We start from the raw sequence: 57,493 nt of genomic DNA, 5'->3' as shown, positions 1-57,493 counted from the left end.
GTATTGATGATTTGCAATACACTGATAACGCGGCCTATCTACTTGGTTCTCTGCCCGCTATGGTGACCCCACTAGGAGGGGAGCAGGAACTCAGTGAGTTTATTAACTAGGAATACAGTGAATAAAAAACCCTTTGTCATGATCGGTGCGATCCTGGGTACGACGATTGGCGGCGCCATTCCCGGACTTTGGGGAGTAAGTTGGCTTTCGTTTACCGCGACTGTGTTTAGTGGGATAGGTGGTATACTCGGTATTTGGGCTGGCTACAAAATCGCCAGTCGTTATTTTTAGGTTGAATATTCATGGCTGAAAGAAAAACCACAAAAGCACAAGAGTATATAGAAGTACCTTATCGAAATCGTGTAAAGGGCGCTTTAGCATTTTTTATTCCACAACTTTTAGTAGCTGTTTTAATTTTTATTTGGAGCGTAACAGTGTACCTCTTACAAGACAGAGAGGATATACTTGTGCCAATTCAATTGACACTTAGCGTGCTTATACTTTTAATGGTGCCTGCCACCATAGTTGGTGTCATAGTTTGTGTTGTATATTTTCGTCGGAAAGAGAAAGTGGTTTTGTCGGGGTATGACGCTCGTTCAGGGGATGAGTTAGCTCAAGTGCCAGAAGAAGTAAAAGGATGGAATTGGGCAGCCGCATTTCTTACTCCGGCATGGAGCATCGCATATCGAGTTTGGTTTGGTTTTTTTGCATACATCCCATTGATTAATTATGTATGGTGGATAGTTATGGGTATCAAAGGAAATGAAATGGCATGGAAGGCAAATCGATGGGCAAGTGTGGAAGATTTTAAAAAGTCCCAGCAGAAGTGGGCTAAGTGGGGCCTCATTACCTTTTTAGCTAATATCGCATCACTACTCACTTATCTCACTCTCATTGGACTACAAGGGAGAGCCTAGGCCGGGACTGAATGCAGCTTTTGAGTGACGGGCTCTGCTTCTTCGATCAGTGGTGCCACGAACTGACTGTTGTAGAGAGAGGCGTAGAAGCCTTGCTGCTTGAGCAGTTCCTCGTGCTTGCCTTGCTCAACAATATTACCATCACGCATGACTAAGATGAGGTCAGCATTCTTAATAGTGGACAGACGATGGGCGATAATGAAGCTTGTCTTTGCATGCATCAGTCGATCCATAGCCTTTTGAATAAGGATCTCGGTGCGAGTATCAACCGAGCTGGTCGCCTCATCTAATATCAACATTGGTGATTTAATGAGCATTGCTCGTGCAATGGTGAGTAATTGTTTTTCACCTTGCGAGATATTATTCGCCTCTTCATCAAGTACCATGTCATAGCCATGGGGGAGTGAGTGGATGAAGTGATCAACATGCGCGGCCTTCGCAGCTTCGATGAGCTCTTCTTCACTTGCCTGTGGCTTGCCGTAGAGGAGGTTTTCTCTAATCGTGCCATGGAAGAGCCAAGTGTCTTGTAATACCATACCAAAGAGCTCTCGGACTTCAGCGCGCGACATTGTGCGTGTGTCGATTCCATCAATTTTAATAGTCCCACTGTCTACATTATAGAAGCGCATAAGCAAGTTCACGATGGTGGTTTTACCTGCACCGGTCGGACCTACGATGGCTACCCGTTGACCAGCTTTGATATGCGCAGTGAAATTCTTAATAATCGTTTGCCCTGGAGTGTAGCCAAAAACTACATCTTCAAACTCGACCGATCCGGTGACCTGCGATACTTTTTTCTCCAGATGAGCTTCAGGGCTCTGCTCTTCTTCAGCCAGGAATTCAAATACCCGCTCAGCTGAAGCAGCTGTGGACTGCAGCACATTTGCCGCATTTGCGGTTTGGATAATTGGTTGATTGAATTGGTTGACGTATTGGATAAAGGCCTGGATATCGCCAATGTTCACCCGACCATGCAGAGCTAAATAGCCGCCAACGACGGTCACGCCAACATAGCCCAAGTTGCCGACAAAGTTGGTAAGCGGGAAGAGGAGCCCAGAAAGGAATTGCGACTTCCAGGCACTCCCATAGAGCTCGTCATTATTTTTAGTGAATTTGGCCACCGAACGCTTCTGACCATTAAACACTTTCATAACGGTGTGGCCGCTAAACATTTCCTCGATATGTCCATTCAAATGTCCAAGCGTATCTTGCTGCTGCTTAAAGAAACGCTGCGAGCGCACAACAATGACGCGAAGCAATCCAAAACTCATTGGCAGGGTGACTAAAGACACGAGAGTCATTTCCCAACTGATCGAGAACATCATGATAAGTATGCCAATCAGCGCTGTGACGGCGGTAATAATTTGCGCTAATGATTGATTGAGAGTTTGACTCACGGTATCGACATCATTCGTTACTCGACTAAGTACTTCACCATGAGTTGTTTTATCAAAATAGCGTAAAGGCATCCGGCCAATCTTTGTGGAAATATCGCGACGAAACTGATAAGTAACTTTCTGCGATACGTCGGTAATAATCCATCCTTGTATGTAGCTAAAAAGCGCGCTTAAGAGGTAGAGGATCATGAGTTCAAGCGCAATGTTGCGCAGTATGTCATAGTGAAAACTTGGGGCCTGTGATAAGTCCAGTTTTTCTAATGCGCTTTTCGCAAAATCAGGCATGCTTTCAATAGTTTCGGGAGGGAGTTGGGCGAGCACATCAGCCCCGGTAGTACCTTCTGGGAAAGTAGTACCGGCCGGGAGTTTTGCCACCAGCTGCTTATATACAGTGACATCTACAAAATCATCCACTACTTGATTGGTCATACGCCCGAGTATTTTTGGGCTAGCGATTAAGAAAACCGTGCTCGCCATGGCCAAGACTAGTACCAGAATAATCTTTTTCCAATACGGCTTAAGATAGGTGGCGAGTTGACGCATAGTCCGCTTGAAGTTTTTTGGCTTCGCTGCGGCCTGCATCATTGCCATAGGGTTGCCACCACCCATTGGTCGCATCATAGGACGACCAGATTGGGTGCTAGCTCCGCTGTTTTGGGTTTTACGTTCTTGGTCGCTCATGCGTTTGCTGCACTTAGTGTCTTTATTCCTGAGCCCTGTAGTTCTTCCTCTGAGAGTTGAGATAGTGCGATCTCACGATAGACTTGGCAAGTTTCCATGAGCTCAGCGTGCTTGCCTTGTCCAACAATCCGACCTTCGTTTAACACGACAATCTTGTCAGCATTCATAATAGTGCTAATGCGTTGGGCAACAATCAAGACCGTTTTGTTTCTTGTCTCATTGCGTAGCGCATTTCGTAATTTTGCGTCTGTGGCGAAATCAAGTGCTGAAAAACTATCATCGAAGATATAGATGAGTGGCTTATGCAGAATTGCTCGGGCGATGGAGAGGCGTTGTTTTTGTCCACCGGAAACATTTGTACCGCCCTGAGAAATAGGCGCGCCATAAGCACCTTCAAGTTTCTCAATGAATTCATCAGCTTGGGCAATGTGGGCAACTCGGCGAATTTCCTCTTCACTGGCATCTGGAGCCCCATAGGTGAGATTACTACGCACCGTGCCGGAGAATAAGACGCCCTTCTGTGGAACAAAACCGATCCGACTGTAGAGATCCTCTTGGCGTAGTTGTCGAATATCTAGACCATCGATACGAATAGCCCCGGAGCTCACATCATAAAAGCGGGGGATAAGGTTGATCAAAGTAGACTTGCCGCTCCCAGTACTTCCGATAAAGGCCGTGGTTTGATTTGATTCAGCGGTGAAGGAAATATCGTGCAGCACAGGAGTGTCAGCTTGGCCGTAGGAAAAGGTAACGTGGTCAAATTCCACTTTTCCGTTTTGCAGTTTTTCAACTTGCTCAGGTTTTTCCGGGTCAAGAATAGTGGCCTTGGTTCGTAATACTTCGCCAATGCGCTTAGCCGAGACAGAAGCCCGAGGGACCATAATAAAGACCATAGTGATCAACAGGAAAGCAAAGACGGCCTGCATGGCATACTGCATAAAGGCAATCATTTGACCGATTTGGAGGTCTCCTGCATCAACTAACTTTGCGCCATACCAAACAATTGCCAATGTAGTAACATTCATGATGAATATCATAATTGGCTGCAGGAGGATCATGAGTCGATTCACAAAGAGGTTAAGCTGCGTAAGCTCAACATTCGCTTTATCAAATTTTGTTTCCTCAGCTTCTTCGCGGTGAAAGGCCCGGATAACCCGAAGTCCAGTGAGTAACTCGCGAGTAACAAGGTTTAACTTATCAACTAACTTTTGCAGGGCAGTAAACTTCGGAATCGCAATAGCCAGAATAACTGAAATAATCACTAATAATACACCGACTGCTAGACCCATGAGCCAGGTCATTGACGGAGCGTTTGTGTAGGCTTTAATAATCGCCCAGATACCCATAATTGGCGCCATTAGGGCCATACGTAGGAGGATGACTAGCACCGTTTGCAACTGTTGGACATCGTTTGTTGAGCGGGTAATGAGTGAAGCGGTTGAGAAGGTATTAAATTCGCTTAAAGAAAAGCTTTCGATCTTACTAAAAAGCGCTTCTCGCACGTCACGGGAAAACCCACTGGCAATACGAGAGGCGAGTAGGGTAACAAAGAAGCTGGCCGCTGCTCCACCAAGTGATATTGCGAGCATCTCCAACCCTGTTCGCCAGACCAGGCCAATATCCTTACCCACAATGCCATTATTAATAATATTGGCCATATAATCGGGCAAAGCCAGGTTGGCAGCCACGCTGGCATACACAAAGCCAACCAATAAAACTATGGTCCATGTATAAGGACGGACGAAGCGGAGGAGTGTGCGCATATTAAGCGTCTCGGAGGATTTTACGCAGGCCGTCGAGTCGCTTGCTCATAATATTGGTAAATTTCTCGAGCTGTTCAAACTTTGTCAGCGTGATCATATTTTTACCCATGCCAAAGACTAGCAGTTTGTCGCCTGGCTTTAAATTCAGCGCCTTTCTCGTCTCGGCCGGTATTACCACCTGACCTTTTTCACCTAGCGTGGTCGTTCCAAAGAAGTGGTGAGCATCATGATGTGTATTTTTCATGGTCTTCATATTATGTCATACATGTAGGAAATGTAAGTCATTAGGAGCTTATGTTATCCTTATGAAAAAGTCAATTTTGCTTTTTTTATTAGCAAAAGCTACAATTCATCTATGCAAACAAAAATTCATACAAAAAAGCTTTCAGTGCTCGTGCTTTTTTATAGTTTTACCGGTAAGACAGCAGAGTTGGCTAAAATTATTGCGCAGGGAGCACGAGAGATAGGTGATGTTGAAGTGAAGGTAATGAGAGTTCCCGAGCTTTTGCCCGCTTCTTTTTTTCGAAAAAACCCAAAGTTAAAAAAAGTGCATAATAGCTTGACTAAAGAGTTCCCTGAAGCAAGTTTAGACGATTTTATTAACGCTGATGGAGTCGCGCTGGGAACCCCGGTGCATTTTGGTTCTTTTGCTTCTCAGTTGAAGCAATTCCTTGATGGTTTATCACCTATATGGTTAGAGGGGAAGTTGGTGAATAAGCCAGCTGCAGTATTCTGTTCAGGTGGTAGTATTCACTCTGGTGAAGAAGCAACATTACTTTCATTGATTATTCCTTTATTAAATCTAGGCATGATTCCAGTAGGTATCCCTTATCCAGTACAAGGGGAGGGTGTTGATTTTGATGCCGGCAGTCCATATGGGGGTATTTTTGTAAGTGGGCATCGAGGAGAGAAGAAGTTGAGTCAGGGCGATAAGAAGGTAGCCCGGCTCCTTGGTCGACGTTTAGCCAGTATGACAAATTTTCTTAATTGCAGCTGCGAGGGCTGCTTGCGTTACGATTTCCGTAAAAAGGAGCGATAATTAGCTCATAAGAGGGGTTTTATGGGTATACGAATACGACTTGCGCTCATATTTCTAGTACTCGCTGCTATTCCTATGCTTGTGCTGGGGTTTTTAGTATTTTTTCAGGCTAGGACAAATTTAGAAGCCAGAATCTTAGAACAAGAAAAAGGGGTAGTGGAGTCAGAGGCTGTACATGTGGAAGATGAACTAGAAACGTATTACCGCCTTGTGCTTTCTTTGCGTGATTATCCAAGCCTCACAAAATTACCAGGCAGTGAAAACGAGGCTCGTACTCAGGCGATTACCGAGACTCAACAAATATTTCAATCTTTTCTAAAGGCCGACCCAAGAATTTTTCGTATAAAGTATCTCGATCTGGATGGCAAAGAGATGGTGCGTGTAGACGGAGATAACGGGGTTGTTCAAATAGTAGAAGGATCTCAACTTGAGGATGAATCAGCGTGGGAGTACTTTCAGGAAGCGCAAAGTTCTAATACTGATGTTTTCATTTCCCCATATGATTTAAATATCGCGTATGGAAAAATACAAGAGCCCTATGTGCCAGTGCTGAGAGTTGTAGCCAAGGTTCGAAACGACGAGACTAAAGTCATTGAGGGCTATGTTGTGCTCAACTTGCATGCAAATGATGTTATTCAGGAAGGTCTCCGAAGTGTAAGCACCGAAACTCAGTACGAGGTCCTCATTGATAGTGAGGGAAATATACTTATACATCCGGATTCTTATTTGCTTTACGGCTTTGTCCTGCCTAACCGAGCAAATTATTTTGTACTTCATCCAGAAATGAAGGATCGTGTAGCCGCGTTTGATGAGGCGATTGAGCGAGATAGCGATGATCAAGAGTTCCGTACTTGGAAGAAGGTTTTTTATGACCCAGCTCATCCTGAACGTTATTGGGCGCTCATCTCTGTGTACACGGAGAGTAGTTTGTTCGCACCAGTCACCGTGCTTAGTAATGAGGCGATTCGGATTGGTGTGTTAAGTCTTATTGCCATTACCGCGATCACTTTTCTGCTCGCGAGCCTTATCACCTCACCGTTGCGCACCCTCACTGAGGCATCTAATGCCATAGCGCAAAATAATTTTTCAAAACCTCTACCGCTTAATCGTTTTAGTGCAAGCAACGAGATTTCTCTCTTAGCAAAATCGTTTGAGAAAATGCGTGGCGTAGTAGAAAAGAATCGCAGTACTTTAGAAAAAAGAGTAGCAGATCGTACCGCTGAACTTAGTCGAAATCTCACCCTTGTAGAGCGTCAAAAAAAAGGTTTAGCTGAATCAAAAGCTAAACTAACCCAGTCTCTGAAGGATGTGAAGCAAGAAAAAGATCGATCCTTACTCTTAGCTCAGGACTTAAAGAAATTTGGCTTAGCGGTAGATCAGGCTTCCGATCAAATAGTAATTACAAATCCGGATGGGATTATTGTATATGCTAATGACGCAACAACAAAAATAACTGGTTTTTCAGCCAATGAGATAATAGGTAAGAAGGCGGGTGGGCGAGAGCTTTGGGGCGGCCTCATGCCAAAAGCATTTTATAGCAAGTTTTGGACTACAATTTTTCAAAAGAAGCTTACTTTTAAAGGTGAGGTAAAAAATAAGCGCAAGAACGGTGAGATATATGAAGCATCGGTGACAGTTAGTCCGGTATTAGATGACGATAACAATGTGTTATTCTTTGTAGGTATTGAAAGAGATATTACAAAGGAAAAAGAAATCGATCGAGCAAAAACTGAGTTTGTTTCTCTAGCTTCTCATCAATTACGTACGCCTATTTCAGCGATTAATTGGTATGCTGAAATGCTGCTAGATGGTGACGTGGGTAAGCTGAAAAAAAATCAGCTTGAATATGTGAAGGAAATATACCACGGTAATCAACGCATGGTGGATTTGGTAAATGCATTATTAAATGTCTCTCGCATAGAGCTAGGAACTTTAGCTGTAGATCCTCAACCAACGGATATTACCGAGCTGTGTCGAGTGAGCGCGTCGCTACTTCAACCAATGATCAATGAAAAAGAAATTAAGTTAGTGATGCAAACTAAAAAGGGGATCCCATTAATCCATCTTGATCCAAAATTGATTCAGATAGTGTTTGATAATCTCCTTAGCAATGCAGTAAAGTATACCCCCGAAAAAGGTAAAATTTGGGTTAAAATGTATCTTGAACAAAAAAATGCCATCGTGGAAATTAAAGATAACGGTTATGGCATACCTCAGAAACAGCAAGATAAGATCTTCACAAAACTTTTCCGAGCTGATAATGTAAAAGTAAGGGAGACAGACGGTACTGGTCTAGGTCTCTATATTGCAAAAGCGGTCGTAGAAATGGCCGGAGGGAAAATCAGCTTTGTTTCAGAAGAGGGAAAGGGTACGACATTTTTAGTAAGTCTGCCTATTAAAGGTATGCGAGCACAGCAGGGAAATAAGGGTTTAATAAGTTCATAATATTACGCTATGGTACAAAAAATTGATAAGGTTATACTTGTAGTTGAGGATGAGCGCCCTCTCGCCAGCGCAATCCAAAAAAAACTTGAAAGTCGAGATTTTTCTGTAGTATGCGCCCGAACATCTGAACAGGCCTTGCATTACATTGAAGAGATTGATCGTATTGATGTGATTTGGCTAGATCATTATTTATTAGGAAGTGATAATGGCCTTCATTTCCTGGCAAAGATAAAGGCTGAAGATTCCCGCTGGAAAAATATCCCAGTTTTTGTCGTTTCAAATACTGCAAGTGCTGATGCGCAAAAAGCCTATCTTCAACTTGGTATTCAAAATTATTTCACTAAAACCGACCATCGACTCGATGCAATTGTCGATGCAATCGAGCGCTCGTTAGACCTTAAGGAGTAACTATGCAGAGTACAAAAACAATACTGGTTATCGAGGATGATCCGTCAATTCGTCAGGCGCTTTGTCAAAAGTTGTCAAAAGAAAAGTACACTTGCTTGGAGGCTCCTGATGGTATGGCGGGTTTAAATGTTGCCTTTAGTAAACATCCCGATCTCATCCTGCTCGATATTGTCATGCCTAAGATGGACGGGATGACAATGTTGGAAAAACTCCGTGAGGATGATTGGGGTAAAAATGTCAAAGTCATGATATTGACCAATTTAGATTATGCCGGGGAAAAAGATAAGGCAATCGCCGGCGGGGTGAGTCAGTTTATAGTGAAATCAGAATGGACTTTAGAAGATATAATTAAAAAAATTAAGGAAGGGTTAAAATAATTATGCCAGTAAAAAAAATTCTCGTTGTTGAAGATGATTCAGCATTACTTCGGGCACTCGGTGATAAGTTAGAGCATGAAAAGTTTACAGTGCTTCGAGCTAGTGATGGTATACAGGGACTATCAGTAGCAATGCAGGAACATCCTGACCTCATTCTGCTCGATATTGTCATGCCTAAGATGGATGGGATTACCATGTTGTCACAATTACGGGATGATGAGTGGGGGAGCGACGTGCCGGTTATGATGTTGACCAACTTAAATGATGCTGACAAAGTGCAGAAAGCGCTTGAGAATAAGGTTTTTGATTTTCTCGTAAAGGCAGACTGGAAGCTAGAAGATTTAGTTGAAAAAGTGAAAACGAAACTCGGCGTCTAGTACTTGAATCTTTCGGTCTGTTTTGTTAGGCTATGCTTGTTACGGTGAAGCGTGGAAGCATATGAGTGATTCAGTTATTCGCATCGAAGGTTTTGCAAAATCATTTGGATCAAAAGAGGTTGTTCGTGACCTCTCTTTTGAGGTTGGCGCAGGAGAGACCTTTGCTTTTCTCGGTGCAAACGGATCAGGTAAGACAACGACTATTCGTTGCCTCTTAGGTTTACTTACGCCGAGTAAGGGTGTCATGAGGATTTTTGACCAAGACTATGGTCCAGCCCTGGCACCGAAAGTTGGTTATCTCCCAGAGGAGCGGGGGTTGTATTCAGATGCGAGTGTATATGAGACGCTCAAGTATTTTGGCGAGCTGCGAGGGATGAGCTCAATGGAAGCTAAGAAGCAGAGCGAAGAATATTTAGAGCGTGTGGGTCTGATTGATAAGAAGAACGAGCGCATTAAGCGTCTCTCTTCTGGACAGCAGCAAAAGGTACAGCTAGGCATTGCCATACTTAATCAGCCAAAGTTGCTCATACTTGATGAGCCGACCCGCGGCTTAGACCCTGTGAACCGATCACTACTTATGGATTTGTTGGATGGATTAAAAGCGCAGGGGAGTACCATAGTCTTCATTACTCACCTCATGGATGAGGTAGAACGGATTGCCGATCGATTAGTTATGTTAAAGAATGGCAAGCGCGTCCTCTACGGAGGTGTCCGAGAAGTGAAGGAAAGCTTTGGTGAGCGAATGGTGGATGTACGCTATAAGGGTGATTTTCCAAGGAATGCAGAATTGTATGAAGTGGAGCTTGGTAATGATGCTGCGCGGTTAACCTTACGCCCTGAAGTAAATCCAGAGAGTGTGCTGCGCTATTTAATTGAGCAAAATGTTGCAGTTTCTCATTTTTCCTTAGCTCTACCTTCATTGCAGGAAATTTTTGTTCGTATCCAACAAGACAATGCAATCTAAGCTTTGGATTATTGCGTTTCGGGAGTGGTGGAAAATTGTTCGCAAAAAATCTTTTTGGGCAGTCATATTCCTTATTCCGGCGCTCTATGTAGTGCTCTTACTCGTATCAACTCTCTCGGCCAGTTCAGCAGAAAAGAAAATCCAAGAGCAAGTAAAAAATGCTAAAGAGATACTCGTTGTTGATGAGTCAGGGATTATTCTTCCAGAGTACTATCAGGGTGCCATTGTTTCGACGATGGATGCAAGCGCTGCCCGGAGCGCAGTTCAAGACAAGCAGGCGGATGCAGCGATTATTGTGCCTGCAAATGTGACTGAGACGAAACAAGTTGAGTTGGTGGTTGAGGATACCAGCTTTGCAACTCGCGGGCGTTTTGATGACTTAGCAAAAAACTTATTAAAGCAAAGCATACTTTCTAAAGTAGGTGATAACCAGGAAATAGAGTTATTTAACAGTGATATAGCGGTAACGCATACACTCTACAAAGACGGCGATGTTGTGCAAGGAGGAATTGAGAGCTTGGTTCTGCCGATCGTGGCTGTCGTAATATACTTCCTGCTCGTGATGATGTCCTCAAGTTATATGTTGATGAGTATTTCTGAGGAAAAGGAAAATCGCATGATTGAGATTGTTCGCTCAATCGTGCCAATGCGGACATTGTTATGGGGGAAGTTGCTTGGACTCACCGCAGTGGCGCTTACACAACTCCTCACTCTGAGCGCTATTATTCTCGCTATTGGCATGGTGTCTAGTGCAACCCTGATCGACATTAATTGGTCAATGGTTCACATTTCCTTTGGACAAATACTTATTGCTCTGTACTTTGTTTTTTCCGGCTTCTTCTTCATTGCGAGTATTATGGTTGGCGTGGGTGCGGCAATGCCAAACTATCGAGATGCGCAACAGTTTTCCTCGATCTTTATTATGCTTTCAATTCTGCCGATTTATCTCGCGAGTATTTTAGCGACTGATCCTGGTGGATCTATTGCTCGCTTCTTTAGCTTTTTTCCATTCACCGCACCGCTCGTTCTCTTATTCCGTTCATCAGTGGATGCAATAGGAATAGGGGAATTACTCCTAGGCGTTGCTGCAGTGTTCCTCTACATTGTGATTGGTCTGTATCTTGCTTTTGCGATGTTTCGCATTGGCTCAATGGAGTATACCGAGAAGCTATCCTGGAAACTCCTTCTTCATCAAAGAAAGCGCTAAATCGCTTCAGTCTCCTTTAGCGTGGCATCTGCACTATCTACCTAATTGGGTTTCCCAAAGTATTTTTCGGCAGGTATTGAAATTTCCTAGATGACAGATTGCTAGTTGACTAGCTAGGAATTCCATTGGGTTGCGAAAGTCTATTTGTTCACCAGTTCCAATGGTTATATGAGGATCAAAGTGATCAAAACTTACCTGCTCACGGAAGTTTTTGGTATAGGCTAGAGTGCTCGGTCGAGCTTCCTCATCCGCATCAAGTAGAAATGCCTTTGCATCAGTCGCTACTTCATACGTTTGAAGTTTATTCATGAGATCACGGTGGAGTCGGAAGAGCTCTGGCTGTGGGTCCAATGTAAGGAAAAAAGCACGTTCATTTTCTAACGCTATTCCCTTGATGCCATTTATTCGTAAAGGCAGTGCTTGGAATTGATGACTGATGGTCCTAATACTGTCTACTATGTCGGGCAGCTTCTCAGAGTTTGCATAGAGCTGCATAAGCGTCATATGAGGAAGGTGTGTGGCGTCTAAACATAAACCCGCTGGATTTTGCTGCAACAATTCCTCATTGTAAGACTTTGCCTCTTTGGCGATTTCCTCCGGTGGAAAAAGTACGATATCGAGGGCAATAGTATTGTGGTGCATATGTGGTGACTATAGCATAGTGGGGTTGTGCCTCCTACTTGCTTGGCGAGTCGCTTCTCGCTACAATGCCATCGTTATGTCGAGAATGCACCTACGGTTTCGCCTGCGTCCAACTCAACCTCTCGGGGCTATTTATGCGTTGAGCTTTTTAACAGCTCTGGGCATTGCAACTATTGAGCCTTTTTTGGCACTCTACTTAAAAACCCTTGTTCCGCTTCAGTTTGTTGGGTTAATCATTTCAGCCTCTTTCACTGTCAGTATTGTAGCCAACTTATTAGGTGGTCGAATTATTCGAAAGCTGCATGAGCAGCGAGCATTGATTTTTTTCCTAGGACTTACCACGATCGCCTTGTTCCTCATGGGATATATCGGTCATATCGTGGTTTTGGTGGTTATTTTTTCTCTGTATACCTTTGCGGTAACACTTGTCTGGTTTAATGTGCATTTATATGTGAAACATAATTCAGACGCTCAGCATCTCTCAGGCAATGAGGGTAAGCTAGGTGTATTTGTGAACCTTGGTGTTGTGTTGGCACCTTTTATTGGCGGCGCGGTAGCTACGCGATTTGACCTTCCGGCGGTTTTTGTTGCCGCAGCGTTAATAACACTTATCGCCTTTATTCTGTTTTTTGAACTTCGACCATATGACCATGAGGTGGTTGTGACAGAGAATGAAAATTTCTGGACATCTCTGAAAATGTTTTTTCGAGAAAGAGAGCTTGCCCGGATTTATTTTGCATTATTTGGTTTGTATTTTCTGTACGCTACTTGGTATTTCCTACCAGTACTCCTCACCAGTCATGGATTATCAGTGGCTAATCTTGGTCTACTCTATTCCTTGTCAGCTATTCCATGGGTGGTGCTTGAGTATCCAATCGGCCGATGGGCTGATAAAAAAGGGGAGCGAGCATTTCTTATTACCGGTTTCAGTATATTAAGTGTGGTAGGCTTTCTTTATGGCTTTGGCCCGAGCCTTCCCTGGATTATTGCAGGATTATTTATCGGGGTAATCGGAACAAGCTTCATCGAGCAGATTACCTTTGCGGCTTTTTTTCGCCGAGCTGGAGAGCGTGATGTAGAGCGATTAAGTGTTTTTCGTTCTGCAATGGGCTTAGGGCAAGTGACTGCGCCATTGTTGGCCGCTGTTTTACTTAGCGTAGCACCGCTTCCATTCCTTTTTACTTTTTCCGGATTACTCAGTCTTCTTTTCTTAGCAAACGTACTTAGTCTGCGGCGAGCATGAATTCCTTCCCAGTTAAAATCGTTAGCACGCGACAGGAGACGCCGACGGTAAAAACCATTGGCATGTCACTTATCGAAGAACAGCCTTATACTTTTGTTCCAGGCGCCTTTACCATGGTAAGCGTTCCTGAGAGTGGAATCCCGGCTCGACCTTTTTCTTTTTCATCCGCTCCAAGTGATAGTAATTTAGAAATTACTGTTGAGAAGACCGGGAAGATAACCACTGCATTACACAATGCCAAAGTGGGGGACACCTTGCATTTAAGTGCACCAATGGGAAAATTTCGCTTACCTGAAAAAATTGACCGACCCCTTTTCTTTTTAGTCGGCGGTACAGGTATTGCTCCGGTTCGGTCGATGCTTCGTTCTCTAGCTGCCCAGGATGTTGGGCCTATTACACTTTGTTATAGCGCCCGAGAGGAGGAGGATGTTATTTTTCAAGATGAGCTCCTCACCTGGAAGCAAGACCAGTCAAATATAAGAGTTGCAGTTACATTAACCAGAGCGAGTCAGTCTGCTCGGAATTGGGAACTGGGAAGATTTACAAAAGAGCGTCTATTAGCACTTGTGCCGGATTTAACGGAGAGTGAATGTTTCTTATGTGGATCTCCGGAATTTGTCCAAAGCTTTATTCGCTTACTTGTTGAAATAGGGCTTAATAGAGAGGTGATTAAGACCGAGCAATGGTTACAACCTAGCCTTGAGTAGACCCATGAATGACCATTCTGCTATAATAAAGCAGTATTAATTAATGGGGTATCGTAGGGGGAATATGGCAAATCAAACAGGTCAGCAGTCTCAAAACACGACTCATCACTCCATGAGTCCTCTTGTGATAACGCTTATTTTGATTGTGGCAGTAGCTGCGGCTGGGGCTTTGTATTATTTTGTTTTGCGACCAGCGCAAGACGCTGCGAATGAAAACGGTAATGTAGCAAACACTTCAAATACCAATACAGCAGCCAATCAAAACCTTAACATCGATAGCGCAAATACTAATACGACTGTTGATGATACCTCAACGCCAAGCACGGTCGACACCTCAAGTTCATTACCAGATAACGCCTATCGTAATCCTGAATTTGGTTATTCAGTATTGTATGGCCCGCAGGCTACAGATTTGACTGCAGTGGCCTCAAGCACAGTCTCGGGAAATTTGTATAGCGAGTGGTCGCTCCGTTCAGGGGATAGGCGAGTCTTTGCGGTGCAGGTATTTCCGACCAGTGCAATAGAAGCAGAATTTTCCGACCGCGCTTACATTCAGCTTGATGACACCGAGAGCCTAGGCGTCCAAGTGCAGTTAAATGCACATATGCTAAGTATTGATGGCGAACAACGCGGTTATGTCGTGAGTCGAGGAGCCTACACTTTTGTGCTGCTGACTGATTTTGCGCCTGACACAAGCGAGTATCAGATTTTTGAGGATACTGCCCAGAGTTTCTCCTTCTAGCCCAGAGCTTGAGTTTTGGGTCATTTTGACCATTTGAGCTAGGGTTGCTAGGATGTGCTGGTTGATTTGCATATGGCTTATTTGAGCCCTTTCTCTCTCTGTTCGGGGTGTAGCGCAGTTGGCTAGCGCGCAGCGTTCGGGTCGCTGAGGTCGGGAGTTCGAGTCTCCCCACCCCGACCAGGGAAGGGAAATAAAAATTAGTAATTAGCAAGATTCATTGTGAGCACACGATCAGATTCATCTGCTGCCCTCAGATTCAAGCAAAAGCAAATACGCATTCGACAAGAGACTGATCAAGCCCTGAAACAAATTTTTCAGGCCGAGTCAGTGCACATGCAAAAAGTGCATTCTCCAACGCTTCAGCAAGGCTTTCACCTGCTTAGGGAATTTACTATGCGTCCGGCAAGTAAACGAGTTCGCGCGATGTTGGTGTATTTGGGCTACGAAAGCACAGGGAAGAGGGCTCCCAAAAAACTAGCCCAACTCGCTGCGGTAATCGAGATAGTGCATAACTACCTACTTATCCTAGATGATATTGCTGATCGAGATGAATTTCGTAGAGGTGGATCAACTGTTCATGAGGCTTTTCGCAAGACAATTCCGGGTAGCCGTGCTGATAAACACCATCGAGGGGTAAGTATGGCAATGTTTACTGGAAATTATGCGTCACTACTTGCTTTCCGCTATCTCATGTTAATGCGCTGGCCAGCTCAAAAGCTTCAGGAGGCGATTGTGTATTTACTCAAAAGCCTTCAGCATGAAACCTATGTAGGCGAGTTTATGGATATTGAGCAATCCTGGTTGCATAGGACAAATAAAAATGTCATTACGACGATAGCAGAGCTGAAAACTGCCTCATATACTTTTTCGCTACCACTTACCATGGGGGCAATTTTAGCAGGGGCGAATTCAGCGACTCGTCGAGACCTTCAACATTATGCGATCCCGGTGGGCGTTGGTTTTCAATTAGCTGATGATTTATTGGGCTTTACTCCGCAACGTCACAGTGGCAAACCCTCGAACGATATACGAGAGGGGAAGGTAACCGAAATTATTTTAAGGGCCCGAAAAAAATTGAAACAGCGAGATAGACAGAATCTTGATGCGCTTTTTGCAAAATCAGTTCGTACGCAGACAGAGATAAAAGAGGTCCGTCGCATTATCGGGAAGACAAAGGCGCTGGAAGAGGTGCAGAGCATGGCAAATGCGCAGGCCGAGAAAGCCAAGCAAGTTTTACAAAAAAGTCGACACATTGATGCTGATTGTGCTAGCATGCTGTCGGTGTTAGCCGATATAAGTGTATATCGTACTGCTTAATTATGACGCAGAAAGTTCCCCAACATATCGCGATTATCCCTGACGGAAACCGACGCTGGGCAAAGGATAATCATTTGCCAAGCTTAGAAGGACACCGTCGTGGGGCTGACGTGACCGAAGAGGTTTGTTTTGCGGCAATTGACCAGGGCGTAAAAGTGATGACCTTCTGGGGCTTTTCATCGGAAAACTGGACACGCCCGAAACGTGAGGTTCAATATCTCTTGGCCATGTTTGCTCATCTATTAACTGATCGGATTGATCGCTTTCATGAGCAGGGTATCCAGCTCCGTGTGTCTGGTCGCATGGATGAATTTCCTAATAAGCTACAAAAACTACTTCAGGCAGCTATAGAGAAGACCGCTCAGAACAAACGAGGTATTGTGCAGCTTTGTTTGAATTATGGCGGGAGGAATGAGATTGTTGATGCAGTGAAAAAAATTGTAAAGGAGAAAATTCCTGCTGAAAAGATAGATCAAAAAACCATTGCCCAGTATTTATATCAGCCAGATTTACCGTCGCCGGACTTGATCCTAAGAACTTCGGGCGAGCAGCGCAGCTCAGGTTATCTCTTGTGGCAAGCAGAATACGCCGAATTTTTCTTTCTCAAGAAGCATTGGCCAGCCGTGACTCGACGTGATATTATTCGAGTGATCCAAGACTTTCAAAAGCGGCAACGTCGCTTCGGCTCATGAATCACATGCAGAAAAAAACATCACCTAAGCTTTTCATCGACCTAAGTACGCCCATAGGTCGTTTTGCAATTCTTGTTTTAATGGCTGGAATTTTTTCCCTATATTTTCCGATCAATCAAGCCTGGGGGACAGTGCATTCATTTAAGCTGCCTATTGATGATCAGCTTCCCATTGTGTCAGAATTTGTCATTGTCTATGTGTTTGGCTTTTTTGGCTGGGGCGCAGCCTATGTGCTTTGGACCTTGTGGCGACTTCCAAAAGCCTACCTTCGCTTCATGCTTGCCATGCTCTTCGCGGTGGTAATGGCTTACATAATTTATTTAAGCTATCAATCAACTGTTCCACGCCCAGATCTGGAAGTTCAAAACGGCTTTGACCAAATTTTGAAGTGGGTCTATGGGCAGGGGAGACGGTATAATTCCTTCCCATCAGGTCATACCTACACCACTGTCATATTATTGCTCTCGACATTGACCATAGTGCGAAATCGTTATTGGCGAGCGTTCTTCATAGTACTGGGACTTAGCATCATCCTCTCCACTGTACTCCTGAAGCAACACTATGTGCTTGATCCATTAGCCGGAATCGTGGTAGCGAGCTTTGCGTGGTGGTTAAGTGGCCAGGCTATTTCATACGTCTATCCGGTTAACCCTGAGCAGAAAAACCTTCCTCAATAGCTAAGGCAGGCGTTGCCAGGAAGGCTGTTTTTGGCTATTCTTCGGTTGTACTATGGAAGACTTATTTACGAATGCACGCGCACCTGAGCGAGATCGAACTGCTCCTTTAGCTGATAGGATGCGGCCAAAGAGCTTTACTGAGTTCCTAGGTCAGGAGCAGGTGGCCGGAGAGGAAGCGGCCCTACGGCAGGCGATTCAGAACGACGAGCTCTATTCCATGATTCTCTGGGGGCCGCCCGGGTCGGGTAAAACCACGCTCGCTCGATTGATTGCTGAGCAGACTCAGGCAAAATTTATCCAGATGTCTGCCGTTACTTCGGGCATTGCTGATTTGCGTAAAGTGGTTCAGCAAGCTGGCGATGACTGGCGATTTCATGGTCGTCGGACTATTCTTTTTGTGGATGAAATTCATCGCTGGAATAAAGCCCAGCAAGATGCTTTTTTGCCACATGTTGAAAATGGTGAAATTGTGTTAATTGGTGCCACGACCGAAAATCCCTCTTTCGAAATTATTGCCCCGCTTCTTTCTCGATGTCAGGTATATGTTTTAGAGCGACATAGCCCTGAGGATTTAGCAAAGCTGTTGAAACGTGCACTGAGTGATAAGTTGCGAGGGTATGGAGAGTATAAGGCAAAACTTGCACCCAAGGCCGTTGATTTCCTCCTCGGAGAAGCTAATGGAGATGCTCGCGCCCTGCTTAATAGCTTAGAGATCGCCGTCAAAACTGCGGCGCCTGATGCAAAAGGAGTGCGGCATCTCACCTTAGCGCATGTGCAAAGTGCTATACAAAAACGACATCTGCTTTTTGATAAAAAGGGCGAGGAACACTACAACATTATTTCTGCTTTTATTAAATCGATGCGTGGGTCTGATCCAGATGGAGCCGTCTATTGGCTTGCGCGAATGTTGGAAGTCGGCCAGGACCCACTTTTCATTGCTCGTCGTATGGTTATTTTTGCTTCCGAGGATGTGTCATTAGCTGATCCAAATGCGTTGCCGCTGGCTATTGCCGCCTTTCAAGCAGTTCAAAGCATTGGCTTGCCAGAATGCGCCCTTAATCTCTCGCATTGTGCGATTGCGCTCGCTCTCGCCCCTAAGAATAATAGTACCTATCAAGCATTATTACGTGCGCAAAAGGATGTGCGTGAGAGTATGAACGAGGCCGTGCCTTTACACTTACGTAATGCGCCAACCAGTCTAATGAAAGATTTAGGTTATGGACGTGATTACAAATACTCGCATGACTATGATGCAGAAGAGGGGAAACAAAGTTATTTACCAGCCCGCCTAGCCGGTCGTCGCTATTATATTAGTTATCGACAAAAGCGTGGACGAGGAAAAAAGGGAAAATCCTGAGAAGCAACAGCGCTATATCTTCGGCGTGTTTGAAAAACACTGGGGCGCGGAAGAGTGGTTTTTACTAATTTCCTTTCTTTGTATTGTTGGGGCGAGCGTTTTCTTCCTTACCCACCCAGCTACACAGAGAAGCGTGGCTGAGTGGTCAGAGGCTTGGCAAGATGCTGCTATTCGGTATGGATATCTCGGCACCTTCATTGTTTCCATAATTGGCAATATTACTGTTTTTAGTCCTTTACCGTATGCGGCGGTCGTTTTTTTCCTGGCCGCTTTTGGTCTCCATCCACTTTGGCTAGGTATTTTGACCGGCCTGGGGGCAACCCTGGGCGAATTAGTGAGTTATGGTGTGGGGTGGTCTGGCTCAAGTCTATTTAAAAGGAAAAGACCAGCTTCTTATCAGGCTATTAGAGCCTTTGTGCATCGTCGCCCTGTAGTAACTCAAGTCTTGATTGTTGCTTTTGCTAGTTTACCTCTACCCGATGATATGCTCACTTTACCCTTGGGTATGATACGTTATCCACTCTGGCACCTGATACCCGCCATGCTTTTTGGCAAGATTCTTGCAGGACTAGGCATTGCGATTCTGGGTCTTTTTGCTCATGATGTGGTATTTAGCACAGAAATTTCCCTTGGCAGCGTAATAATGAATGCATTTTTATTTCTTCTTTTCGTTTTTTTGATTTATGCCTTGGTAAAATTACCCTGGGCAAAAATTCTCCAAAAAATCGAGAAAAATGAGCTGCCCGAAGACAAGTAAGCTGGTCATGAACGCATTCATTTGATATCCTAATTCCAGGAGGAAAATATATGGCTACAACACGAATTCTTATTCTCGAAGACACTGAAACGATCCGACGACTCTACCGGGTACTTTTCGAGAAGTCAGGTTTTACCGTACTAGCCTTAGCTGATGCTTCTCGAGTATTAGCGGAGGTAAAGGAGTTTAAGCCAGATTTAGTTTTAGCTGATTTACTCATGCCTAAAATTGACGGCTATGAGGTAATTAGAATTTTGCGTGCAGATCCTGAGACAAAGAAATTGCCTATTATGGTAATTTCAAACTTAGGGGATATGGTAAGTCAGCAGCGTGTGGCATACCTAGGTGGTAATGATTTTATTGTGAAGTCAAATTTCGACCCTCATGCTTTAGTGAGTCGAGTGCGTGATTTCCTGGCAGGCAAGATTCCGAAATTGGAAGTTGATCCAAAAATAGCTGGATTTTTAGAAGCAGAGGAGCGGGCAAATCAGGAGCATAACAAATTGAGTCCAGAAGAAAAACAATATGCTTGATGAAAAATGGGAAGAAATTTGTGAGATGATAGAGGAGAAGCTGGATTTACAGTCGAGGTCGACTGAGCCAGACGAGGATGGACACGGTGCTACCGAGACACTTATTTTTCGTGGCCCCCAAGGAAACATGAAATTAAGTCGTAGCGTACGCGGACGATTTGTGGGAGAGAAGGCGATTGTATCAAAGCGCATTGGTGGAGATGTGCAGATTGAAAAAGAGTATAGCGACACCGAGACAGTTGATTTCTTGCAACTCTTTCGCCAGGACCCAGAAAGTGGAGAGTGGGTCGAGTTGCAGTTGAGCGATTTAGGATTGAGTAGCGAGTAGTCTTGGATGCCTGAGTTACCGGAAGTCGAGACACTCCGACGAGTTTTACAGCCCGTATTAAAAAACCGGGAGATTTTATCTATCCAAATATTTCATCCGAAGTTAGTGAAAGAATCTCCATATTCAGTTAAGCGCGCCGTACATGCAAAAATCACCGCAGTAAAAAGACGAGCAAAAATATTTTTACTAGAGCTTGATAATGGCTACACCCTTTGTGTGCATTTAAAAATGACTGGCCAGCTTATTCATCGCAACGCGGAAGGTGTAATAAGGGTTGGGGGACATCCAATTCACAATGGTTTGCAAAATTTGCCAAATACCTTCACTGGGGCTGTGTTTTTGCTTTCCGACAACACGCAACTATTTTTTAATGATCAGCGTCGCTTTGCCTACCTGCATTGTCGTAAGACTGGTCAATTAGCTACGTGGTTTCAATCTTTAGGCTTAGGTCCTGAACCTAATCAACAGCTTCGCTTCCAGACTTTTTTGGAACGACTACATCGACATCCTAAAGCGAGAATTAAAGATGCGCTATTGGACCAGAGAGTTTTGGCTGGTCTGGGTAATATATATGCCGATGAAGTAAATTACGCGGCTAGGGTTCATCCACGACGTCGAGTGGTCAGTCTAAATAATCAAGAATTATTAGCCTTGTATCGGGCAATACTCAGAATAATAAAGTTAGCCGTGACTAAAAAGGGGACGACCTTTCACCACTTTGGTAAAGGGAAAGGTATGGGAGGAAGCATGCAAAAATATCTACATGCCTATGGTAGAGACGGGCAAAACTGTCACCAATGTGGTACCATATTGAAGCGGGAAAAAATAGGTGGACGCTCAGCCCACTATTGCCCCAAATGTCAGGTACTTCATTAAGTTTACTTTTCTATGTTTGATGCGCTCTTGTCGATTCTCTTTGGTCTAGTGCAGGGGGTTACTGAATTCTTTCCAATATCGAGCTCTGGTCATCTTGTCGTACTCCATGCTATTTGGCCTGATTTTTCAGCTGCTGATGCTTTAGCTTTTGATGTTGCTCTTCACGTGGGTACCTTATGTGCCTTGTTGGTTTTTTTCCGTCGCGACCTTTGGCGTATTTTCTTAGCAGGAATTCGATCAATAACACGGAGGCCTGATCAATCAGATTCACGTGAACGTCGTATGTTTTGGTATCTCGTGGTAGGCAGTATTCCGGCCGCTCTCGTTGGATTATTTTTTGAATCCTTCTTAGCTGATACATTCCGGAGCGCTGTTTCCGTTGGGGTAACTTTATTCATCGGCGGTCTCTTTTTCTTCTGGGCAGATCGTCAGGAGGCTAATCGCACAGGGGAGAGCATTGCCTTTAAAGATGTTATTTGGATTGGCTTAGCACAAGCTTTAGCCCTGGTGCCTGGTATTTCCCGTTCAGGTAGCACTATTGTGGCAGGACGCTTCCTTGGATTACGTCACTATGATGCAGCTCGCTTTTCCTTTTTGCTATCTGTCCCGATTGTCTTTGCGGCTGCAGTGAAGGTTTTAGCTGAGCTTGCATCCCAGGGCGTAGACAGTCAAGAGATATTTACTATGCTTTTAGGTTTTGCCAGCTCCTTCATTACCGGTCTTATTGCTATTCGTTTCCTACTTCGTTTTTTTCAGTCACACACCTTACGAGGATTTGCCTGGTATCGTATCGCACTCGGCATCTTGCTTATCATATTCTGGCTTTAAAAAGCGACAAACAAAAAACCCTGACGCTCTGCCAGGGTTTTTTGTAGCGACGAATTAGAGAGAGTCGCCGTTTTTTGGTACGAACTTTAATGGGCGGAAAAGCGTGATCAAGAGTCCGCCGATGATACTTAGCCAGGGGAACCAGGCTGCAGTGCCGTCGCAGCGGAAGGCAAAGAAGATTGCCAGAGCCGCGGCAGTAAGAACTACGGGTCCAATCCAGATCCAGCTGTCATCAGTGCCTCGAACCATGTAGTAGAATCCGTAGAGGAGAACGAAGTAAACGATCATAGTGAGTAGCCATCCCCACCAGTGGATATCCCAGCAACTTGCTTCGTTCGCTTCCTCATCAGTCATCATTTCTTCATCACCAGTCATTTCATCATTTTCACCGAGTACTTCACCGCTTGTACTCTCATTTTCTTCACTCACATTGCTATTTGATGTGTTGGCATTACTAGTGCTTACATTTGTATTTACCACTCGAGCGGTTTGACCAACCACGTCTACTTTGGCGCTGACAGTTTCAGAACTTACGGTTATAGTGCCTTCGCCAACTTGCGTAGCAGTAAAGACTCCCTCAGTACTGAGGGTGCCGATATTTCCGCTTAATGACCAACGAAGCTCAGGATTTGAAATTTGGTTATTCCAAGCGTCATAGGCTCGAGCGCTGAACTGTTTCACTTTCGTCACGGTGACATACTCAGGATAAGAGTTCGGATCAATTACGATGTGCTGAACAGGGCCAGGTGTGACATTTACCTTCGTGCTGATAGTACGGCCGGAGTAGTCAGCGTTAATAGTCCAGGTCCCGGCACTGCGAGCCTGATAAAGACCCCCAGTGATTGTGCCGGTTGGATCGGTAGTGCTAAAGCTCGCGTAGTTAGTTGCATCCCAGCTTGCACCAGTATCGCGATTAGTGGCCTGCAGGCTGAATTGCATACTTTCTCCCGCCGTGATCCCTGCTTGAGTAGGGGAGATTACGAGGTCAATATTTGCCTCTTCAGCCAGGACGGTGCTTGTCCAGCTGGCACTTACTAAGACGAACGCAGCGATGAATATGCTTTTCAGCATAGTTCGCCACGACATTGTTCGCATCCCTCCAACAGTTTGCGGTTTAGTCATAGCCATATCGGTGAATAGTTAATTTTCTATTAATGCTCCGTCAATAACGAGTCGTTGTTTGGTTGAAAACATTGGGGCGCAGGTGAAAAGTGTGAGTTTAGGCTCCTCAGTGTTGTCGAGGATTTCCACCTGGTGCGGGTCGACTAAATACGTTTTGCTTATTTGGTAGTCGTACTCTTTTACTTGTCCATCCTGTCCTTTCCAATACACTATCACGATATCGCCAGCCTCTAAACGATCAGCCAGGGCGAGGGTATTGGGTCCGGCGAGATACTGGAAGCGATGCACAGTCAGGACTGTATTGCCGCCTTTTTCAGGTGTCGAAGTTTGCGGCAAACGCCATGATCCGCGGAAAAGTGCGGACTCATTCTCTCCTTCAACAATCTGCATGTTCACCCCAATTTTTGGGATGACGAGGCGGCTTTCTGAGGGGAGTGTATCAGCAACGTCTGGGAGGTGTCCACCATTTTCCTCGACATTCGTTTCTTGTAGTTTAGTGCTGTAGGGATATGCGGGTTCTGGATGAAAAAGCTCGTAGCGAATGGCAGGGAAGAAGGGGTAGAGGATAACGCCAATTCCAATAAGAATAAGTACAATAGCCAGAATACGCACTGTGCGAAGTCGTCGCTGACTCCATCCAATCTGTGGCATTGCCTTACTGCTCTGCTTAGTTTGTTTGAGCTCCCCCGAGGCCTTGGTATCGCTTGGCATTATTTTTCTTCAATGCGCTTATCGTGTTCTTTACTGTGAGGGGCGAAAATAAGAGTCGTTACACCTAGGGCTAATAAGAGAGCGGCAGCATAGATGAGTAGCCAATCCCAGAAGCTCATACCTGTTGGACTTAACTCAGTCTCTGCGCCGAGTACTTGTCCTTCTTGAGCTGCAGACTCCTGACTTGTTTGATTTAGAGCCTCAGCCTCTGCTCCTAGAACGAGAGGCTGCCGAACAATATAAATATGGTCAGATGTTTGCATTGCTACATTTGTAGCACTTAACGCTAACTTGCCAATATATTCTTGATTGAGTAATCCTGCATCAGCGCGCACCGGATAACTTACTTCGACCTGCTGACCAGCTGGAATTGTGCCGAGTGAGTATGACAACTCTCCTTGATCAGCGGAATGCAGTCCTTCTGGAAGTACTTCATGTAATTGCACACCATTTGCATCATCAGAACCAGAATTATCAATAGTGAGTGTTACGGTTATTTCACCACCAGGCTGGAGAATAGGGGAGGAAAGCTGAGAGCGATATTCAAGCTTAGGGCTCGACATTATTGCGCTGTTTGCTTGCGCGGAAATTACCTCAGTCTCGTCACTGTCTAGTGTTGCCTGAAAAGATATTTCCGTACCATTTGGCGCAGGTGTTAAGGCGCTAAATGTGGCAGTCTCGGTATAGTCGCCAATTTCCTTGTTTGAGTAACTCCATTCTACACTTTGCGTCACATCGTTGATTGCGCCATTACCACTATTCTCAAGCAGAATAGCTCGGGCCGGGAGCGCTAAAGAGAGGACAACATTACTCGTGCTGAAATCGCTAATTGAGTAGCGAAGTGTGTAGGTAAAAGTAGCCCCAGCATCTACTTGGCTTGGGCCATCTAGCGCTAACTGTACAATTGGAACTTGCGTTTGGGTTGGCCGCTCGATGCTCTGCGCAGAAGCAAAACCTCCTGTCAGAAGGCCTAAAGTGATAAGGATGACAGTGAGGTTTTGCCGTGTACGCATTGTTTCTTAGTTAAGGTGGCTGCGGCTGTAGCTGCGGCGGAGTGTGAGCGCGCCAGCTACAATAATTACTGAAGCAAGGATGAGGAGGAGGTAGTCCATAACTCCTGCACCTGTTTCTGGCAGCGTGTCCTCAGCACCTAACACCTGACCTTGCGCGGTGTTGGTATCTTCTGTACTTGCTTCATCAGAGACGCCAAGTACTTGACCAGCACTGACGCTTACCGTAGCAGTTGCTGTCACTGGGTCAGCGTTGTCAGCTCTGGCTGTTGCAGTGTTTACATAGTCACCGCTGCTTACGCTGTTGCCGACTGTTACTTCATATGAGGTGCTAATGGAATCACCAACTGCCAGGTCGCCCAAATTCTTAGTGAAGGAGGCGAGGCTATTTTCAGTAGTGAGGAATCCTTGTGGCAGTACATCGCTCAAGCTAACATTATGAGCAACATCGCTACCCTCGTTGCTAATGCGAACAGTATAGAGCAGAGTTTCGCCAGTTTTTGCTGTACTTACGTTTACTAATTTTTCAACGCTTAAGACTGGTTGAGATGAAACAGTCACTTCTGCATTATCCTGGATTTGGGTAAGTCGGTCACCGGAGAGTAGGGCAGTGTTTGTTACCACGGTGCCATCCGGGATTGTGTCATCAAGCGCTAAGGTGATGGAAACAGAATAGCTGCCTGGATTCACTGTGCCGAGGCTCCATGTCACTGTTCGCGCATTTGCATCATAGACGCCGCTGTCACTTGCGCTAATAAAGTTTGTGTACTGTGGCAGTTGATCTACCAAGACCAGATTTGTAGCTGTAGCATCAGCAACGGTGTAGTTTAAGAGATAGGAAACATTAGCACCACTTGCGCTAGCATTTGCCAGAGCCTCTTTCTCTAGTGTGATAACAGGAGTTCGCTCTCCTTGATTATCACCATCATCAATTACGTGGTTACCAAAGTCACTTCCTTGTAACACTTGGCCATCGCTGATAATGCTGTACGGACCAATCGGATCAAGAAGAGGGAAGCTTTGTTCCCATCCGTCTTGCATAGTTTCATTTAGCCAGTAGCTACCTTTTTCTAATCCGTCAAAAACATAGTTGCCATTAGCATCAGTAACGTCACTTGCGACGAGAGACATGCTATCAGTGATTGGTCCGTTATTAAACCAAATCCCGAGACAGCTTAAGTCAAGCTTACTGAGGATGCCATCTTGGTTAAGATCGGCATCAGCCATGTTGTGCACGTAGTGATCGGTCCAGCCAACAAAGTCACCGAGATCAATAACATCATTCGTGCTGTCGTAATTATAGTCGTCAAAATCCTGAGAGCAGGAAGTCAGGAGGTTGATAGTCCAACCCTCAAGTCCTGTTTCAGCATTGTCCCAGATGCCATTTGCATCTTCATCATTCCATTTCTGACCCTGGATGGTGCCAGTACAGATGCCATAGATCTGCTGAGTGCTGACTTGACTCTCGTTGTTTGAGAGGTTGCGCTCACGATATTGGGCCTGCAGTGTAGGACCGTCTTGTTGAGTAATGGTTGCGGTATTTACGATTGGACCACAAGTAGCTTGACTTGCGTCAAACCATACGCGGAATGAAATCGTATCGCCATCACCAGGCTGAATAGCATCAATGTTCCATACGGCGTCATTTCCATCCAAAGTTGGTTGGGGATCGATTTCCATATCAGCTAAACCGCTTGGCAGGACATCCCGAATCTCCACATTGTAAGCTGGCCAGTCACCGTTATTCTCATAGGTGAGAGTGTAATCGATGTAGCCAAGCTGTTCCTCAACAATGGTCTTGGTAATGCTGAGATCTGGCGCCATTGGGCAGAAATTTTCCGTGGAAGTGACCGTAATATCAAAACGATGATCAACCGGAGTTGTGTCGGGTCGCTTTGCCTGTAAATTGGCCGTGTTGGTTAGGTCAGCGCAGTTCTCAAGTGCTTCATTATCGATGACTGTGCTTAGATAAATTTCACCCGAAACACCAGCGCCCAAAGTGCCTAAATCCCACTTAATAACCCCACCGGCTTCATTTCCGCTTGGAGTTGAGCTGAGATATTGCAATTCATCAGGCAAGGTGTCAGTGACTACAGCGTTATAGACCGGCACAGCGCCTGTATTCTCATAAGAAAGAATGTAGTTCGCCATTCCAGCAGGGCTGTTTGTATCAAAGGTTTTTTCGAATACAAGCTGGTCAGTGCCTTGTGTTTGTGGGGCGATTCCACCGCCACCGCCCTCAGAACCATCCTGATCAAGAGGCAGGACCGCAGCAGCCGATAGCAGTGGCTGGGCGATTAAACCGAAAATAAGTCCACCCACAAGAATGCTGCGGGCTGGAGTACTAAGGAGACGTAGTGTTTTTAGTGCGAAGATTCGCATAATTTACAGAGTTAATGGTATTGAAAAAGGCGGCTATGATGCCGAAATGTGTAATTGAGAGTGAATGTTGAGTACCACGTACAACATGGAATTCACGCTGGTAAATAGCATAGCATGACATAGGTTTATAGCACAACATTACTATTTTTGTCAACCCTAGCTTAAGCGTCTTTAATATCGCGAAGCGCTAGTAGGTAAAATAGGTGAGTGCATAAAATTCTGGTATACTAAGATACTCAGCGCCTATGCCAAACATTGAACAAGAACTTTCGTCAAAAGTAGTCTTCCGGGGTTCCTTATTTACACTCCGTACTGCTTTTGTCACATTGCCAGATGGTCGTCGAGTAACACGTGAGGTGATGGAGCGACCATCGTCAGTGAATGTTGTAGCGGTGGATAAGAAGAAAAACGTGTATTTGATAGAGGAATACCGAATAGGAATTCAGAAGACGGCTCTACGTCTGCCGGGCGGGAAGGTGGAACAAGGGGAGACACCGCGCCATGCCGCACTTCGTGAACTCTATGAGGAAACGGGCATTAAGGCGAAAAAACTTAGTTTGCTTTATGATTACCACGGCGGAGGGTCGTGGAAATGGGATCGCTTTTTGTATTTAGCCAGGGACATTACTCTGAAACAACGAGAGAATCCAGACGATGAACCTAATGTCTTGCGCTGTATTCCATTGCGAAAAGCAGCCCGTCTGGCATTAGACGGCGAGATCCCTAGCGCTGATTGGGCGCTTCCTATCCTCCGAGCCTATGAAATCATTATGCGAAGGAAACTCATATGAAAATAGTTATTCGCGCCGGCGGTTCTGGTACTCGATTGTGGCCATTATCCCGGAAAAAACATCCTAAGCAGTTTCTCCCATTATTAGGCCAACATTCGCTTTTACGGCAAAAATACGAGGAAATTAAGCCATTATTGGGCTCATCCCGTGATCTCTTTGTCTCTATTGGTCCAGGATTTGAGTCGACTGTCCGCAAAATCCTTCCTCGTTTACCCAAAGATAATATTATTGTCGAGCCGGTAAGTCGTAATACCGGTCCGGCTATTGGGCTCGAATCGGTCCTTATTCAAAAACTGTCAAAAGAAGAGGATCCAGTCATTGCCAGCTTAACTGTTGACGATGTGTTTACCAATGTGGAAAAGTTTCGCAATCTTTTGCGCGCTGCAGAGAAATTTTTACACGAAAAACCTTTTTACGCCTTAGCGGTAGCGGCCCAAGTTGAAAAACCTGATTCAGGCTTAAGTTATATCGAGCTAGGAAAAAGTATTGGCAAAATATATGGTCAATCCTTTCATCTTGCAAAACGGTGGGTTGAAAAGCCAAAGTCGACCATGTTGAATCGAATTATGCGCAATCCAAAGTTTTTTGCGCACACTGGTCAGTACATATGGAAGTCCTCGACCATACTTTCTTACTTTGAAACTTACCAACCCTTAATGACTTCGCGCTTGCGTCGGATAAGTGCAGCGCAGGGGACTCGTCGTTTTGCTTCAGTGCTGAAGAGGGAATACACGGCAATGCGCGCCGCTTCAATCGAGGAGGCGATTGCGCAATATGTTGAACAAATGGGTGTGGTGTCCGGCAATCTAGGTTGGAGTGATACCGGTAAGTGGTATCTTATTCACGACTTACTCCTGCAGGGTGCACAACAAAACGCTACGCGCGGTAAAGTTGTGACTCACGATACGAAACGCAGTCTTCTTTTTTCCGATAGTGGACGATTAGTTGCCGGAGTAGGCTTGCGTGATATGGTGGTAGTTGATACGAAGGATGCGGTTTTGGTGGTGCCGAAGCAGCTTTCCGCGGAGGTAAAAAACTTAGTTGAGGTTTTGAAAGATCGCTCGCTTGAACGTTACCTTTAAGTTGTCACGCTATGCATACACGTTTTAGGCTTCTTTTTTTTCTTAGCGCTGTTATTCTACTGACACTTACCGGTGTGTTTTGGTATCAAAATGGTTTACGCGCAGTTTCTAGTGAAGCAGAGGATAAGACTATTGTGATTGCGCAAGGGGATAGTGTGCAAAATATCGCTGACACCTTAAAAGGGGCTGGCCTTATTCGCAGCACAAATGTTTTTCGTCTCTATGTGAAGCTGCAAGGCGTGCAAAGTGACTTGCAGGCAGGCACCTATGTCCTAAATACTGATTTGAGTGTTGCTGAAATCACGGAGAGGTTAAGCGACGGGGATGTGTTGGCTGATGAAATCCTTGTGCGATTACGAGAGGGCTTAACAAAGGAACAAATCGCTCAGCAGCTCGGCGATGCATTTGCCGAAGTGCAGGACAAGTCAGCTGATGAGTTACGCAAGACCTTTCTCCTTGCTTTTAATGATGCAAATCGTCCATACGATTTCTTGGCTGATGTACCAGTGAATGGCACGCTTGAAGGCTTTCTCTTTCCAGATACTTATCGCTTCTTTAAGAATGCAACAGCAGAGGATGTGACAGTAAAATTACTTGATACTTTTGCGGAAAAAGTCCCGGTTGAATTACGTGCTGAAGCTGATCAATACGGATATAGTTTTTACGAAATGCTGACACTTGCCTCAATTATTGAAAAAGAATTACAAAAAACCGAGGATAGGAGATTGGCGGCAGATTTATTCCTCCGTCGTTTAGAGATTGGGCAAGCGCTTCAGTCGGATGTAACGGTGAAGTATGTTACCGGCAATGATGGTTTTGATACCTCGGTTGATAGTCCATACAACACTTATAAATATCAAGGATTGCCGCCTGGTCCTATTTCCAATCCCGGTCTCGATGCAATCACCTCAGCCCTTCAGCCCATTCCAAATGAGTACTACTATTTCTTAACCGATGCAGATGACGTTGCGCATTTTGCAAAAACATTTGCCGAGCATTCAGTAAATGTTCAGAAATACCTAGAATGAAAAAACAGCCCACACAACCAGTAAGCATTATTTCACTAGGCGGGTCACTGATTGTGCCTGATGAAATAGATGTCACGTTTTTAAAAAAGTTTCGTCAATTGATTTTGAGCTTTGTACGGCAAGGTCAGCGCTTTGTTATTATTACCGGGGGAGGGAAGACAAACAAACGTTACAATGAAGCAGCTCGGAAGCTCGCCACCGTCAAAGCAGTTGATCTGGACTGGATAGGTATTGCCACGACGAAGGTACATGCGCATCTTCTCCGTAGCATTTTTGGTGCATACGCAAATACCACCCTCATTGATAATCCTGAGAAGCCGCCAAAGATGTTGCGGCCGATTCTCCTAGGGGGAGGCTATGTCCCAGGGCATTCAACAGATATGGATGCTGTGCAGATGGCAATTGCTCTAGGGGCCACTCGTATTCTCAATTTGTCCGACATTCCCTATGTGTATACCAAGGATCCCAAGAAGTATAAGGACGCAAAAGCGCTTGGGCAAGTGAACTGGAAAGAGTATAGGAAAATAATCCCTAAGAAGTGGACACCGCGTTTAAGCTCGCCATTTGATCCTCGAGCAAGTGCTTTGGCCCAAAAGCACGGCTTAGAAGTGGATATTTTGCAGGGGAAGCGTTTAGAGCAGGTAAAATTAGCCCTCCAGGGTAAGGCATTTCATGGTACACGCATTTTTACTTGACAGTATACGGAGAGATTGCTAGTCTAGGTTTTGACAATTTATCTACCAAAGACCGTAAGGTCCGCTCTAGGGCGGATTCAACCATCACCTTACCGAGGTAGCCAATCTTCTCCCCAAATGTGGGGAAGTGCAGGCGGTCTCGGAAGACCGCTTCTTTATTCATCTTATCTCACTATGAGCAAATCAAAAGCCAAAAAAGAGCAGGATTTAGCCGAATTGCGTGAGCAGCTCGACCGAGCAAGTTTGGCCGTTTTCACCTCATTCTCTGGACTCCAAGTTGGAGATGAGCAAAAACTTCGTCAAGCAGTTTACGATGTTGGTGGAGAGTATCACGTAGCCAAAAAGACCTTATTAAAAAAGGTGTTTGGTGAAAAGGGACACGAGACGCTGGGTATCGAGGAAATTAACCAGCCGATCAGTATCACTTTTGGATTCGGTGATGAAGTGGAAACCGCAAAAGCCTTGGCTGATTTCCGTAAAGAGCACGAGAGCGTCCAATTCTTGGGCGGCTACCTCGAAGGAAATCTTATCAATGCCGCATCAATTGAAGCCTTGTCTAAGTTGCCATCACGGCAGCAGCTCCTTGGCCAATTGGTTCGCACGATCCAAGCTCCATTGTCTGGATTCGTCAATGTACTCCAAGGCAATATCCGCGGTTTGGTCACTGTCCTCAGTGCAATCAAAGATCAAAAATCAGCTTAACATTTTTATTCGCTAATTTATTCTTACTACGACTATGTCAGAAGAAAACGCAACACCAGCAGCCGAGGAATCAAAGGAAGACAAGGCTGTTGAAGTACCAGAAAAGTTTAAGGCATTGGTCGAGCAAATCGAGAAGCTCAACGTGGTTGAACTCTCTGAGCTCGTCAAAGTGCTGGAAGATAAATTCGGAGTATCAGCTCAAGCTGCTCCAGTCATGATGGCTGGTATGCCAGCTGCCGGTGGAGACGCCGGTGCTGCAGAGGAGAAGTCCTCCTTTGATGTCGAGTTGACCGAAGCCGGTGGCAACAAGATTGCTGTCATCAAGGTCGTCCGTGAAGTGACCCAGAAGGGCTTGAAAGAAGCCAAGGATCTCGTCGACGGTGCACCAAAGATGATCAAAGAAGGTGCTACCAAAGAAGAGGCTGACGATCTGAAGAAGAAATTGGAAGAAGCCGGAGCTAAGGTAACTCTGAAGTAATTCCACTTCAATCTCGAATCAAAAAACGCCGGGCAAGATGCCCGGCGTTTGCTTTACTGTAGTTCGAGTGTATATATTTTAGTACCGCTGAGGAGATAGGCGATATCATTCGCCTCATCTATACTCATAGCCCTCAGATCATCCCAAGCCTCCGAGGTGTATTGCTGTCGGAGTCGACCATTCTTCGTGAAGACTAGTAAACGCTTTTCATTACGATCAAGGATGTACAGATTGTTTGCCTCAGCATCAGTCCAAATTCGATCAATGTGATTCACGGCCGGTGTGATGTCTTGCAGAGTGAAGTCGTCTTGAGTTCCTTGAGAGAATTCTCGCACTGCACCAGATTCATCAGCAACATAGATTGTGCCATCAACTGCTAGATCGACGCTTTGAGAAAGATCATAGTTAGCATCGAGCCATTCACTTGCAGTCCCAATAGCAGCACTACCCTGGAGTGAGCGATAAATTTGATTATTTAGTTTGTCGAGAATGTATACTCGCGATTGATACGTAGACATCGCGACAAAGTCTTTACTTTCCGACGGGGGAGTAAAGCTGAGAAGTTGAATGGTATTTGCAGCGTTTATTGCATAGACCGCACCGTTGTCGTGATACACAATAATGCTTTGACCGCCCTGGAGGGCCGACATTGTTGGCGCCCCTAGACCATCTATTCCTGTATCAATCCCTACAACGTTGCCATTACCATCAACGGCCCACATCTTCGAACCATTCTGGTCTGGCAGATAAAGGGTATCTGCTAGCGCGTTGATAAAGCGAGTAGAGGTAAAGCCGTCTTGCTGACTAAGATCGGCCAGCGTTGTTGGCTCGCTGATTCGTACTACTCGGTTCGCTTGTTCGCGTAAGGTATTTATTTCATTCTGTGCACTACGCACCGCGTCAGTGTCTTTATTTTCTAGCGCAGCAATCAGGGCCTCGGCTTCATCGAGTAGGGTATTGGCTCGTGCCTCATCTTCGTAGCTAAGTGATGCCTCGGCTTGAAAAGTCTTTTCTTCAATTGCTGCCACCGCCTCAGTTTCTTGTCGTTGAGCTTCTTCTACTGCTCCGCGCCGACCAATACTCACGATGCTCTGGGCAAAAAAGAAGAGCACAATGATAATTGCAAAGAAAATTGCTTTTCGAGTAAAGCTCCATGCTAAAAAGTTTCGTACAAAACGGTTCGTTACTCGACCTAGCCCGCTCGGTACCGCCTTCAAGAAATCAAACCATTGTTGTCGCTTGGCAAAAGTACTTTGCAATGATCGACCTACTGCTTTACCGCTACGAGTCGATATACGAGCAATTGATTGTAATCCAGCTTTTGTGCCGGAGCTCTCACGCTGCGGCATAGCATACTCTGAAGCAGGGGAGCTATGTTCCGTGCCTAAGTAGGGTCGACGAGTTGTTTTCTGCGTTGATCGAATGCGTCCAAATGTTGATCGAATATTTTGCGTAATTGCGCTGGTGATTTGTCGTGCCGTTAACCAGAAGGACGGTGCAAGCAAGCGATCAGTCGAACGTTCTCGGGCGATCAAGTGCTCCATTGAGGACTGTGTATGCATCGGAGCGCGTGGGGTAGTGGTCCGAGTGGTTTGCAGATGTACGGTTTCTCGCTCTCGAGTCGAGTGTAATAACAGGAGCCCAAAAGCGGCGTGGTGTGAAGCCTCATCAAGTAGCACATCAAGCTGATGCACGGCTTCGTCCGGTGTTCGTTCAAGCACAATTCTCTTTAATTTTTCCTGCGAGAGATAGTCAAGGACGCTAGGAGTATAGAAGAGGATGTGGTCGCCATCGGTAATTGTGCCCGATACTACCGTTGAAAAGATTTTTAAAGGATTCACTTTTTCACGCTCACGTCCCGCGTTCGCAATGATGTCAGTTACGCGACCTCCATGTATAAGCACTGCGCTGATATTGCCGAGATGGGCAAAAAGGATGAGATCATCCTTCACTATACCGACCACAATATTGAAGTGCTCTAGCCATTCAGTAACGCCACCCTCAATAAGTTGGTAGAGTTGTTCGTTCACGTGCTGTAGAGCTTGTTCAAAGGCCGGCTCTACTCTGAGCTGAGCAGTCTGATAGTAGGCTTTTTGCATTTCTTCCTCGACAACACCTACCAGCTCTTGGTTAATTGGGAGCTGCCGATCGATTTCTACAATAAAGAAAAGCTGCCCCAGTGTACGGAATTCGACAGGGGTGCTTTCTGGTACATGAATATGGACCAAAGAGGTATTTCGCTCCGGGTCGCAAAGTAGTACTTTTTCTAGTGTATGTGATAGCTGCGCCATAAGGCTATTTCAGGCGTATTCCGCTGAAGCGACAGCTAGGTCCTCCTTGCGGCTATAACCGCTTTTGACTATACTAAAAACGCTTATTCCCGACAAGTCAGTCAAAACCATGCTTGAACACATATTTGGATCAAGAACTCGAGCCAAGCTACTACGGCTTTTCTTCCTACATCCAGAGGAATGGTACTTTGTGCGGGAAATTTGTCGCACCTTAGATGAGCACATGAACTCAATCAGACGGGAGCTAGAGCATTTGGAGCGATTAGATATACTGGAGTCAAAGGTGGAAGATAGGAAAAAATACTACCGCGTGAACACCGATTTTGTTCTCTACAGTGAGCTGCAATCTCTCTTCCTTAAGTCGCAGGTAGTTCTGCAAAAAAGCTTCCTGGATGCGATTAGTAAGATAGGTTCAGTTAAACTATTAGTACTTACTGGAGTATTTACCGGAATTCCAAATACGCTCACAGATGTTTTACTTGTAGGTAAGATAAATAAAGCAAAGTTAAAGAAGTTGCTTGGGGTATTGCAAAAGGAAGTTAGCTCGCAATTACGCTATACTGTTTTCTCGGCCCGTGAGTTTCAGTATCGCAATGATTTAACTGATCGCTTCATTTTCCATATTCTGGAAAATAAACGCATAGTTATGATTGATCGTTTAGGTGTAACGATGCGACAAAAGACAGAGATAAAGAAAGATGATGCAGTTAAAGCGCATGAAGAAAAAGTATCTAGTACTCGACAGCAGTCAGTCTGAATATATCATTGCTAGTCTTTACGATGGTCAGAAGATTATCTATAAGGATTCTTTCTTGCTGTCTCGCGAAAAAAGCGCCAGCGCACTAAAGTTAGTTGAAGCGCTTTTAAAAAAAGCAAAAGTAGAACCAAAAACACTCTCAGGAATTTTTGTTACTGAAGGGGTTGGTCGCTTCTCGCTCATGCGCGCATGTATGAGCGTTGCCTTGTCTTTAGGTTATGTGCATAAAATTCCGATCGCTACCGTAGATGGTGTAGATCCCGAAACATTGCATAGCGGATTGGCTCGCTTAGCAAAGAAGCAAGCGCTCACTCCACGCTATAGTGGGGAGCCAAACATAATACTTCCCAAAAAACGCTAAGCGCTCATACCGAGTAGTGGTAACTGCACCAAGCTGCCTGATCTTGCTGCTTTTCTGGCCCGCTGACCCGATCTCCACTCTAGACCTAAAATAGCTGATTGTACCGGCTGACTTTGCCATACACGATTTGGTTGCTCCTGCGGTGTTTCTAGCAACGTGTGCAGCTGCACGGCAATAGAACGAATAGCGCTCACCTGAGCGGTAAGATGACGAAAAACACTGTAAAGTCCTTTTTGGAATGAGTTTCGTGAGCTAGAAAGTTTTGCATGACTTTGGTGTGAGCGACCGTAAATGTCGGTCACTTGCAGCACCACGGTCTCAGCACGTCGACCCTGCTTTTGGAGCGTACGAAGAGCCTTTTCACTTAAGTGAGCTACTGTAGTTTCAATTAATGCAGGATTACTTGTTGGAGCCTCGAAGCGAAGTGAGCGCGAAATAGACTTCTGTAAAGTTGGCGTTTTCACTTCTTTTATATCCTGGCCATGACCTAACTGAAGTAGCTCATATCCTGCACTGCCAAACTGTTCCACTAACCAATTACTGGAGCAAGCAGCTAGTTGGCCAATAGTCCGAATACCATGCGAGAGGAGGTATTCGCGTGAGCGCTGTCCCAGCGAGTAGAGCTGAGTAAGTGGAAGAGGGTAAAGAAAAGCGCGCTCACTACCAATAGGCACACTGGTAATCCCTTCGGGCTGCTTATGCAGTGCAGCGCTCCAGGCAACCGAACGAGTGCGTGCAATTCCAATGCTAGCATTTAAACCAAGTTGTACCTTAATGCTTCGCTGGATAGTTGCCGCAAACTCCTCTGGAGAGCTTGCAGCAATTCCACTGACGTCTAGCTCAATGTAGGCTTCGTCTAAACGATTATGCGGATAGACCTTAGTGGAAAATCGACAGAGTAGGGCAATAAACTCTTTCGCATAGGTTTTTGCTAATTCAATGTCACTAGGAAATACCGCCACCCAAGTACAGCGCTTCTTTGCCTGTAAAATTGTATCGCCCTTTTGGATGCCTAGCTTTTTTGCTGGGATATTACAACTCAGCACGCGTTCTTCATTATTATGCATTTCGCTTATTACAATAGGCCGACCCTGTAGTTTGGGGTTTTCTCTCTCAACAATACTAGCGAGAAAACTATTTAAACGGACGTGGATATAACGCTTGATAAGAGGGGAGGGTTTCATAGGCCGAAGAAAAACCGAAGATAAAAGATAAATAAAAATTACATTTTGCGCATGACACCAAGTACGCGTCCTTGAATAACTACGGATGGTACTTTAATTGGTGCATATGCCTTGTTAGCTGGTTGTAGGCGAATATAGCTCTTATGCTTAAAGAATTTCTTTAAGGTAGCGGTGCCGTCCTCTAGCATTGCTACAACAGTGTCACCATCTTTTGCGTATTCAGTTTTTTCTACAACAACGAAATCACCGTCAGCAATGAGACTTTCAATCATAGAATCGCCGCGCACCTTTAATACATAGGCGTTTTTACGGCCAGCGATTTCCTGGGGGACGGAAAGCGTGCGGTCGCGATCCTCAATAGCCTCAATTGGTGCACCTGCGGTGATAACCCCAACGATTGGTAATTCTATTGTATTCAAGGCGCTTTCACTTTGCGTAGCGTTATCCTCTGGATTGAGCAGGGTAATTCCACGGGCTTGTTGCTTATCACGACGGATAAAGCCGTTCTCCTCTAAAAAGGCGAGATGCTCGTGAATCGTAGCAAGTGAGGACACGCCAAACTTTTTCGCTATCTCGGTCAGGGTAGGGGCGTAGCTATGTTCAGTAATATATTCCTGAAGGTATTTCAGGAGCTCTTGTTTCTTCTTTGGTAGTACAACGGTCATGTGACTATGATATACCGAAGAAAAACCGAATGTCAAGAGGGCTTTTTATTGGACTTTTTTGATTTTATTTTTGTTTGCAGAAAATTTATTGAGCCCCTGGGGTTGACATATTTCTTGAGCTGTGCTAGTGTCTTCCCGTTGGTTAGCGAGAAGCGACCCAACTTGCACCTCAACAACCAGAGATGTTTGAGAGAGTACGTGGATGGTGGTGTCGCCAGACGATATCACCGCGAACCGAAAGGAGTCCGAGATGAATCTCCATGGACCCCCGACTTCGCTCCGCAGCGCCTATTACGATTCGACGACGACCATCGCGACGATCGCCCTCGACGGCCGGCGACGCGCCTGACGGACGGCGCGGACCCCGCCCCTGACACGCGTTAGGGGCAGAAGGAGGAACGAATGACCCACGGACATCCGACCTAGCTTTGCGGGTAGGACCATCGGTCCTGCCCTAACTCGCCCCATGAAGCGGCGCACCAATGATGATGCGCAGCATCAACGGCGTGAACGCTAAGTGGGAGTCGATGGTCACAGCTTTTCATCGGAAGACCCGGTTGTGACCACCTGTCACTGATGCAGGGTCTCATCAGCTCGAACGAAGCATACCGTCCTTTGACGGCTTGATCTCTGATTACATTCATCGCGACCGGCTAGTCGGTTTCGCCTCGACGACACTTTTTGTCGCCGGGACGCGCCCTCTCCGGTCCGCACACTTCGGCCATCCGCGGTCGACCCATTGGGAACAGCACTCGCTGCAAACGCCCGCCGGGTTCGCTGATAGGCCGATTCACGCCGCCGCTCCTACGCGCCGGCGCAGGCCCCGTCACGCTACACATCCAATGTAGTAGTGACGGGGCCTTTTTCTTTATTTGACCTAACGAAGCGCTCGCGCTAGGATCTGTATACGATCCTTTTTTGGCTGAGAGCCACGCCCGGACCCGGGGCGGTGTCCCTGGCAGCACGTTTGCGTGCGCACTGTCCCGGGTCAAACCTTTACCAAGCCTCATGCGTTTGCACTGAGGCTTTTTCTTTTTTTTCATCTCGTGCTAGTGTTTTTTTGTTCACTTGTTCTCAATACTCACGTTCTGAGGAGGGGATCATGGGAAACGCGGCTGTTCAAGAGGACGCAGGGAAGCCCAACTTCGATGAAGTGAAGAGGGGTGATCAGTGCCCGGTCAAGGATTGCAAGGGGACCATGCAACTCACTGGCAGTTGAGGTGTCTGGTTGGAGTGCAGTTTGCACCCCTTCGATCATTGCCGCCAGGCGACTCGAGCTGAAAAGGAATCCTATTACGGATCCGGTCGCCGCTGCTGAGATTCATGGGGTGACTCTGAGGAGTTGCCCCTTTCTATTTTCTGTTGAGATAGGGATATGCTAGGATACGTGAGCTATGGCAGAATATGTGATTCGCAAATCGACAGACCCGAGTACCTTGAAGGTCAATTATAAAGAAGAGCTGAATCAGGAGCAGCTGGATGTGGTGCAGAGAGGGGACGGGCCAGTTTTGGTGTTAGCAGGTGCTGGATCCGGCAAAACCCGCACTATTGTCTATAGAGTAGCTTACCTTCTTGAGCAAGGTGTAAAGGCTGATAACATCCTTTTAGTTACTTTTACGAATAAAGCCTCACGAGAAATGTTGACTCGAGTGGAGGAGTTGCTGGGTGCTTACCCGAAAGGCCTATGGGGCGGCACTTTCCATCACATTGCAAATATCCTTTTGCGCCGTTTTGGGAACGCAATTGGCTTCCCGCCTAATTTCACTATCCTGGATGAAGAGGACGCTAAGTCACTCATCAATGTGTGTGTGAAAGAAGAGGGTATTGATACGAAGGGTAAGCGATTTCCTTCGGCAGCTGTGGTGAAGAGTATTCTCAGTCTTTGCATTAATACGCAGTCCGATTTACGCGATATATTAGAAAAGCGCTTTTCAAGCTTCCTCCAATTAGAGGATAAGTTAGAGGCGGTGCAGAAGCAGTATGTGAAGCGAAAAAAGAAAAATCACCTGGTAGATTTCGATGACATGCTCTACTTGCTGGATCAACTCCTACAGACACGGCCTGATATTCGTGAAAAGTTAGCCACACAATTCAAATACGTTTTGGTCGACGAGTACCAGGATACAAATCGTCTGCAGTCATCAATTGTACGCCAACTTGCTTCGGTGCATGGGAATTTGTTAGTGGTGGGTGATGACGCGCAGAGCATTTACGCTTTTCGCGGGGCGACGGTGCAGAATATTTTAGATTTCCCGCAGCAGTATCCTAATTGCCAAACCTTTAAGCTAGAAACAAATTACCGTTCGATCAAGCCGGTATTAGAAGTAGCGAATGATGTGATCCGACATAACCCTGATCAGTTTGAAAAAACACTCCATCCGATTCGTCACGGGGTAGTGAAGCCTTTGGTTGTGCCGGCCAGCTCCAGCGAACAAGAGGCTGAATTCATTGCTCAGCGTGTCCTGGAGTTCCGTGAAGAGGGGATTCCTTTGCAAAACATCGCCGTATTATTCCGCGCGTCGTATCAATCACAGTCGCTGGAATTTGAATTAACACGCCGGGATATCCCGTATGATTATCGCGGGGGTTTGCGCTTTTTTGAACGCGCGCATATTAAAGATTTGTTAGCCTACTTAAAACTCCTTGATAATCCTCGCGATGAGGTAGCTTTCTTACGCGTGATTCAGCTCTATCCCGGCATCGGGGTGGAAACCGGAGTAAAGCTATGGCGCGAATGTTTGAGTGATCTGCCGAGTGCTGAGGAGCTGGCCGGCGCTGCCTGCGAAAAAGCCTTAACGCAACGCTCCAGCGAGGGTTTCCGCAGTTTTCAAAAGACCTTGAAGAAACTTTTGCAGCACGAGAAGCGAGCGCCAAATGATTTGATTCAGGAATTAGCCAAAGGCGAGTATCGGGAATATCTGCAGGTGACCTATCCTAACGCGAATGAACGTATTGATGACTTGCTTGAGTTGGCTCGTTTTGCTGAACGCTATGAAAAGCTGAGCGAATTCTTAGCTGAAGTTTCTTTGCAAGAATCTTTTGGCGTGGTCACTGAAACGGGCGCAGCAAGTGAGGATGAGGCAATGGTGGTCAGCTCTATCCATCAGGCAAAAGGTCTGGAGTGGGACGTTGTCTTTGTTATCAGCTGCAATGATGGATCTTTTCCAAATCCTCGAGCCCTAAAAGAAGAGGGTGGAATTGAAGAAGAGCGACGCCTCTTCTATGTTGCGGTGACTCGCGCTAAGACGCATCTCTTCCTCAGTTATTCCATCGGCGTAAATATGCGCTCAACTGCCATGTACATGCAGCGACCGTCTCCATTTATCACCGAGCTGCCTGAGCACCTCTACGAAGAGCTGACCCTGACAGAGGAGCGGGGATCACCTGATGATTTCTTCATTGAAATGGATAGTGATGGTGAGCCAAAAAGCGTCCTCGACATTTTGCTTGAGGAGAAGAAGCAGCGACGGTCTAGGGGAAGAGGGTAGAATGTGTAAAGCGGTACATTGCTAACAACTTCCTGAGCTACCGCGTTCAGGATGTGGGTAAACTTCCGTGAAGGTGCTACTTCGCGGAGTTATGAAAAAGCAGCGAAAGGGGAGGTGCTAACGAATTTTGCTATTAGAGTAATTCGTTCTCGATATTGATCTCGCCGTGGAGGTCTTCGAGCATCTTAGATTTGATCTGTTCGTAGCTTATACCCTGCGCTAAGAGCCAAGCCAACTTTGTTGTGATGGACTCAATGCTCATATCATAGGCGGGGATAGCCAGATCTCGGTCCTTGAGTTGTTTTCCAGATTCGTTTACCTGGAAACTAGCCACACCTTGCGGGGCTTGAGAGGTAACCACGATTGGAATTTGCTTTTCTTTCAAATACTCAAAGCCTTTGAAGAGATGCTGACTGGCATCACCAGCCCCAAAAGCCCGGAACACAAAAGCCTTAATGCCATTTTGCTCAACCAGGGTCTGGAAGATGTCAGGTGACATTCCGGGAAATTCAGTAAGCGAGGCAATGCTCTTTGTGTCAAAGTCCTTTTTCACACTAAGCACCCGGGCTTGAATTGCCAGAGGCTTACTTTTTGACAAGTAGCTAATATATTTATCAAGCGCCGCATCGTTAATGCGAATGAATCGACCAATCTGCCCTAGGGCTCCGGCAATAAAGGAGCTATAGGGATCGTAGTCAAAATCCGTGCCTTTTTTAATTCGCGTACCGGCAATAATTTTACTACCAAATACAGCCATCACCCCTTTGATCGGGTGATAGCCCCAGACTGCTAAACGAAGTGAGTTTACTAAGTTGGTAGTTGCGTCCGAGCCCAGGTAACCCAGTGGAACCTGTGCACCCGTTAAAATAACCGGTTTGTTCACATTCTCCAATGCAAATGACAGGGCGGCGCCAGTATAGCCCATAGTATTTGTACCGTGGAGGATAATAAAGGCATCATACTCGTCGTAGTTTTCAGCAATAGTCTCAGCCATAGCGGACCAGTTGGCCGGTAGCATATCAGAGCTATCAACATTAAACAGTTCCTTGGTGCTGGCTTCAATCTCAATACTCCAATTTCGTTTGACGATTTCAGTGGAGTCTTTCAAAATTGACAGGAAGCTGTCTGGTTGAGATTTCTCTTGCTTGGTAATTTCATTACTCGCTACATTTCCAGCAATCGTGCCGCCGGTTAAAATGAGGAGTATGCGTTTTTTCGTGTATGCAGTCATATCCTTAGTGAACTTATTACTGCTTCCAGCGTTCTAACTTTGGTATGCCGCGAGTGAAAAATCCGGCCATGAAGCCTGGGAAACCCATTTCCTTCATTTTTCCTTTTACAAAGTCCTGCATTTGCTGCGCAGTCCAGTCCGGGTTTACAAATTGGCCATTTTGATAGCATAAGCTGCAGTACATAGTACTTTTCGATCCATCAGCGTTGGTGCCGCCACCGTTTTTATCGCTTTTGAGGGGCATTGAGCAGCTTTGACAGTTTTTGTAGGTTTTATCCATAGAGTTGAATATTTATAAACGTCTTTATCTTGCCTCAGCATTAGCTTCTTGTCCATGCGTTGGATGCGTTTTGTCATAGAAGCGCACTGCTAAGAAGGTGGCTAGCGGAACAGCTAAGACAAGCACTATACTACCCACTAAAGTACGCACGATCTCTGTTGCGATGACTTCACTGTTGATAACATCGCTGAAAGAGAGAAAAGGTGCTTCATGCACTGAGAAGAGCACAAGGAGGGGGAGTGAGGCGCCAGCATAGGCCAGGAAGAGCGTGTTTACAATTGATGAGATATGGGTCGTGCCAACGCGCATGGCTTTTTTGTGCAACTCTTTTGTGCTGAGTTCCGGATTACTTTCGCGTAATTCATCCACTACAGCAATTTGATTGAGGATAACGTCATCCAGTGCACCAAGGGTACCGATAATCATTCCAGCGAGTAAGAGGCCCTCTACATTTATCCCACCCTGTAGCGCGCTGATAAAAATTGCTTCTTCACTTGCTAATCCGGTGAGATGAGCGGCCAGAGTAAAGAATTTTGATAAGAGTAAAAGAATCGCCAGTAGGATGAGAATGCTGAAGTAAGCTAGGCGAGCGTGCCGGTTATAACCTTCAGTGAAGAAAATTGCTAAAGCCATAATTACTGCACCACCAACAACACTGATTACCAGGGGATCAGCTCCTTTTAATATCTGCGGCACAATGTACCAGAGAATCACCGCTGCACTTAATCCCAGCACTATGAGCGCACGCAGTCCTTTCCATTTTCCGATAATGAGCACGATAATTACAAAAAGGATGGTTAACCAGGTCAGTGAAGGACTGCGAACCGCATCAACCAGGTAATATCGCACTTCACCATCAGGACTAGGACTGGCCGCAACAATAACCTGATCTCCTTTTTTAAAAATGAGACTATTCACAATTTGGATATCAGAAATTCCCTCAATCGTTACTTGTTTACCTTTCCATTCTCCTTTGGTGCCCTCGAGAAGTAAATTTTGCTGTTGGTAGGTCTCACCGTCAGGGGAGTCAACTTCTCGCGCATCCAATATTTGTATGACCTTTGCTTGAAATAGTTCATCTTCTGCTACATTAATCACTTGATCAGGTATAGCATCAGCTTGATCTTGGGCTTGGATGGCAAAAGGGAGGATAAGGCCGAAGAGGGTGACTATGAGAATGAGTTTTTTCATACACGTGGCAATGGTCTAAGTGAGGCGCTAGTAAGCAAAATTATTAACACTAAAATATACCTTCAAGCATGGATGTCTATGTAAAAACTACGTCTGCTTTATAAAAAAGTAAAGCCCGCTTCTCGATTTTACTCGAAGCGGGCCAGGTTAAGGTGCGATGTTTAGGCTACGGTGACCACTTTGGCCAAGTTGCGAGGTTGATCGATCTCGCGTCCCAACTCAGCTGCAGCGTAGTAGGCCAGGAGCTGCATGACGACGGCACTCAGCACAGGCGTGAGTACACCAACGGTCTTGGGAGTGTACAGTACCTGACCAGAGCCCTCACTGAGAATTGTGCCAGCGAGCTCGGAGTCCTCTTCCGCAATCACGATGATCTGGCCCTTTCGAGCACGAACCTCGCTGATGTTGCTTCCAAGGCTCTGGGCCCATTCTTTGGGTCCTCCTTCATCCACGGCCACGAAGATCACTGGCATGTTCTCGTCGATCAAGGCGATGGGCCCGTGTTTCATTTCCGCGACCGGATAGGCCTCGGCATGAATATAGGAAATCTCCTTGAGCTTGAGAGCGCCTTCACGTGCTGCGCAAAGACTATAGCCAGTACCCAGGAAGTAGGCCCCGGTGCTTGATGCAATGGATTCAGCAACTTCTCGGATCTTCGCTGCTTGATCAAGCACGTTCTGAATCTGCCGAGGCAAATCCAGAATCGCCTGAATCACAGCCTTGATCTCAGGAGTGTGAAGTCTGTCGGGCTCGCGTTCTTGGACGAGCGCTAGCCCGGTCAAAGTCGCTGCGACGACTTGGCTGGTGAAGGCCTTAGTGGAGGCCACTCCGGTCTCCTGGCCAACTCTCAGGTACATACCAGCATTACTCATGCGAGTAAGTGCTGATCCAACCACGTTGCAGATACTCCAGACTTTCGCGTCCCGCTCCTTGACCCACTTGACCGCTTGATTGGTGTCATGGGTTTCTCCGGACTGTGAGAAGGGGATGACTAGCGTGCCTCGATCAACACCCTGGAAGCTTCGGAAGAGCTCCGAAGCTAGGGGTGCCTCAGCCCGGAAGCCGAGCTGGTTTAGCCATCGCTTTCCCACTTGAGCTGCAAACCAGGACGTGCCACATCCTGTCAAAAGTATCTCAGACAGATCATGTCCTACCCATTCACGGATGTCGATCATGCCGCCGAGCCTGATCAGCGGCTTTCCTCCGTCTTGAATTCGTCCCTCGATGGTCCGTTGAATCGTTACGGGTTGTCCCATGATCTCGGCGAGCATGAAGTGAGGGTGATCTCCTCGACTACTCTGGCGCATGCTCTCCTCGATATTGATGCTTTCCCGTACCACATCGTAGTCGTCAGCATCCAGAACTCGCGGATCTTCATCCGGACTCAAGAAGAGGACATCACCATCCTCGAGCCAGCTGTAGCTGGAACTGTGAGGAAGGATAGCAGCCTGGTCAGAAGCCAAGAGATAGCCGTGCTCGAGTTTAGCAAACAAGAGCGGGCTACCGCGACGGAAGGCCGCAATACATCCAGGGTTTCTGCTTGATATGACCGCGAAGGCGTTTGCCCCCTCAATCAGGCACCCGGTGAGCTGGACTGCTCTGATCAGATCATGTTCTTTATCAACAAAGTACATGACCATATGAGCGAGTAGCTCGGTATCAGTTTCGGAGAAAAGCTCCAAGCCAGGCAGCCAGGTTAACAGTTGTTTTCGGATCGCTTCCAAGTTGTCGATTGTCCCATTGTGCACCACTGCATAGTGGCCATCCCGCGACGCGTGTGGATGTGCGTTGACGACCGATGGTTCACCGTGCGTAGCCCAACGTGTGTGGCCGATGCCACAGCGTGACCGCATCGCAGGACTCTGAGGGTTCCAGTGCCCTCTTTCCTCCAGCTTACTGCTGAGGTTTTCAGGCTTTCCCAGAGCTCGAATCAGGGTCAAGCTGCTGTCTGTTTGTAGTCCCACCCCACCAGAGTCGTAACCCCGGTGTTGCAGACTTTCAATCCCTTCAAACAAGAGGGGGAGAGCCGACCGGCTTCCCGTGTACCCAATAATCCCGCACATTGTCGCTCTCCTCCTAGTAGATTGTGAAAGTGCAAAGAATTCCTTAGTGTCGGCAGTTTACAAAGGCTCAGCAAAAGGTCAAGTTTGTCATTTTTGACGTACATCTTCCTGAGGTCGAAGTGGGGAAGTGCCTAAGTGTAACGTTATTTCTTGAAATTGTGCTATTTCACCATTTTCTTGACCAATACGCCTAATTCTTGTGGTTTTTAAAGTGGTTGACGAAAACCAGGAAGTGGGGTAAAATGGTTAAAGAAGGGTGAGAAGTGGATAAATGTGGGGATAACCCTTCCCTAATGTGGATAACGAAAAAAGCCAGAAATGACCACCAGCATGTTTATCGGAGAGTACTACCACGCGATTGATGAAAAAGGTCGCCTCGCAGTACCTCGAAAATTCCGTGAAGCACTCAGCAAAGGGGCAGTCGTCACCCGAGGCTTGGACAACTGTCTTTTCTTGTATCCACAACAAGAGTGGGAGAAGTTAGCTGACAAGTTAGCGAATTTGCCAATTGCTCAAGCAAACACCCGCGCTTTTTCACGCTTAATGCTGGCTGGGGCCATGGATGTGGAGATTGATAAGCAGGGGCGCATCATGTTGCCTGATTACTTGCGCAAGTACGCCACTATGAAGAAGAAGGTAGTGGTAGCTGGCTTGTACAACCGCCTGGAACTCTGGGATGAAACTGCTTGGGCCGCTTATAAGACCAAAACCGAGAAGTCCAGCGGTGATATTGCCGAGGCGCTTGGTGAAATCGGTGTCTAAGATGCCTGCCCAATCCGGCCGCGGACACATTCCTGTTCTTCTCAACGAAACATTAGCGCTCCTCAACCTAGGTTCAGGCGATACGGTGCTTGATCTGACTCTAGGTGGGGGAGGGCACGCTGAAGCAATGCTTGAGCGCACAGCTCCAAAGGGAATACTCATTGGAGTAGAGGCGGATCCAGTCACACTGGATATAGCCAAGGCGCGTTTACAGAAGTATAGCCAGCGCACTCATCTCCTGCATGATAATTTTGTTCACGCAGCACAGCGCATCCATGAACAATTCCCAGATATTCAACTACGCGGTGTTCTATTGGACCTTGGTCTCTCTTCACTGGCAATCGAAGCTCTCGCATCAAGATTTTCCTTTCTAAGTTCCGCGCCTCTCGATTTCCGCTTTGATCCGACCAGCGCACAAGCAACGGCTGCCGATATCCTCAATACCGCATCTGAGCAAGAGCTAAAAAAAATATTCAAAGAGTACGGGGAAGAGTCAGCAGCTGGTCGCATTGCTCGAGCAATCGTTACCGAGCGTCAAAAAAATCCCTTCACGCACATTCCACAACTTGTCGCCTGTATAGATAAGGTAAAACCCAAGCGAGGGCGATCGCGCATTCACCCTGCGACGCAAGTCTTCCAAGCGCTTCGCATTAAAGTCAATGACGAGCTCGACGTCCTCGCGCGCGTTTTACCAGAAGTAGTTCACTTGCTTCAACCCGGCGGTCGCATCGCGGTCCTCAGTTATCACTCGCTAGAGGATAGGATCGTGAAGCGTTTCTTCCGGCGCGAATCAACAGACTGCATCTGTCCTGCCCAACAACCGGTCTGCACGTGCAATCACCATGCTTCATTGCAGGTGCTGACCAAGAAACCAGTCGTGCCGGGTCAGGATGAGATTGCGCACAATTCACGTTCCAGGAGCGCTAAACTCCGAGTAGCAGAAAAAATCCAATGACCTATTACGATCGCACAACTCAACAAAGCACCATTTCTCAACGCTTAGCAGGTACGCTGCTTCGTACATTGAAGCTGCGCCTCACTGCAATTACCGTGTTAACGGTGACGCTCGCAGTGATTGGTGGGGGAGCCTATTTAGCGTTGATTAACAATGTGGCGACAACTGGTTTCGAAATCAAGACGCTGGAAAATCGAGTAGATGAGTTGCGTAAAGAAAATCGTCGCCTGGAAGTAGAGGCGACTGAGCTGCAATCTCTGAGTGCAGTCCAGGAAGCAAGTGGCCAGCTCGGCTTAACCGAAGTGGCGCATATTGAATATCTTAGTCCGACCGATTCCGCCTTTGCCCGTCGTTAAAGCCTAGGTGCTATGACGCGGTACGGACGCAATCGACCACGACAACAGCAGCCAAGATGGCGACTTGATCGTCTCACCGTGCTGCTTATTTTGTTATTTGGCTTTTCGAGTATTTTAGTAGTTCGTCTATTCACGCTGCAGGTTTTAGCGCACGGGTTCTACGAAGCGCTGGCCTCTGGTCAGCACGAAATTGAGCAACGGCTTTTACCAGATCGTGGAGAAATTTACGCGCACGATCGCTATTCAGATGGGCAGCTTTTTCCACTGGCTACCAATGAGGAACGCTTCCTAGTATATGCTGTGCCAAAGCGAATTGAAGATCCGGAGGATGTGACCGAAAAGCTTGAAAGTTTCATCACGCTTGATAAAGAAACATTACTTGCTCGATTATCAAAAAGCGACGATGTCTATGAACCGATTGAGCATAATATAAGCGTTGCTACCAAAGAAAAAATTGAGGCATTAGAGATTGATGGCATCTCTTTCATTAGTGAAAAGGGACGCCTTTATCCAGAGGGAAGTCTGGCCAGCCAAATCCTTGGTTTCCTTGGCATGTCAGAGGATGTGAAAAAAGGACAGTATGGACTGGAAGGTTATTTTGATGAAGAGCTGGCTGGTCAACAGGGTTATTTGCAAGCTGAGCGCGACGCGGCCGGTCGTTGGATTACCGTCGGCGATCGATTTATCCAAGATGCTAAAGATGGTGATGATCTCATCCTTACCATTGACCGTACCCTGGAATACACTGTGTGCACGAAGCTTCAAGAAGCCGTACTGAAGCACGGGGCTGAGAGTGGGGCGGTGGTTATACTTGATCCAGATAGCGGTGCCATATTGGCCATGTGCGGTTATCCTGACTTTGATCCGAATCATTACAACGAGGTGACTGACTTGGATGTTTTTCTTAATCCGGCCATTAGTCCTTATGAGCCTGGATCGATTTTCAAGCCCATTACCATGGCGACCGCGGTTGATACTGGCAAGGTTACACCGGAAACCACTTATGTTGATGAAGGAAGTGTAGAGGTTGGCGGCTTCACGATTCGGAATTCCGACGATAAAACATACGGTACGCAAACAATGACCGAGGTGTTGGAAAAATCTCTAAACACCGGAGCAATTTTTGCTGCGCAACAGGCCGGGAACGACGTTTTTTATGACTATGTGAAGCGCTTTGGTTTTGGTGAGCAGACTGGTGTTGAGCTTGGTAATGAGTCGGCTGGTAATCTCGGAGAGCTGGCCAGCGGACGTGACATTTACGTTGACACCGCTTCTTTTGGTCAAGGTATCACCGCCACGCCTTTGCAGCTGGCCGCGGCCTATGCAGCTATTGCAAATGGGGGAACTTTGTATAAACCATACATCGTTGATGAAATTGTGAAGCCAAATGACTTCCATGTGAAAACTCACCCCACAGCTGTACGACAAGTGTTGGATCCAAAAACCTCAACCACAGTATCAGCCATGCTCGTAAATGTAGTGAAGAATGGTCACGGTACGAGAGCGGCTGTGCCAGGATATTACATTGCCGGTAAAACAGGTACGGCGCAGATTCCACGCACTGACGGTCCGGGCTATGATCCTAATCGCACCATTGGCTCCTTCGCCGGTTTCGGTCCGGTCGAGGACCCGAAGTTTGTCATGGTGACCAAGATTGTGGATCCTAAGGACGTGAAATTTGCCGAGAGCACTGCTGCGCCTTTATTCGGCGATATTGCGAAGTTCCTCTTGAATTACTTCGAAGTTCCGCCGAGTGTAGTTGGGGAGTAACTCAACCGCAGCTGAAGATGGCCATCTTCAGCTGCGTATTGTAAAGGAAGTTCTATAGCAGAAATCATGCAGTATCGATTTAGTCCAATCCAAGACAAAGAGCAATTGATACAAGCGATAACATATACTCACCTTAAGTGTTTTGAGTTATGTAAAAAAAATTTTGGCAGATATTTACCAGTGGCAGGTAATCTCGGAATATTTTGCCATGACGATGACGAGTATAGCTATCTCACAAAAGTTCGCCAGGAGCTGACAAAAGAATCTGATAATTGGAATCAAAAATATTATCGTCTCCATGAGCCCATTGTTATTCCTGCCCAAGGTGATATTCCGGAGACCACCTATACCTATCTCTATATTCGTAAACCAGATCAGCACACCGAGGTGGGCGATGTTGATTTTGTCTTGGATAAAGAGGAATTTGAAGAACTAAAAAAGGCGTTGTCTAGAGGTGAAAAAATGCCAGGCGTGGAAATAATGAATCGTCCTGACCTTGATTTAGTAAAGTTGCTTGATCCTGATTTTGATGTTTTGTCTTTTATTGGAGGCAAAGACATGGATGAGAATGTCGGGAGAAAATAAATGTCGAAAAGGTTTAACGTATGACAAAATATATACTGCACGGTGGTGCGCTAAAATATGATACTGTAGATAATCGAGCTTACGTGCAGGAAATTTTAAAGGATGTACCGAGCGAGCCTACTGTGTTGTTTATTCCCTTTGCACGTGATAAAAGCCTCTGGAAAGAATTTTTTGATTTAACCAAAGAACGATTTTCTGTAGTTGCTCTGGAGAAATCTATACACTTTGTTATGGCGTCCGAGAATACACAGACTTTTATTGAGCAGATTAAGAACGCTGATGCAATTTATACTATTGGCGGTGAGACATTAGTACTTTTGGAACATATGCGGAAGGTGCCTATGCTGGTAGAGTTGTGGCAGGGAAAAACAGTAGCAGGATCATCCGCTGGGGCGCAAATGTTATCGCGATATTTTTATCATGTTGATAGTCAGAAATTTCACCAAGGTTTGGGGATCTTAAATGTGAAAGTGTTTGTCCATTGGTCGGAAGACAAACAAGATAAGCTTGAAGGTCTTGAGAGTTTTGGAGAGCCGTGCGAAATTCTTAAAATTCCTGAGCAGAAGTTTTTGGTGATCAATCAATGAGATACATAGCCCTCCTCCGCGGCATTAATGTTGGCGGGAATAACAAAGTAGAAATGAAGCGACTCAAGGAGTTGTGTGGGAGTTTGGGTTACACGGATGTTTCAACTTACATAAATTCTGGCAACATTCTTTTTAATGCAAAAGGGAAGAGTAAGGATATTCAGTCAGCGCTGACAAAAGCCCTAGTAAATGAATTTGGCTTTCCTATCCCCGTGTTAATCAAGACACAAGCTGAGGTGAAGAAAATCGTGGCAGCAATTCCTCAGACTTGGCAGAACGATCATCAGACACAAAAGACCGATGTAGCTTTCCTTTTCCCTGAAGTTGATGATAAGAAAACTCTTGATGAGTTACCAATGAAAAAAGAGTATATGGACTTGCGTTATATAAAAGGTGCGATTGTCTGGCACGTAAAAAAAGAGAACCTGAATAAAAGTCAGTTGAGTAAAGTGATTGGGTCAAAGCTGTATAAGTACATGACTGTACGAAATGTGAATACAGCGAGATATTTGGCTGCTGTAGATTTTTAAAAAGAAAGCCAGGTACAATGTTGCACCTGGCTGGGAGAACGAGACGCGAAGCCAGAACACGGAAGACAGGAGGGAGCAGTGAGAACAGAGAAAGGGGAAGTCCGTAGAGCGAACGCGAATGCAGCTGAATCAGCTGCTAGGAAGTTGAAAAAAGGAGCGGGAAGGTGCGATGCAGCCATAGTAACAAATGGAAATTTTTTGTCAATAAAAAAGCCCCGGCAATCACGCACACCGATTCCGAGGCTCCGACTGGAGGGTTCACGATCCGGCAAAGTGCCCGGACGGCTTCTGAATTACCCTCTACCCCTCCTCCATGCGAATGTGCGATTTTTGGGCATGGACTACGACCCCTATCTTGAAGCATCTCCACACGTCCGGGCCGTTTCCGTTGTCAGCTTATACCTTTCACTTTTTTACTGTCAAACCATGCAAAGTCTTTTTAGTAAAGAATAAAGAAAGGGGGCCTCCAGAGAAGTAGTCTGGAGGCCCGCCGGGGGAGTAGAAGAGAGCGTATTCTTTTTTTGGTTTTCGGCCGTATACTATATATTTTCCTGAGAATTGTCAAGATGTGCATTTATCGCTAGGGTGATAATGCTATACTACTCTATATGTCTATCTCAAAGCTCCAGCAGTATGTGCAGCGCATCCTAGCCTGGTATGCACGGAAAATCCTAGCTAAGTATCAACCCGATGTGGTGGCGATTACGGGCAGCGTTGGAAAAACCAGTACCAAAGAAGCAATTTTCACTGTCATGAGCGGGGCTTTTGCGGTGCGACGGAGTCAGGGTAACTTGAATAACGAGCTTGGCTTACCTCTGGCGATTATTGACGCGAAGAGCGGCGGTCGGAACCCTTTTGCCTGGCTAGGAATTTTTATCAAAGCGACAAAGCTACTTTTGCAACGTCGTCCTTTCCCTGAAGTCTTGATACTAGAAATGGGCGCTGATCATCCGGGCGATATTAGCTATCTCTGTAGCATTGCGCGACCACGGGTAAGTGTTGTCACCGCAGTTGCTCCAGTGCACACGGAATTTTTTGGATCAGTTGAGAAGGTAGCAGAGGAAAAGTCGGTCCTGGCAAAAAGCACAGAAGATGATGGCTACACCATTCTCAATGCAGATGATGAGCGAGTCTTAGAATTTCATAAACTGACCAAGTCGCGGGTGCTGAGCTATGGCATTCACGCAGAAGCTGACGTTCAGGCAACCGAGGTAGGTTTCTTGTATGGGAAGCAGGAATCATTTGAAGCGTTTCCCAGCATCGAGGGCATGCGCTGCGTAGTACATTTTGAGGATAAGAGTGCAACATTGGAGCTGCGAGGAAGTGTAGGGCAGGCAATTATTTCCAGCGCCCTAGCTGCAACATGCGTGGCACTTGCCTATGGTATGGATCTGCGCGACATCGCTGAGGCCTTTCGTCATTTCGTCCCGCCACGTGGCCGCACTCGTTTACTCAAAGGTCAGAAGCGTTCTCTCCTGATTGATGATTCATATAATGCCTCGCCACGTGCAGTGACTGCGGCACTTCAGTTGATCAGTGATTTGTCCAAGGATTTGCGACATCACCTTACAACTGGACCATTAAAAAAATCTGAGACCATTGAATCCGCTACTTTTTTCCGCCGTATTGTGGTGTTAGGTGATATGGCTGAGCTGGGGGAATACACTGATGACGCACATGCTGAAATTGGAAAGACGGTAAAAGGACATGCCGATATTCTCGTGACCGTTGGCAAGCTGGGTGCCAAGATCGCAGCTGCAGCACGTGAAGCAGGTTTTCCTGAGGAGGAAGTGCACGAGTTTCCCGACGCAAAAGCTGCAGTGGTTTTTCTCCGCTCGGTAGTAGGTCTGCATGACATCGTATTGGTGAAGGGTTCGCAATCAGTGCGACTTGAGCGCGTGGTACGTGAGCTTCTCCAGGACCCCGAGGAAGCAGAAGAGCTGCTCGTACGACAGGGGAGAGAGTGGCTGAGGTCATAACGTAAAGTATAGTGTTTTGACCAAAGGGGGAGTTTTTGGGTATAATAAAGCGCCGTCTCTAAAATAGTTACGACGGCGTAAATACACACCTCATGCAACGTGCACGCATTCTTATACTTCTCGTCAGCGGATCAGCGCTGTCGTATGGTCCAGGCAAAAAGCGCCTGGTGCAGAGTGAGCGCGAGGTGGCTGCTTGGATGCGAGAAATGCAAGAGTTGAGCATCATGGCAGAAATCGATGCAACCTACGTGGCAAACGCCGAAGGGTCCGGGGTTTCGCCAGCCTTGTGGCAGTCAATCGGTCGGGTGATTAGCGACAACTATACCAAGTTCGACGGCTTTGTGATTAGCCATGAAGTAGAAACGCTGCACTATACCGCACCCGCCCTGGGCGCAGCACTGGGAAACACAGGTAAGCCAGTCGTATTAACTGCCTCACCGCATGATTTGCTGCGTCCAAAAGTGCCGGCAAACATACGGGCGCTGTTCGCCCATGCACGAGGCTTAGGACAAAAGGATAATCTCTTGAATGCCCTGCATGTAGCTGAATACTCCTTCGGTGATGTGTGTGCGGTCTTTGGTAATCAAATTCATCGCGCGATTGAATTGACTACAGTGGCACCGCCCGATGCACAGTATTTCCGTTCCTTGTCCGGAATTTTGCTCGGTAAAGTTGATTTCGGCTTGAAACTATTCCCACCGATCAGGAAACAGAGTAATCGGGCAGTGAAATTTGCCACTGACTTTGCCTCAGACATGGTGGTGATTGATGTGCATCCAGGTATGCAAATCACCGATCGATTGAGCGGCGAGGTAATGAAAGCACCGGGAGTTCTCGTGAAGCTTGATCCAGCTAGTCAGCTTAGTTCAGCTCATGTTTCGGCGTTAGAAAAACTGCAAAAAAGTAAAGTTCCTGTGATAGTTTATCAGCAAGAAGCTCAACAAGATCGATTGAGCTCTTTACCACTTCTCCACACCCTGCCATATCACAGTGCTTTTGTGTTGAGCTCATGGATTTTTGCTCAAGCAAAAAATACCACTCAAGTGCAGCGCTTACTTAAAGAAAAGATAAAGGAAATTCTGCACCACTAGTATGCACGTGTATTTTTACGGACCAGATACGACCACTCAACGATTGCGACAGGCCTACGCCATGATACGACGCATTTTGCGTGAGGCAGATATTGCACTTTCCTCAAACACTATTCACCCAGAAACAAGCCTAGATCCAGCCTCAGCCCAAGAAATAGAAGCAAAAGGTGGCACCTTGCTTGATGCAATGGATGCAATTGTGATTGAGGGCTCAACTCCTGACTCGGAAGTTGGATATTTACTTGCCTATGCAGTCGCCCAGAAGAAGCCAACCATCTTTTTATCAGAGCGCGGTAGTCCTGGCCGGCAAATCTTGAAATATCTCAATCAAAAGCAGGTTCCAAAAACTTGTCAGATACGTTATTATACGGATGACTCATTACAATGGTTATTGGGTGACTTCCTCAAAACAGTTGGGAAGCGGGAAGTGAAAGAGATTCCGCGCATTAAATTTACTTTGCGCATTACTCCGACCATTGATCACTATCTTGATTGGAAAACTCAAAATACGAAACTTAAAAAAGCTGACTACTTACGCGGAGAGATTGAAGAGATAATGAAACAGGATAAAGAGTTTCAATCCTGGCTCCAGCGCAAGCGTAGACAAGAAATATAAAGACCATCCATGCAAAATATTTTCCATCGATTTCGCTTCATTCCTATTCTCCTTATTGGACTATTATGGACCTCACAGGTTCAGGCGCAAATCAAGACTTGGGAGTTCCGTTCATGGGATTCGACTATTACTATTGAAACGGATTCCAGTATTATTGTAGATGAGCAGCAGGATATTGATTTTCATGGTGCTTTTACGTGGGTAGGCAGGACGCTACCAAAAACAAAAGGCATTTGGTATGACGAGATTGAGGTTTACGACCAGGACGGTAAAGCATTTGCCTCCTCAGATGTTGATATACAAAATACTTCGAAGGAAGTACGCATTCGAGCGTATTTCTCTAAAACACCAGATGCCGGTATTACACAAAAATCCATTACTTTTCATTACCGAGCCCATAATGCAATCGGTGATTTTGCTGACCATGACGAGCTCTACTGGAATGTAGTTTCTGCACAACGTGGAGTACCCATTCATTATGCCAGCGCTAAAGTCGTGCTACCGAAATCCTATGGCAGTGAAGATACGCAGCAGCGATTATTAGTCGGACCCAGAGGCAGTACGGCAGATCGGACAACCTATACGCAAGAAGGCGATACGTTAACCTTTACTACCTCTGATGTTGGACCATCAGATGAAATGACGATTGTAGCAGGCTGGCCAAAAGGAGAAGTAACTTTTGAAACTATCAAGGAGGAAACCAGCCTTTGGTCAAGTTTTTGGGACTGGTTCCGTTGGATATATATTGCCTCACCACTTGTATTACTTCTTTGGCTTATTTCACGCTGGCGAGCGCATGGACGTGACCCCGAGGGTAGGGTAACAATTATCCCGCAATATGAAGCACCCGATGGTGCGCCGCCGGCAGTCGTCGGTACTTTAATCGATGAGCAGGCGGATCGACGTGATTTTATTGCCACAATTATTGATTTAGCAGTGCGGGGTTATTTACGCATTGAAGAGGATGAAGAAGGGGGACTGTTTAAGAAAAAGGAGTATACTTTTGTTCGCCTCAAGAGTGTAGCGCATGATACGAGTTTGAAACCCTATGAGCTTTTATTAATGGAGAAGCTCTTTAGCACAGGAGAGCGAGTTGCACTTTCTGATTTGAAGAATTCCTTTTATAAGGATATGAAGGAAATCACCAGCAGTATTTATAGCGTTACCACAGATGAGTATGGTTATTTCCCGGTGCGTCCAGACAGTATACGTCGTCGATATTATTATGTAGCTATAGCCTTGATTCCTATCGGTTTTTTCACCCTTTTCGTACCTTGGGTGTATGCGCTGCTGCTGGTAATTTTTGGTCGAGTCATGCCTAAAAAAACCAAGAAGGGTATTCATGCGTTGGAATGGTCTGAAGGATTTAAGCTTTACTTACATACTGCTGAGCGATTCAGAGTTGCTGCCATGACTCCGCAAACCTTTGAGCGTTTCTTACCCTATGCCATGGTATTTAATGTGGAGAAGCAATGGGCGAATCGCTTCCGTGATATTTATACTGAGCCGCCGAAGTGGTTTCATTCAACACACCCACTCGCAGCATTTAATGCAGTGAGTTTTACTGACCACCTTGTCTCAGTTATGAACAGCAGCGTCGCAACTAGCCTTGCCAGTTCGCCATCTTCGAGCTCAGGATTTGGCGGCGGGGGATTTGCAGGTGGCGGAGGCGGCGGTGGCGGGTCGAGTGCCGGTTAGTGTTATTAATCGTGAAAAAGTATGTTAAAGGATTTTAAGGCCTTCATTATGCGCGGCAACGTGATGGACCTGGCAGTTGCGGTCATCATTGGTGCTGCTTTTGGTAAGATTGTCAGCTCTTTAGTCGCTGATATTATTATGCCGGTGATTGGTTTGATTAGCGGAGGGATAGATTTTTCTGGTCTACAAGTAAAAATTGGCGGTACAGAAGCTGAGCCAGTATATTTGACTTACGGGATGTTTATTCAAGCGGCTATTGACTTCTTGATTATTGCGGCAGTCATTTTCTTTATGATTCGCTTGTTAAGCAAATTACAAAAGCCAAAAGAAGTAGAAGTAAGCACGAAGTCTTGCCGCTTTTGCATTTCAGAAATTCCTCTACAGGCAACTCGTTGTCCAAGTTGTACTTCACAACTTGAGTAAAGAAAAAGGCCCCCACGCAATACACGTTGGGCCAACACACGAGAGAGCCTGCTTTTGCAGGTGAATTCACCCCGCAGGGCGACTTCGCAAATCTGATTGATCTCTTGTGTATTGTACCCGCGGAGCACCGCAGGGAGCCTGTTGTACTTGTGACAACATAGAGACATTAAGACTTGCTAAAATCTTTGTCAAGTCATTTTTTGCGCCAATTTTAGCCCTATTGCCAGTCCATAGAGCTGTGCTAGGATAAAGACAAAGGAAATTCATGTCTAATTCAACGCGACTATTAGTACGATCACGGACTCATCGGATGCTGGCAGGCGTCTGCGGTGGATTAGGACACTACTTTGGCATT

59 protein-coding genes and 1 tRNA gene (2 of these 60 running past the window's edge) are annotated in these 57,493 nt (G+C 46.1%); 45 read left to right on the top strand and 15 right to left on the bottom strand.

Features of this window, described 5'->3' with window-relative positions:
* The 3 genes in view from H6760_03150 to H6760_03140 are tightly spaced (at most 11 nt apart) and all read left to right on the top strand, a layout consistent with a single transcriptional unit that may run on beyond the window.
* Positions 1-110, top strand: partial view of a hypothetical protein gene (locus H6760_03150; GenBank protein ID USN53151.1) — the 3' portion only. Its footprint begins 655 nt before the window's first position; 110 of the gene's 765 nt are visible here — the last part of the coding sequence; its start codon lies beyond the left edge, outside the window; the stop codon is at positions 108-110.
* A 7-nt stretch (positions 111-117) separates the two neighbouring features.
* Positions 118-291, top strand: coding sequence for a hypothetical protein (locus tag H6760_03145; GenBank protein USN53150.1), 174 nt, complete (start codon positions 118-120; stop codon positions 289-291).
* 11 nt (positions 292-302) lie between these two features.
* A complete protein-coding gene (locus H6760_03140; protein USN53149.1) occupies positions 303-917 on the top strand; it encodes a hypothetical protein in 615 nt (204 codons plus the stop codon).
* Here the strand turns inward: H6760_03140 and H6760_03135 are convergent.
* The 3 genes from H6760_03135 to H6760_03125 all read right to left on the bottom strand — a co-directional run bounded on the left by H6760_03135 (position 914) and on the right by H6760_03125 (position 5,002).
* A complete protein-coding gene (locus H6760_03135) occupies positions 914-2,857 on the bottom strand; it encodes an ABC transporter ATP-binding protein (protein ID USN54059.1) in 1,944 nt (647 codons plus the stop codon). The genes H6760_03140 and H6760_03135 overlap by 4 nt on opposite strands.
* 134 nt (positions 2,858-2,991) lie before the next feature.
* Positions 2,992-4,758, bottom strand: a complete 1,767-nt coding sequence (locus H6760_03130; protein USN53148.1) for an ABC transporter ATP-binding protein — start codon at positions 4,756-4,758, stop codon at positions 2,992-2,994.
* Between the two features lies 1 nt (position 4,759).
* Complete coding sequence (locus H6760_03125; GenBank protein ID USN53147.1) at positions 4,760-5,002, bottom strand: AbrB/MazE/SpoVT family DNA-binding domain-containing protein; 243 nt, start codon at positions 5,000-5,002, stop codon at positions 4,760-4,762.
* A gap of 111 nt (positions 5,003-5,113) precedes the next feature.
* Here H6760_03125 and wrbA point away from each other — a divergent pair, with 111 nt between their 5' ends.
* From wrbA to H6760_03090, 7 genes are all read left to right on the top strand, one after another.
* Positions 5,114-5,797: an NAD(P)H:quinone oxidoreductase gene (wrbA, locus tag H6760_03120; protein USN53146.1), complete on the top strand. Its 684-nt coding sequence runs from the start codon at positions 5,114-5,116 to the stop codon at positions 5,795-5,797.
* 21 nt (positions 5,798-5,818) lie between these two features.
* Positions 5,819-8,242 (top strand): PAS domain S-box protein, encoded by a 2,424-nt coding sequence (locus H6760_03115; GenBank protein USN53145.1) that lies wholly within the window; start codon positions 5,819-5,821, stop codon positions 8,240-8,242.
* A 9-nt stretch (positions 8,243-8,251) separates the two neighbouring features.
* The gene (locus H6760_03110) at positions 8,252-8,650 is read left to right on the top strand and encodes a response regulator (GenBank protein USN53144.1); all 399 of its coding nucleotides are present in this window, start codon (positions 8,252-8,254) and stop codon (positions 8,648-8,650) included.
* A 2-nt stretch (positions 8,651-8,652) separates the two neighbouring features.
* Entirely contained in the window at positions 8,653-9,027 is a 375-nt protein-coding gene (locus H6760_03105) for a response regulator (GenBank protein ID USN53143.1), read from the top strand.
* 2 nt (positions 9,028-9,029) lie between these two features.
* A complete protein-coding gene (locus tag H6760_03100; GenBank protein ID USN53142.1) occupies positions 9,030-9,404 on the top strand; it encodes a response regulator in 375 nt (124 codons plus the stop codon).
* A gap of 61 nt (positions 9,405-9,465) precedes the next feature.
* Positions 9,466-10,368, top strand: a complete 903-nt coding sequence (locus tag H6760_03095; protein ID USN53141.1) for an ABC transporter ATP-binding protein — start codon at positions 9,466-9,468, stop codon at positions 10,366-10,368.
* Entirely contained in the window at positions 10,358-11,575 is a 1,218-nt protein-coding gene (locus H6760_03090) for an ABC transporter permease (GenBank protein ID USN53140.1), read from the top strand. Before H6760_03095 ends, H6760_03090 begins: the two co-directional genes overlap by 11 nt.
* Before the next feature lie 33 nt (positions 11,576-11,608).
* On the opposite strand, the gene H6760_03085 is transcribed toward H6760_03090, so the two are convergent.
* Positions 11,609-12,217 (bottom strand): 2'-5' RNA ligase family protein, encoded by a 609-nt coding sequence (locus H6760_03085; protein USN53139.1) that lies wholly within the window; start codon positions 12,215-12,217, stop codon positions 11,609-11,611.
* Positions 12,218-12,293: 76 nt separating this feature from the next.
* On the opposite strand from H6760_03085, the gene H6760_03080 reads away from it, so the two are divergent.
* The 13 genes from H6760_03080 (at position 12,294) to uppP (ending at position 22,274) form a co-directional block, all read left to right on the top strand.
* Positions 12,294-13,460 carry an MFS transporter gene (locus H6760_03080; protein ID USN53138.1) on the top strand — a complete coding sequence of 389 codons (1,167 nt, stop codon included), beginning with the start codon at positions 12,294-12,296 and terminating at the stop codon, positions 13,458-13,460.
* Positions 13,457-14,167: a hypothetical protein gene (locus H6760_03075; protein ID USN53137.1), complete on the top strand. Its 711-nt coding sequence runs from the start codon at positions 13,457-13,459 to the stop codon at positions 14,165-14,167. The genes H6760_03080 and H6760_03075 overlap by 4 nt, the downstream gene beginning before the upstream one ends.
* A gap of 64 nt (positions 14,168-14,231) precedes the next feature.
* Entirely contained in the window at positions 14,232-14,909 is a 678-nt protein-coding gene (locus H6760_03070; protein USN53136.1) for a hypothetical protein, read from the top strand.
* A gap of 103 nt (positions 14,910-15,012) precedes the next feature.
* Positions 15,013-15,089, top strand: a tRNA-Pro gene (locus H6760_03065).
* A 39-nt stretch (positions 15,090-15,128) separates the two neighbouring features.
* Positions 15,129-16,226: a polyprenyl synthetase family protein gene (locus H6760_03060; GenBank protein ID USN53135.1), complete on the top strand. Its 1,098-nt coding sequence runs from the start codon at positions 15,129-15,131 to the stop codon at positions 16,224-16,226.
* Between the two features lie 2 nt (positions 16,227-16,228).
* Entirely contained in the window at positions 16,229-16,918 is a 690-nt protein-coding gene (gene uppS / locus H6760_03055) for a di-trans,poly-cis-decaprenylcistransferase (protein USN53134.1), read from the top strand.
* 5 nt (positions 16,919-16,923) lie between these two features.
* Positions 16,924-17,595, top strand: a complete 672-nt coding sequence (locus H6760_03050; GenBank protein USN53133.1) for a phosphatase PAP2 family protein — start codon at positions 16,924-16,926, stop codon at positions 17,593-17,595.
* Positions 17,596-17,647: 52 nt separating this feature from the next.
* On the top strand, positions 17,648-18,952 hold the full coding sequence (locus H6760_03045) for a replication-associated recombination protein A (protein USN53132.1): 1,305 nt from the start codon (positions 17,648-17,650) through the stop codon (positions 18,950-18,952).
* Entirely contained in the window at positions 18,924-19,709 is a 786-nt protein-coding gene (locus H6760_03040; GenBank protein ID USN53131.1) for a VTT domain-containing protein, read from the top strand. The genes H6760_03045 and H6760_03040 overlap by 29 nt, the downstream gene beginning before the upstream one ends.
* A gap of 50 nt (positions 19,710-19,759) precedes the next feature.
* Positions 19,760-20,242, top strand: a complete 483-nt coding sequence (locus H6760_03035) for a response regulator (protein USN53130.1) — start codon at positions 19,760-19,762, stop codon at positions 20,240-20,242.
* Positions 20,235-20,570 carry a hypothetical protein gene (locus H6760_03030; protein USN53129.1) on the top strand — a complete coding sequence of 112 codons (336 nt, stop codon included), beginning with the start codon at positions 20,235-20,237 and terminating at the stop codon, positions 20,568-20,570. Before H6760_03035 ends, H6760_03030 begins: the two co-directional genes overlap by 8 nt.
* A 6-nt stretch (positions 20,571-20,576) precedes the next feature.
* Complete coding sequence (gene mutM, locus H6760_03025) at positions 20,577-21,446, top strand: bifunctional DNA-formamidopyrimidine glycosylase/DNA-(apurinic or apyrimidinic site) lyase (GenBank protein USN53128.1); 870 nt, start codon at positions 20,577-20,579, stop codon at positions 21,444-21,446.
* Between the two features lie 12 nt (positions 21,447-21,458).
* On the top strand, positions 21,459-22,274 hold the full coding sequence (uppP, locus tag H6760_03020; protein USN53127.1) for an undecaprenyl-diphosphatase UppP: 816 nt from the start codon (positions 21,459-21,461) through the stop codon (positions 22,272-22,274).
* A gap of 54 nt (positions 22,275-22,328) precedes the next feature.
* On the opposite strand, the gene H6760_03015 is transcribed toward uppP, so the two are convergent.
* Genes H6760_03015 through H6760_03000 form a run of 4 tightly spaced genes read right to left on the bottom strand, consistent with a single transcriptional unit; the run spans position 22,329 to position 27,499 of the window.
* Entirely contained in the window at positions 22,329-23,396 is a 1,068-nt protein-coding gene (locus H6760_03015) for a hypothetical protein (protein USN53126.1), read from the bottom strand.
* Positions 23,397-23,414: 18 nt separating this feature from the next.
* On the bottom strand, positions 23,415-24,107 hold the full coding sequence (locus H6760_03010; GenBank protein USN53125.1) for a sortase: 693 nt from the start codon (positions 24,105-24,107) through the stop codon (positions 23,415-23,417).
* Positions 24,107-25,120, bottom strand: a complete 1,014-nt coding sequence (locus H6760_03005) for a DUF11 domain-containing protein (GenBank protein USN53124.1) — start codon at positions 25,118-25,120, stop codon at positions 24,107-24,109. The genes H6760_03010 and H6760_03005 overlap by 1 nt, the downstream gene beginning before the upstream one ends.
* A gap of 6 nt (positions 25,121-25,126) precedes the next feature.
* A complete protein-coding gene (locus H6760_03000; protein USN53123.1) occupies positions 25,127-27,499 on the bottom strand; it encodes a DUF11 domain-containing protein in 2,373 nt (790 codons plus the stop codon).
* Between the two features lie 245 nt (positions 27,500-27,744).
* On the opposite strand from H6760_03000, the gene H6760_02995 reads away from it, so the two are divergent.
* From H6760_02995 to rplL, 6 genes are all read left to right on the top strand, one after another.
* Complete coding sequence (locus H6760_02995) at positions 27,745-28,290, top strand: NUDIX hydrolase (GenBank protein USN53122.1); 546 nt, start codon at positions 27,745-27,747, stop codon at positions 28,288-28,290.
* Positions 28,287-29,372, top strand: coding sequence for a mannose-1-phosphate guanylyltransferase (locus tag H6760_02990; GenBank protein ID USN53121.1), 1,086 nt, complete (start codon positions 28,287-28,289; stop codon positions 29,370-29,372). The genes H6760_02995 and H6760_02990 overlap by 4 nt, the downstream gene beginning before the upstream one ends.
* 11 nt (positions 29,373-29,383) lie before the next feature.
* The gene (gene mltG, locus H6760_02985) at positions 29,384-30,400 is read left to right on the top strand and encodes an endolytic transglycosylase MltG (protein ID USN53120.1); all 1,017 of its coding nucleotides are present in this window, start codon (positions 29,384-29,386) and stop codon (positions 30,398-30,400) included.
* Positions 30,397-31,095: a UMP kinase gene (locus H6760_02980; GenBank protein USN53119.1), complete on the top strand. Its 699-nt coding sequence runs from the start codon at positions 30,397-30,399 to the stop codon at positions 31,093-31,095. Before mltG ends, H6760_02980 begins: the two co-directional genes overlap by 4 nt.
* Before the next feature lie 174 nt (positions 31,096-31,269).
* Positions 31,270-31,797, top strand: a complete 528-nt coding sequence (locus H6760_02975) for a 50S ribosomal protein L10 (protein USN53118.1) — start codon at positions 31,270-31,272, stop codon at positions 31,795-31,797.
* A gap of 34 nt (positions 31,798-31,831) precedes the next feature.
* Positions 31,832-32,275, top strand: coding sequence for a 50S ribosomal protein L7/L12 (gene rplL / locus H6760_02970; protein ID USN53117.1), 444 nt, complete (start codon positions 31,832-31,834; stop codon positions 32,273-32,275).
* A 53-nt stretch (positions 32,276-32,328) separates the two neighbouring features.
* Here the strand turns inward: rplL and H6760_02965 are convergent, their stop codons facing one another.
* Positions 32,329-34,566 (bottom strand): hypothetical protein, encoded by a 2,238-nt coding sequence (locus H6760_02965; GenBank protein ID USN53116.1) that lies wholly within the window; start codon positions 34,564-34,566, stop codon positions 32,329-32,331.
* Positions 34,567-34,675: 109 nt separating this feature from the next.
* Here H6760_02965 and H6760_02960 point away from each other — a divergent pair, with 109 nt between their 5' ends.
* Together H6760_02960 and H6760_02955 are read left to right on the top strand one after the other, a co-directional pair.
* Complete coding sequence (locus H6760_02960; GenBank protein USN53115.1) at positions 34,676-35,323, top strand: helix-turn-helix transcriptional regulator; 648 nt, start codon at positions 34,676-34,678, stop codon at positions 35,321-35,323.
* The gene (locus H6760_02955) at positions 35,283-35,684 is read left to right on the top strand and encodes a hypothetical protein (GenBank protein ID USN53114.1); all 402 of its coding nucleotides are present in this window, start codon (positions 35,283-35,285) and stop codon (positions 35,682-35,684) included. The genes H6760_02960 and H6760_02955 overlap by 41 nt, the downstream gene beginning before the upstream one ends.
* Here the strand turns inward: H6760_02955 and H6760_02950 are convergent.
* Both H6760_02950 and lexA read right to left on the bottom strand, forming a co-directional pair.
* Complete coding sequence (locus H6760_02950) at positions 35,681-36,868, bottom strand: hypothetical protein (protein USN53113.1); 1,188 nt, start codon at positions 36,866-36,868, stop codon at positions 35,681-35,683. The genes H6760_02955 and H6760_02950 overlap by 4 nt on opposite strands.
* A 38-nt stretch (positions 36,869-36,906) precedes the next feature.
* Entirely contained in the window at positions 36,907-37,533 is a 627-nt protein-coding gene (gene lexA, locus H6760_02945; protein USN53112.1) for a transcriptional repressor LexA, read from the bottom strand.
* 1,394 nt (positions 37,534-38,927) lie between these two features.
* Here lexA and H6760_02940 point away from each other — a divergent pair.
* Complete coding sequence (locus tag H6760_02940; GenBank protein USN53111.1) at positions 38,928-41,021, top strand: ATP-dependent helicase; 2,094 nt, start codon at positions 38,928-38,930, stop codon at positions 41,019-41,021.
* A gap of 133 nt (positions 41,022-41,154) precedes the next feature.
* Here the strand turns inward: H6760_02940 and H6760_02935 are convergent, their stop codons facing one another.
* The 4 genes from H6760_02935 to glmS form a co-directional block, all read right to left on the bottom strand.
* Entirely contained in the window at positions 41,155-42,252 is a 1,098-nt protein-coding gene (locus tag H6760_02935) for an asparaginase (GenBank protein USN53110.1), read from the bottom strand.
* A gap of 16 nt (positions 42,253-42,268) precedes the next feature.
* Entirely contained in the window at positions 42,269-42,532 is a 264-nt protein-coding gene (locus H6760_02930; protein USN53109.1) for a zinc ribbon domain-containing protein, read from the bottom strand.
* A gap of 24 nt (positions 42,533-42,556) precedes the next feature.
* Positions 42,557-43,723 (bottom strand): YibE/F family protein, encoded by a 1,167-nt coding sequence (locus H6760_02925; GenBank protein ID USN53108.1) that lies wholly within the window; start codon positions 43,721-43,723, stop codon positions 42,557-42,559.
* Positions 43,724-43,884: 161 nt separating this feature from the next.
* Positions 43,885-45,786 (bottom strand): glutamine--fructose-6-phosphate transaminase (isomerizing), encoded by a 1,902-nt coding sequence (glmS, locus tag H6760_02920; protein ID USN53107.1) that lies wholly within the window; start codon positions 45,784-45,786, stop codon positions 43,885-43,887.
* A gap of 330 nt (positions 45,787-46,116) precedes the next feature.
* Here glmS and mraZ point away from each other — a divergent pair, with 330 nt between their 5' ends.
* The 13 genes from mraZ to H6760_02855 form a co-directional block, all read left to right on the top strand.
* Positions 46,117-46,548: a division/cell wall cluster transcriptional repressor MraZ gene (gene mraZ / locus H6760_02915; GenBank protein USN53106.1), complete on the top strand. Its 432-nt coding sequence runs from the start codon at positions 46,117-46,119 to the stop codon at positions 46,546-46,548.
* Position 46,549: 1 nt separating this feature from the next.
* Positions 46,550-47,503, top strand: coding sequence for a 16S rRNA (cytosine(1402)-N(4))-methyltransferase RsmH (rsmH, locus tag H6760_02910; GenBank protein USN53105.1), 954 nt, complete (start codon positions 46,550-46,552; stop codon positions 47,501-47,503).
* Positions 47,500-47,859, top strand: coding sequence for a hypothetical protein (locus H6760_02905; protein ID USN53104.1), 360 nt, complete (start codon positions 47,500-47,502; stop codon positions 47,857-47,859). The genes rsmH and H6760_02905 overlap by 4 nt, the downstream gene beginning before the upstream one ends.
* A 12-nt stretch (positions 47,860-47,871) precedes the next feature.
* Positions 47,872-49,629, top strand: a complete 1,758-nt coding sequence (locus H6760_02900) for a penicillin-binding protein 2 (protein USN53103.1) — start codon at positions 47,872-47,874, stop codon at positions 49,627-49,629.
* Positions 49,630-49,695: 66 nt separating this feature from the next.
* Complete coding sequence (locus H6760_02895; protein ID USN53102.1) at positions 49,696-50,214, top strand: hypothetical protein; 519 nt, start codon at positions 49,696-49,698, stop codon at positions 50,212-50,214.
* A 20-nt stretch (positions 50,215-50,234) separates the two neighbouring features.
* Entirely contained in the window at positions 50,235-50,801 is a 567-nt protein-coding gene (locus H6760_02890) for a Type 1 glutamine amidotransferase-like domain-containing protein (GenBank protein ID USN53101.1), read from the top strand.
* The gene (locus H6760_02885) at positions 50,798-51,331 is read left to right on the top strand and encodes a DUF1697 domain-containing protein (GenBank protein ID USN53100.1); all 534 of its coding nucleotides are present in this window, start codon (positions 50,798-50,800) and stop codon (positions 51,329-51,331) included. The genes H6760_02890 and H6760_02885 overlap by 4 nt, the downstream gene beginning before the upstream one ends.
* Before the next feature lie 608 nt (positions 51,332-51,939).
* Positions 51,940-53,310 (top strand): UDP-N-acetylmuramoyl-tripeptide--D-alanyl-D-alanine ligase, encoded by a 1,371-nt coding sequence (locus tag H6760_02880; protein ID USN53099.1) that lies wholly within the window; start codon positions 51,940-51,942, stop codon positions 53,308-53,310.
* Positions 53,311-53,402: 92 nt separating this feature from the next.
* Positions 53,403-54,401, top strand: a complete 999-nt coding sequence (locus H6760_02875; protein ID USN53098.1) for an asparaginase — start codon at positions 53,403-53,405, stop codon at positions 54,399-54,401.
* A 1-nt stretch (position 54,402) separates the two neighbouring features.
* Positions 54,403-55,017, top strand: coding sequence for a hypothetical protein (locus tag H6760_02870; GenBank protein USN53097.1), 615 nt, complete (start codon positions 54,403-54,405; stop codon positions 55,015-55,017).
* Between the two features lie 9 nt (positions 55,018-55,026).
* Positions 55,027-56,715 carry a DUF2207 domain-containing protein gene (locus H6760_02865; protein USN53096.1) on the top strand — a complete coding sequence of 563 codons (1,689 nt, stop codon included), beginning with the start codon at positions 55,027-55,029 and terminating at the stop codon, positions 56,713-56,715.
* Between the two features lie 21 nt (positions 56,716-56,736).
* A complete protein-coding gene (gene mscL / locus H6760_02860; protein ID USN53095.1) occupies positions 56,737-57,138 on the top strand; it encodes a large conductance mechanosensitive channel protein MscL in 402 nt (133 codons plus the stop codon).
* A 265-nt stretch (positions 57,139-57,403) separates the two neighbouring features.
* Positions 57,404-57,493 carry the 5' end (the start) of a PspC domain-containing protein gene (locus H6760_02855; GenBank protein USN53094.1) on the top strand. 354 nt of this gene lie beyond the right edge of the window, so the window shows 90 of its 444 coding nt (coding positions 1-90); the start codon lies at positions 57,404-57,406; its stop codon lies beyond the right edge, outside the window.

This window comes from Candidatus Nomurabacteria bacterium (assembly GCA_023898465.1).
Classification (GTDB): domain Bacteria; phylum Patescibacteriota; class Patescibacteriia; order HK-STAS-PATE-3; family HK-STAS-PATE-3; genus HK-STAS-PATE-3.
The sequence above is the reverse complement of the archived record's forward strand: the minus strand, read 5'-3'. Positions and strand labels throughout refer to the sequence as shown.

What these genes read in the sequence shown, in the direction of transcription:
- H6760_03140 (USN53149.1), top strand. Translation starts at nt 303, where the DNA reads ATGGCTGAAAGAAAAACCACAAAAGCACAAGAGTATATAGAAGTACCT.
- H6760_03135 (USN54059.1), bottom strand. Translation starts at nt 2,857, where the DNA reads ATGCGTCAACTCGCCACCTATCTTAAGCCGTATTGGAAAAAGATTATT.
- H6760_03130 (USN53148.1), bottom strand. Translation starts at nt 4,758, where the DNA reads ATGCGCACACTCCTCCGCTTCGTCCGTCCTTATACATGGACCATAGTT.
- H6760_03125 (USN53147.1), bottom strand. Translation starts at nt 5,002, where the DNA reads ATGAAAAATACACATCATGATGCTCACCACTTCTTTGGAACGACCACG.
- wrbA (USN53146.1), top strand. Translation starts at nt 5,114, where the DNA reads ATGCAAACAAAAATTCATACAAAAAAGCTTTCAGTGCTCGTGCTTTTT.
- H6760_03115 (USN53145.1), top strand. Translation starts at nt 5,819, where the DNA reads ATGGGTATACGAATACGACTTGCGCTCATATTTCTAGTACTCGCTGCT.
- H6760_03110 (USN53144.1), top strand. Translation starts at nt 8,252, where the DNA reads ATGGTACAAAAAATTGATAAGGTTATACTTGTAGTTGAGGATGAGCGC.
- H6760_03105 (USN53143.1), top strand. Translation starts at nt 8,653, where the DNA reads ATGCAGAGTACAAAAACAATACTGGTTATCGAGGATGATCCGTCAATT.
- H6760_03100 (USN53142.1), top strand. Translation starts at nt 9,030, where the DNA reads ATGCCAGTAAAAAAAATTCTCGTTGTTGAAGATGATTCAGCATTACTT.
- H6760_03095 (USN53141.1), top strand. Translation starts at nt 9,466, where the DNA reads ATGAGTGATTCAGTTATTCGCATCGAAGGTTTTGCAAAATCATTTGGA.
- H6760_03090 (USN53140.1), top strand. Translation starts at nt 10,358, where the DNA reads ATGCAATCTAAGCTTTGGATTATTGCGTTTCGGGAGTGGTGGAAAATT.
- H6760_03085 (USN53139.1), bottom strand. Translation starts at nt 12,217, where the DNA reads ATGCACCACAATACTATTGCCCTCGATATCGTACTTTTTCCACCGGAG.
- H6760_03080 (USN53138.1), top strand. Translation starts at nt 12,294, where the DNA reads ATGTCGAGAATGCACCTACGGTTTCGCCTGCGTCCAACTCAACCTCTC.
- H6760_03075 (USN53137.1), top strand. Translation starts at nt 13,457, where the DNA reads ATGAATTCCTTCCCAGTTAAAATCGTTAGCACGCGACAGGAGACGCCG.
- H6760_03070 (USN53136.1), top strand. Translation starts at nt 14,232, where the DNA reads ATGGCAAATCAAACAGGTCAGCAGTCTCAAAACACGACTCATCACTCC.
- uppS (USN53134.1), top strand. Translation starts at nt 16,229, where the DNA reads ATGACGCAGAAAGTTCCCCAACATATCGCGATTATCCCTGACGGAAAC.
- H6760_03050 (USN53133.1), top strand. Translation starts at nt 16,924, where the DNA reads ATGCAGAAAAAAACATCACCTAAGCTTTTCATCGACCTAAGTACGCCC.
- H6760_03045 (USN53132.1), top strand. Translation starts at nt 17,648, where the DNA reads ATGGAAGACTTATTTACGAATGCACGCGCACCTGAGCGAGATCGAACT.
- H6760_03035 (USN53130.1), top strand. Translation starts at nt 19,760, where the DNA reads ATGGCTACAACACGAATTCTTATTCTCGAAGACACTGAAACGATCCGA.
- H6760_03030 (USN53129.1), top strand. Translation starts at nt 20,235, where the DNA reads ATGCTTGATGAAAAATGGGAAGAAATTTGTGAGATGATAGAGGAGAAG.
- mutM (USN53128.1), top strand. Translation starts at nt 20,577, where the DNA reads ATGCCTGAGTTACCGGAAGTCGAGACACTCCGACGAGTTTTACAGCCC.
- uppP (USN53127.1), top strand. Translation starts at nt 21,459, where the DNA reads ATGTTTGATGCGCTCTTGTCGATTCTCTTTGGTCTAGTGCAGGGGGTT.
- H6760_03015 (USN53126.1), bottom strand. Translation starts at nt 23,396, where the DNA reads ATGACTAAACCGCAAACTGTTGGAGGGATGCGAACAATGTCGTGGCGA.
- H6760_03010 (USN53125.1), bottom strand. Translation starts at nt 24,107, where the DNA reads ATGCCAAGCGATACCAAGGCCTCGGGGGAGCTCAAACAAACTAAGCAG.
- H6760_03005 (USN53124.1), bottom strand. Translation starts at nt 25,120, where the DNA reads ATGCGTACACGGCAAAACCTCACTGTCATCCTTATCACTTTAGGCCTT.
- H6760_03000 (USN53123.1), bottom strand. Translation starts at nt 27,499, where the DNA reads ATGCGAATCTTCGCACTAAAAACACTACGTCTCCTTAGTACTCCAGCC.
- H6760_02995 (USN53122.1), top strand. Translation starts at nt 27,745, where the DNA reads ATGCCAAACATTGAACAAGAACTTTCGTCAAAAGTAGTCTTCCGGGGT.
- H6760_02990 (USN53121.1), top strand. Translation starts at nt 28,287, where the DNA reads ATGAAAATAGTTATTCGCGCCGGCGGTTCTGGTACTCGATTGTGGCCA.
- mltG (USN53120.1), top strand. Translation starts at nt 29,384, where the DNA reads ATGCATACACGTTTTAGGCTTCTTTTTTTTCTTAGCGCTGTTATTCTA.
- H6760_02980 (USN53119.1), top strand. Translation starts at nt 30,397, where the DNA reads ATGAAAAAACAGCCCACACAACCAGTAAGCATTATTTCACTAGGCGGG.
- H6760_02975 (USN53118.1), top strand. Translation starts at nt 31,270, where the DNA reads ATGAGCAAATCAAAAGCCAAAAAAGAGCAGGATTTAGCCGAATTGCGT.
- rplL (USN53117.1), top strand. Translation starts at nt 31,832, where the DNA reads ATGTCAGAAGAAAACGCAACACCAGCAGCCGAGGAATCAAAGGAAGAC.
- H6760_02965 (USN53116.1), bottom strand. Translation starts at nt 34,566, where the DNA reads ATGGCGCAGCTATCACATACACTAGAAAAAGTACTACTTTGCGACCCG.
- H6760_02960 (USN53115.1), top strand. Translation starts at nt 34,676, where the DNA reads ATGCTTGAACACATATTTGGATCAAGAACTCGAGCCAAGCTACTACGG.
- H6760_02955 (USN53114.1), top strand. Translation starts at nt 35,283, where the DNA reads ATGAAGAAAAAGTATCTAGTACTCGACAGCAGTCAGTCTGAATATATC.
- H6760_02950 (USN53113.1), bottom strand. Translation starts at nt 36,868, where the DNA reads ATGAAACCCTCCCCTCTTATCAAGCGTTATATCCACGTCCGTTTAAAT.
- lexA (USN53112.1), bottom strand. Translation starts at nt 37,533, where the DNA reads ATGACCGTTGTACTACCAAAGAAGAAACAAGAGCTCCTGAAATACCTT.
- H6760_02940 (USN53111.1), top strand. Translation starts at nt 38,928, where the DNA reads ATGGCAGAATATGTGATTCGCAAATCGACAGACCCGAGTACCTTGAAG.
- H6760_02935 (USN53110.1), bottom strand. Translation starts at nt 42,252, where the DNA reads ATGACTGCATACACGAAAAAACGCATACTCCTCATTTTAACCGGCGGC.
- H6760_02930 (USN53109.1), bottom strand. Translation starts at nt 42,532, where the DNA reads ATGGATAAAACCTACAAAAACTGTCAAAGCTGCTCAATGCCCCTCAAA.
- H6760_02925 (USN53108.1), bottom strand. Translation starts at nt 43,723, where the DNA reads ATGAAAAAACTCATTCTCATAGTCACCCTCTTCGGCCTTATCCTCCCT.
- glmS (USN53107.1), bottom strand. Translation starts at nt 45,786, where the DNA reads ATGTGCGGGATTATTGGGTACACGGGAAGCCGGTCGGCTCTCCCCCTC.
- mraZ (USN53106.1), top strand. Translation starts at nt 46,117, where the DNA reads ATGTTTATCGGAGAGTACTACCACGCGATTGATGAAAAAGGTCGCCTC.
- rsmH (USN53105.1), top strand. Translation starts at nt 46,550, where the DNA reads ATGCCTGCCCAATCCGGCCGCGGACACATTCCTGTTCTTCTCAACGAA.
- H6760_02905 (USN53104.1), top strand. Translation starts at nt 47,500, where the DNA reads ATGACCTATTACGATCGCACAACTCAACAAAGCACCATTTCTCAACGC.
- H6760_02900 (USN53103.1), top strand. Translation starts at nt 47,872, where the DNA reads ATGACGCGGTACGGACGCAATCGACCACGACAACAGCAGCCAAGATGG.
- H6760_02895 (USN53102.1), top strand. Translation starts at nt 49,696, where the DNA reads ATGCAGTATCGATTTAGTCCAATCCAAGACAAAGAGCAATTGATACAA.
- H6760_02890 (USN53101.1), top strand. Translation starts at nt 50,235, where the DNA reads ATGACAAAATATATACTGCACGGTGGTGCGCTAAAATATGATACTGTA.
- H6760_02885 (USN53100.1), top strand. Translation starts at nt 50,798, where the DNA reads ATGAGATACATAGCCCTCCTCCGCGGCATTAATGTTGGCGGGAATAAC.
- H6760_02880 (USN53099.1), top strand. Translation starts at nt 51,940, where the DNA reads ATGTCTATCTCAAAGCTCCAGCAGTATGTGCAGCGCATCCTAGCCTGG.
- H6760_02875 (USN53098.1), top strand. Translation starts at nt 53,403, where the DNA reads ATGCAACGTGCACGCATTCTTATACTTCTCGTCAGCGGATCAGCGCTG.
- H6760_02870 (USN53097.1), top strand. Translation starts at nt 54,403, where the DNA reads ATGCACGTGTATTTTTACGGACCAGATACGACCACTCAACGATTGCGA.
- H6760_02865 (USN53096.1), top strand. Translation starts at nt 55,027, where the DNA reads ATGCAAAATATTTTCCATCGATTTCGCTTCATTCCTATTCTCCTTATT.
- mscL (USN53095.1), top strand. Translation starts at nt 56,737, where the DNA reads ATGTTAAAGGATTTTAAGGCCTTCATTATGCGCGGCAACGTGATGGAC.